A 44,406-nucleotide genomic window follows, 5' to 3' on the forward strand; every position below is an offset into this window, starting at 1 on the left:
GGGCGGACACGTCCGTGCCCGCCCCTGCCAGAGTGCCCACCGGCCGGCGCCGATGATCCCGGGAAACCCCATCAAGTGATCACTCGTTCAGGTGTGCGGCGGCCGGTCCGCGACCGGTGACGGTCGCGGACCGGGTGTCACTTCTCGGTCTGCTCCTTCCACTCCGCCTGGGCGTCGTTGAGCTCCTTGGCCACCTTGTCGGCGAACTCCTTGGCCGTCATGTCGCCGAGGAGCACCTTCTGGAAGTTCGGCTCGTTGCCGGACTTGCTGATCGTGTTCCAGTCGGGCAGGTAGTACGGCAGGTTGACGATCTTCGTCGAACCGTCGCTGAGCGCCTTCATCGCCGCGGCCGTCGGCTCCGCCTTCTGGATCCACGGGTCGGAGGCCGCGTCGATGTTCGCCGGTATGGAGCCCGCCGACTCGTTCCACGCGCTGTTCGACTTGTGGGAGGCGGCGAACTCGATGAACTTCCAGGCCGCCGCCTTGTTCTTGCTGTTCTTGAAGAGACCGAGCCCGTCGACCGGGTTGGAGACCTGGACACGCTCGCCGTTCTCCTGCGCCGGATAGGGCAGGCCCTTGAACTTCTCCTCGCCCAGCGACTTCACATGGTCCTGGTACGACGCGAGATTGTGGGTCAGCATGCCGATGGTGCCGTTGTCGTACTGGGCGACCATCTTGATGAAGTCGTTGTTGACGTCGGCGGACGGCGTCACCTTCTTGTAGAGGGCGACGTACTTCTCCAGGGCCGCCACGTTCTTCGGATCGTTGACGGTCGTCTTGTCGCCCTTCCAGAAGGACGTGATGCCGGACTGCCCGTACATCGCGTCCATCGCCGGCGCGATCGATCCCGCGCCGCCGCGGATGGTGTAACCGAACTTGTCCGTCCCGGGCTCGGTGAGCTTCTCGGCGGCCTCGTAGAACGCCGACCAGGTGGTCGGCGGCTCAAGACCCGCCCGCGAGAACAGGTCCGTCCGGTACCAGAGGGTGCCGTTGTTGGTGGAGCTCGGCACCGAGTACATGGTGTCGCCGCGACCGCCCGCCGCCTTCACGCTCTCCACCATCGACGGCACGAGCTTGCCCTTGAGCGGACCGGCGTCGATACGGTCGCCGACGGGCTCCAGGACGTCGCGCACCACGAGGTTGGAGAGATACGCGGTGCCGACGCCGCCGACGTCCGGCAGCCCGCCGCCGTCGATCGCGGTGTCGTACTTCTGCTGCACCTGGTCGATGGGCAGGCCGACGTACTTGACCTTGATGTCCTTGTTCTGCTTCTCGAAGTCCTCGATGATCTGCGCCCAGATGTCCCGGCGCTCACCCGTGTTGTTGTCCCACAGGGTGATCTCACCCTTGCCGGACCCCTCGCTGCCGCTCCCGCCGCTGCCGTCGTCGCCACACGCGGTGGCCGTCAGGGCGAGTACCGTCGCCAGGGAGACGGCCGCGGCCGTCCGCCCTCTGTCTGTCTTCGAGACTGTCATGATCGGCTCTTCTCTCTGAGGTCTCTTCCGAGGTCTTTCCGGGGTGTTCGGGGTGTTCCGGGGTGGTGTCGTTCCGGGGGGTGTTCGCGGGGTGTGCGGTTCAGGCGGTGATACGGAAGTCGTCGAAGGCAGCCGTCCCGGCGAAGCCCTCTCCGACCGTTGTCGCCGGGATCCGCGCGGATTCCGGGGCTGTGGCGAACAGCCCCAGGAGCGCGCCGACCCAGCGCCAGGCAGTGGCGGTGAAGACCGGCCCCGAGGCGTGGAAGGCGTCCGGCGAGCCCTCCGGGGAGTCCTGCGAGGACCGCACGGCGGCGGAGAACCGGCACCGTCCGCCCGCGCTCACCTCCACGCGCAGCACGGCGCGCGCGCCGGGCGCGGAGAGCGGACGTGCGGCGTCCCGTTCATGGGTGGCACCGGTCTCGGCGAAGCGGTGCACGAGGTGGACCCCGCCGTCCGTGCCCCGTTCCAGACCGATCCACGAGAAGGCGTCGCCGAGCACCGCGAGTCCGGCCCTGGCACCCGGCTCCTCGCTCTCCAGGGCCAGTGAGACCGTGACCCTGAAGCTCTCCGCCGGCAGCCGCTGCACCAGGACGTGCGGCAGCCGGCGCAGATCGTGGGCCGTCTCCGTACGACGGCACGTCAGCCGTAGCCCGTCGCCCGGGTGCGGCACCGTCCAGCCTGGATCGGAACTCGCCCACCCCGACGGAGGGTTGGCCGCCCACTGCCACTGGAGCCCGAACCGGCCGCCCGGGAACACGTCGTCCGTGGCGGGCGCCTGGACCGGCCGCCTGGGCGCGACGGGTTTGCGGTGCACGCGTACCGGCTCGCCGTCCGCACCGATGACCGGCCAGCCGTCGTCGCCCCAGCGCAGCGGCTGAAGGTGCACCACCCGCCCGTACGCGCCCCGGTCCTGGAAGTGCAGGAACCAGTCCTCGCCGGGCGCGTTCCCGGGGACCCACGCGCCCTGGTGCGGCCCGTTGATCTCCGTTCGCCCCTGGGCCAGTACGATCCGCTCCTCGTACGGACCGAAGAACTCCCGGGACCGGAAGGCCCCTTGCCAGCCGGTCGGCACACCGCCGGCGGGGGCGAAGATCCAGTACCAGCCGTCGCGCAGATACAGCTTCGGCCCCTCCAGCGTGAACCAGCCGGGCAGCGCGTCCCCGTCCACGACGGTCGTCCCGTCGTCGAGCAGCCGGCGCCCGTCCGGGCTCATCCGGTGCCCCGTCAGCCGGTTCTTGACGCCCGAGCGCGACTTCGCCCAGGCGTGCACCAGATAGGCCTCACCGGTCCGCTCGTCCCACAGTGGACAGGCGTCGATCAGCCCCTTGCCGGCCTTGAGGAGGAAGGGTTCGCTCCACGGCCCCGTGATCCGCTCGGCGTTGATCTGCTGGATCCCGTGGTCCGGGTCGCCCCAGAAGATCCAGAACCGGCCCGCGTGATGCCGCAGCGAAGGCGCCCACACCCCGCCGTCCTGGCGGGGCTCGGCGAACTCCGCGGCCGGCACGAGCCGGTCCAGGGCGTGCCCGACCAGCGACCAGTTGACCAGGTCGCGGGAGTGCAGCAGCGGCAGCCCCGGCGCCCGGCCGAAGCTGGACGCGGTCAGGTAGTAGTCGTCACCGACCCGGATGACGTCGGGGTCGGACCAGTCGGCGTTCAGTACCGGGTTGCGGTACGTTCCGTCGCCGAGATCGGCGCGCCACGGCAGGCTCATGACGGCGCCGCCTCACGAGCCAGCGCCACCAGGGCCGCCGCGGCCGGGCGGTCGAGCCGGCCGTCCGCGACGACGGTGACGATCCGCCGCGACAGGGCGGCGCCCTCGGCCAGCGGCAGCCGCCGCTCCCAGGCCAGTGACGAACCCACGCCCGGGTACTGGCCGGTGCGCACGAACCACGGGTCCCGCCGGGTCTCCTCGTCGCCTCCGGCGAAGACGAGCGTCCAGCCCTGACCGGCGAGCGCCAGCCACTCGGCGGTGCTCCCGTGCACCGCGTCCTCGCCGGTCGCGGTCGCGCTGAACACCTCGGGCCGCGGGTCCGCCGCGCCCTCCTTCGGGGCCCGCCAGAAGAATCCGCCGTACCCGGCCCCCGGCCGCCCGTTGGTGGCCGGACTGCCGAAGGAGAGACCGGCGCCCGACACGTTGGTCAGCGTTGAGGTGATGTCCAGGGCCCAGGCACCGGCGGACAGCGCGTACGTCCGGATCCTGCGCTGCTCCGTGAGGAGTTCGCGTCCCTCCCGTGTCCAGGACAGCGCCTGCGCACAGCCGTCGGGGTCCGGCGCGAGCCAGCCCGTGTGCTGCTGGACGCCGTGGTTGTCGAGCGCCACCGGGCCCTGGTCACGTACATATGTGCGCCCGCCCCAGAAGTTGACACCCGCCACGTCCGGCACGGCCATCGACACCCCGAGGTGGTGCGCGTGGTCGGCGGGCCGCAGTTCGGTGACGACCACACCGCCGAGGGTGCGCACCGGGTGCAGATACGGGCGGGGGGACAGCGTCGCGGGCAGCCGCGGCCGGTGGACGTAGTCGGCCACCGCGCGGCCGGCGAGGCGCAGGATCTTCGTGTCCGCGGAAGGAGCCGCGGACGCGGACGCGGACGCGGCCGAGGACGCCGCTGGGGGCGCCGTCTGTGGCACGGCCCAGTCGGCGCCCAGTTCGGCGAACGTGGCCAGGGTCTCGGCGCTCTCCGCGACCAGCGCGTCCACGCCCCTGACGATCCGGCGCGGCCCGTTGTCCCCCTCCGCGCCGTACCAGGCGTCGGCGGGCAGCCGCGCGGGCGACGGCCCGGTCCTGACAGCCTCCAGGATCCGCATGAACGCGCCGGTGCGGTACGCCGGAACGACGAGTTCGGCGCCCTCCTCCAGATGCGCGACCAGGTTCTCCAGCAGGTCCGTCCGCCCGTACACCGTCTCGGCCGGTCCCCGGCCCGCGCGTTCCACCAGCACCCGGTCCTGCTTGTACCAGAAGGTGACGCGCCCCTCGGTCCCGTGGACCATGACGTACGGCTCCGTGTTCCGCTCCGCGCACAGCGTGACGGCGACCGTGATCCGGGTGGAGCGAGCGGTCCGCAGCCGCAGACAGCTGGTGTCGTCGGCCTCGATGTCGTTGGCCCGGTACTGCTCCAGCTCGATCCCGGAGACGTCCCCGGCCAGGTCGCCGCCGTCGAGGCGCAGGGCCGTCGCCACCGCGTGCGCCAGCGGGTTGGTGAGCACGCCGTCCACGACGTCCCGCCCGTCCAGCGACCGCCGTCCGGCCCAGGGGACGCGGCGGTGGTACGCCTCGTCGCGCACCCACGCGCCGGCGGCGCCGATCCCGCGGAGCCGTCCGATCGCACCGTCGAGGACCAGCTCCCTGATCGCGTCGACGGCGTGGGAGCCGAGGGACTGGAACCCGATCTGGCAGGCCGTGCCGCTCTTGTCCAGACCGGCGAGCAGCCGCTCGAACTCCGGGTACGAGGCGGTGGTCGGCTTCTCCAGCAGGGTGTGGACCCCCTGGGCGGCGGCGGTGAGCGCGAGATCGGTGTGCGTGTGGATGGGGGTGCAGATCACGGCGATCCGCGCGCCCGTACGCTCCAGCAGTTCACCGAGGTCGGCGGACTGTTCGGGCGCGTCGAAACCGGCCAGCTCCGCCGGGGAAAGCGGGTTCAGCTCGCAGACACCCGCGAGCCTCACCAGGCCGTTCTGTTCGAGACGGCGGATGTTGAGCAGGTGCGAGCGGCCGTGACCACGGGCACCGGCGAGCACCACGGGCAGGCTCATCCCTTCACCGCCCCCGCGCTGAAGCCGGTGATCAGCCACTTCTGGATGAACGCGAAGACGATCACGACCGGGACGGCGGAGATCACACCGCCCGCCGCGAGTGCCCCGAAGTCGACGCTGTCCGCGCCGATCAGGGTGGACAGGCCCACCGGGATCGTCTGCTTGTCCTGGTCCATCAGGAACATCAGGGCGAAGAGGAAATGGTTCCAGCTGTGCACGAAGGCGAAGGAGCCGACGGCGATCAGACCGGGCCGCAGCATCGGCAGCACGACGATACGGAACGCCTGGAGCCGGGAGCAGCCGTCGACCCAGGCCGCCTCCTCCAGCGAGTACGGCACGTTCTTGATGAAGCCGCTGATCAGGATGATGGAGAGCGGCAGTTGGAAGACCGTCTCCGCGATGACCACGCTGAGCGGGGAGTTGATCAGCGAGAGGTTCTTGAAGATCTGGAAGAGCGGCACCAGCATCAGCGCGCCGGGGATGAACTGCGAGCACAGCAGCGCCAGCATGAAGCTCTGCTTGATACGGAAGTTGAAGCGCGCGAGCGCGTAACCGCCGGCCAGCGCGACCGTCGTCGTGCAGATCAGGGTGAACACCCCGATCAGCGCGCTGTTCTGGAAGAAGACGGAGAAGCTGCGGTCGTTCCAGACCTTCTCGAAGTGGTCGAAGGTCATCGGCCACGGCACCAGCGAGGTGGAGCCCGCGGGCCGCAGCGAGAACAGCAGCATCCAGTAGAACGGCACGAGGGTGAAGAGGAGGTACAGCCCGAGCGGCAGATAGATCTGCCACCGGGGCACCTCGTCGAAGGCGCGCTCGCGCCGCCGCTTCCGCCGCACCGACGGGGGCTGGTGGCTGCCGCCCGCGGGCCCGGTGGCGGTGCCCTTCTCGGTCATGAGCGCGGTCACTTGTGATCGCCTCCGAACTTGCTCAGGCGCAGATAGAGAATCGAGCAGAAGAGGAGGATCCCGAAGGCGACGGTCGTCAGCGCGGTGGCGTAGCCGAAGTCGTGGGCCTCGAACCCGGTGACCGCGACGTACAGCGGCAGCGTGGTGGTGACGCCGGCCGGTCCGCCCTCGGTGAGGGTGAGCAGCAGGTCGACGTTGTTGAACTCCCACACGGCGCGCAGCAGCGTGGACAGGATGATCGCGTCCCGCAGATGGGGGAGGGTGATGTGGAAGAACTGCCGGAACCTGTTCGCCCCGTCGACCGACGCCGCCTCGTACAGATCTCCGGGGATGGACTGGAGATCGGCGAGGATGAGGATCGCGAAGAACGGCACCCCGCGCCAGAGTTCGGCCAGTACCGCGGCCCAGAAGACCGTGCCGGTGTCCGAGAGCACGGACGAGCCGTACGTGCCGATGCCCGCGTCCGCGAGATAACGGCCCACGCCCGTCGACGGGTTGTAGAGCAGCAGCCAGATCGTGGTGGTCAGTACGCCGGACACGGCCCAGGGCGAGAAGACCATGGCACGGGCGGCGGCGCGGCCCACGAACGTCTGGTTGACGAGCAGCGCGAGGATCAGACCGAGGGCGAGCTGGAGCGTGACCTCGGTGAAGACCCACTTGCCCGAGAAGACGAGGCTGTCCCAGAAGAGGGGGTCCTCGGTGAAGATCCGCCGGAAGTTGTCGAACCCCGCGAAGCCGTTCCGCCAGGGCTTGGTGGCGTTGTAGTTCTGGAGGCTGTAGTAGAAGACGCTGAGCATCGGATAGGCGATGAAGCCCACCATCAGCAGTACGGCGGGGGCTATCAGCAGATACGGCAGGCGGCGTGGTGAGATTCCCGTGCCCTTGGCACGGGTTGTACGGGACCCCGGCTTCTTGGGTGCCCCGGGCGGGGCGCCTGATGAGTCCTGCGCCACAGCTGAGGCCATGACCGGTTCTCCGTTCCTTCGGTTCCTTCGGTGAAAGGGGGTGCGCGTGCTTGGCCGTCTCATCCCACGTACGGGTCGGGGACCTCTCCGGGACGGGCGAGGAAGGCGAAGTCGCAGCCGGTGTCGGCCTGGGTGATCTGGTCGAGGTAGAGGGCCCCGTAGCCGCGCTCGTAGCGCGCGGGCGGCGGGGTCCAGTCGGCCCGGCGGCGGGCCAACTCCTCGTCGGGAACGTGGAGATGGAGGCTTCGGGCATCGACGTCGAGGGTGATGAGGTCGCCGGTGCGCACGAGGGCGAGGGGCCCGCCGACGTACGACTCGGGTGCGATGTGCAGCACGCACGCGCCGTAACTGGTGCCGCTCATCCGGGCGTCGGAGAGCCGGACCATGTCCCGTACACCCTGCTTGAGCAGATAGTCGGGGAGGGGGAGCATGCCGTACTCGGGCATGCCGGGGCCGCCCTTGGGGCCGGCGTTGCGCAGGACGAGCACATGGTCCGGTGTGAGGGCGAGCGCGGGGTCGTTGATGGTGCGCTGCATCTGCCGGTAGTCGTCGAAGACGACAGCCGGACCGGTGTGGTGCAGCAGACGGGGTTCGGCGGCGATGTGCTTGATGACGGCGCCGTCGGGGCAGAGGTTGCCGTGCAGCACGGCGACGCCGCCCTCGGTGGCGAGGGGGTTGTCGCGTTCACGGATGACGTCGGAGTTGTGGACCCGGGCGCCCTCCAGCTGTTCGCGCAGGGTGTCGTGCGCGACGGTGGGGCGGTCCAGGTGCAGGACGTCGGTCAGCCGGGACAGGAAGCCGGGCAGCCCGCCGGCGAAGTGGAAGTCCTCCATCAGGTACCGTCCGCCGGGGCGGAGGTCGGCGAGGACCGGCACGGTGCGCGCGACACGGTCGAAGTCGGCGAGGCCGAGCGGGATACCGGAGCGGCCGGCCATCGCGATCAGATGGATGACGGCGTTGGTGGAGCCGCCGAGCGCGAGGACGGTCGCGACGGCGTCCTCGTACGCGTCCGCCGTCAGGATCTTCGACAGGGTGAGGTCACGCCACACCAGCTCCACGATCCGCCGTCCGGACTCGGCGGCCATCCGCTCGTGCCCGGAGTCGACGGCCGGGACCGAGGACGCGCCGGGGACCGTGACGCCGAGCACCTCGGCGGCGGCGGTCAGCGTGGACGCCGTACCCATGGTCATGCAGTGACCGGGGGAGCGGGCGAGGCCGTTCTCCAGTTCCGACAGCTCGCAGTCGCCGATCAGTCCGGCGCGCCGGTCGTCCCAGTACTTCCACATGTCGGTGCCGGAGCCGAGGACTTCGTCGCGCCAGTGCCCGGGAAGCATCGGCCCCGCCGGTACGAAGACGGTCGGCAGGTCCACGGACGCGGCGCCCATCAGCAGCGCCGGCGTCGTCTTGTCGCAGCCGCCCATCAGGACGGCGCCGTCGACCGGGTAGGAGCGGAGCAGTTCCTCGGTCTCCATCGCCAGCATGTTGCGGTAGAGCATGGGCGTCGGCTTCTGGAACGTCTCGGAGAGCGTGGACACCGGGAATTCCAGCGGGAAGCCGCCCGCCTGCCAGACGCCCCGCTTGACCGCCTGGGCGCGTTCCCGCAGATGGACGTGGCAGGGATTGATGTCGGACCAGGTGTTCAGGATCGCGACGACCGGCTTGCCGAGGTGTTCCTCGGGGAGATAGCCGAGCTGGCGGGTGCGGGCCCGGTGGCTGAAGGAGCGCAGGCCCGACGAGATGTCGCTGCCGTACCACTGGTGGCTGCGCAGGTCCTCGGGGGCGAGTCGGCCGTCGGGGCGGGGGACGTCGCGGCGGCCGGGCGCGGGCGTGTCGCCGTGGGTGCTCATGTCGGCCACCCCGCGATCAGGTCGGCGACCTCCGCGCGTACCGGCTCCGGCAGGACGCGGCTCGGTGCCCGTACCTCACGCCGGCACAGTCCCAGCGCGGCGAGTGCTTCCTTCACGACGGTCACGTTGTCGGCGGACTGCCGTGCCGCACGCAGCTCCTCGAAGGGCCGGATGCGCTCGAAGACCTTCATGGCCGTGCCGTAGTCGCCGGCGCGCAGTGCCTCCAGCATCCCCAGCGAGACGGTGGGGGCGACGTTGACGAGACCCGATGTGAAGCCGGTGGCGCCGCCCGCGAAGTACGAGGGCGCGTACATCTCCGCGAGCCCCGCCACCCAGACGAAGCGCTCCAGTCCCGCGTCCCGCGCGAAGGCCGCGAAACGCGCGGCGTCCGGTACGGCGTACTTGGCGCCGATGACGTTGGGGCACAGCTCGCCGAGCGCCGCGAGGCTCTCGCCGGGCAGTCGCGGATCACGTATGTACGGGACGACCCCCAGCTCCGGCACCGCCTCTGCGATGGACCTGTGGTAGTCGATCCAGCCGTCCTGCGACACATAGGGGTGCACCGGCTGATGGACCATCACCATCGCTGCCCCGCACTCCCGGGCGTGCACCGCGGCGGCGACGGCGGTCGGCACCTCAAGGCCGATGCCGACCAGGATCGTGGCCCGGCCGGCCGCCTCCTCGATGGTCAGCTCGGTGACCGTACGGCGCTCGTCGGGGCTGAGGGCGTAGTACTCACCGGTGTTGCCGTTCGGCGTGAGTGTGCGCACCCCGCCGTCGATCAGCCGGCGCAGCAGCGCCCGGTGCGCCTCGGTGTCGATGGTGTCGTCGTCGGCGAAAGGCGTGACGGGGATCGCCACGACGTCGGCGAGCGCGTCCCGCGACGCGAGAAGACCCTGGCTTGTCATATCTGGTCTCCCTCGGGGAAAGCCCGGCGTACGAACGAGGCGATGTGGTCGTGCAGGGCGAGTGCGGCGCCGGCGGCGTCACCGGCCAGGGCCAGGCGCAGGATCTCCCGGTGCTCGTCGGCCTCCCGGTCCCAGGACGGGTCGGCGGCCCAGGCGACGGTGGAGACGAGAGCGGCCTGGTCGCGCACCTCGTCGAGCATCCGGGTCAGCAGCGGGTTGCCGCACGAGAGATACAGCTCGCGGTGGAACTCCCGGTTGGCGAGCGAGCGTTCGGCCTGGTCCACCGCCTGGTCGGCCCTGAGCAGGGCGTCCCGGGCGGCGTCGAGCGAGGCGTGCCGGGCGAGGGAGCGCCGTAGCGCCTCCGGCTCCAGCAGCAGCCGTACCTCGTAGACCTCATGGGCCATTCCCGCGTCGACGGTCCGTACGGTGACGCCCTTGAACTGGCTCATCACGACGAGGCCGGTACCGGCGAGCGTCTTCAGTGCTTCTCGTACCGGAGTCTTCGACACCCCGAACCGCGCGGCCAGTTCGGTCTCGACCAGGGCCTGACCGGGGCTGAGGCCACCGGTCAGGATGCCGTGTTTGATCGCTTCCAGGACGAACTGGGTGCGGGAGGGAATCGGGCTCGGAGCGAAGGCCATGGGCGCTCTCACATCTCGCGTATCGCGTCTCATATATGACGTACGAAGTACGACGCGAGAAAAGTAGGACCGCTCAGATGTTTCGTCAATGCTTCGCGCAGAAGTTCTTCCGGGGGGTAGTAAGCGCTTGCTATATCTGCGCCGGCACGCGAGGCTGATGGGTCACCCGGTGGGGTAGGGGTGTCGCGACGGACGGGTCGGCCACGCGGGAGGGACCATGGCGGCGCTCACGGGAAAGGCGGCTGTCGTCACCGGCGGCTCACGGGGGATCGGCCGCGCGGTCGTGCTGCGGCTCGCGCGGGACGGGGCGAGCGTGGTCTTCAACTACGCGCGGAGCCGGGACGCCGCGGACGATGTCGTGCGACAGGCGGAGAAGGCGGGCGCGAACGTCGCCGCGGTCCAGCTGGATCTGGCCGGGGCCGGCGCGGCCGAGGAGTTGCTGGCCACGGCCGAGGAACGGCTCGGCGCTCTGGACATCCTGGTCAACAACGCGGCCGTGCACACCGAAGTCGTGCCCCTCGCGCAGACGACCGATGCCGATTTCGACAGAGTGATGGCCGTGAACGCGAAGTCGGTCTTCCTCACGGTGCGTTACGCGGCTCGGCACATGCGGGACGGCGGGCGGATCGTGAACATCTCCACCCTCAACACGGTCTTCCCCGCGCCCGGCAATGCCCCCTACGCGGCCAGCAAGGGCGCCCTCGAACAGCTGACCCTGGTGGCCTCACGCGAGCTGGGCGCACGAGGCATCACGGTCAACGCCGTATCGCCCGGCGCCACGGACACCGATCTGCTGAACGCGGCCAACGAGCCGGAGAAACTGGCGATGGCCGTCGCGATGACCTCGCTCGGACGCCTCGGCCGGCCCGAGGACGTGGCGGACGTGGTCGCCTTCCTCGCCGGGCCCGACGGACGGTGGCTGACGGGCCAGAACATTCGTGCCAACGGGGGCGTCCTCTAGGGGTTGTCCGACACCTCGCACCGTCCGCCCGCAGGGCGGGGCGGGGTGCCGGCGGCCCGCCCCGCCCGCGTGGTCACAGGGTGACGCCGCGATGCTGGAGTGCGGCTGCCTTCAGGAGGGTCACCACGCCGGGATTGTCGCGGCCGATCGCCATGCTGATCCGCTCCAGCTCCCGCTTCTCCGGCGGATCGTTGGAGAGGCGGCCCTCCGACAGGATCGCCACGCGCGTCAGTGATGCGGCGGCGAAGCCGCACACCCCCGCCTCCCCGGCCCTGGTGGAGGAGTCGCTGCGCGGCAGCGTGACGAGGCTGACGTCGGCTTCGGCGATCAGCATGAAACCGTCGACGGCGAACCCTGTCTGCTGACCGAGTGACCACTCCTCGATACGGCCCGCCACGGTGTCCTTCACCCCGCGGCCGGTCTGGGCATCGGCGTCCTCGGCGGTCGGCGGCGTCGTGAGGCCGGCGTTCGGGGGCAGACCGCCGAAGGTTCGGTTCGTGAGGATCTGCCGGGCCTGCACCGGGTTGGTCCCCCGGGCGATCACGATGGTGCGCAGCGCGCGGAGACCGTCGAGAGTCCCTGGCTGGCGCCCCTGCGCGGCGGCCAGGTCGGCGGCGGTCCTGTGGTCCACGTTCTGCCGGCACCACGTGCGGTCCAGCGTGGTCGCCGTCGCGAACTGCGCGGCCTGCGCGAGGAAGTTGTTGTAGACCTGTTGGACGTCCGGCAGTTCGAACAGCGCGGCGTCGCCGGCCGCGACGGCGGTGGTCGCGCCCAGCACGGTGCGCTGGGGCGTGTTCTCCTTCGGTGCCGCCCCGCCCAGCGCCTTGTAGACGGCCGCCTTCGCCCCGCCGGGCGACATGTGGTCATAGGTGGTGTTACCGATCCTGAGCACGGTACCCCCTTCTCCAGGGGCCGTCGCGGCCCCCGTGTCCCGCTGCCCCGCTTTCCCGGTGCGGGGCGGCAACACCGTCACGGTCCCATCGACACACCGGCGGACGCTGGCATTCCACCCAAAAACATCGGTATCCGCCGTATCCACCTGAACGCGGCCATTACCTGGACAGGACGCAGAATTCGTGGCCCTCCGGGTCGGTCAGACACGTCCACGGGACATCGCCCTGGCCGAGGTCGAGGTCGGTGGCGCCCAGGGCCCGCAGCCGTGCCACCTCCGCCTCCCTGTCGTCGCCGGGGCAGGGCAGCAGGTCGAGGTGGACGCGGCCCGGCACGGTCTTCACGCCGGGCGTGCGGAGGAACTCGAGATACGGACCGACGCCGTCGGCGGAGCGGAACGACGCCTGATCGCCGGTCACCTCGTGCGGCGTCCAGTCCAGCGCCCCGTCCCAGAACCGGGCCGTCGCGCGCGGATCCGCGCAGTCGACCACCACCGCCGCGACGGGCCCGGTGTCCCGGTACATCTCCCGGGGCTCCAGCACGCAGAACTCGTTGCCCTCGATGTCGGCGAGGACCGTCCACGGCACGTCGCCCTGGCCCACGTCGGCGGGCGTCGCGCCGAAAGCCCGCAGGCGCGCGACCAACTCCCTCTGATGGGCTGGGGAGGTGGTGGCGAGGTCGAGGTGCACGCGGTTCTTCACCGTCGCCTTGCGTTCCGGGACCGCGACGACGTTGATGCCGACGGCGACGGGGTCCGGCCAGTCGAGGCCGCCGGCGGGGCCGACGTAGGTGGTCCCGCCCGGGCGGTACGCACTCCAGCCGAGCGCCTCCGCCCAGAACCGGCCGACCGCCCGGTCGTCGACAGCCTTGATGTTCACCTGAACAGGTCGCAGCGCCATGCCGGCGATCCTATGCACCCCGCCGCACGGTCCGATACGCGTTCGGAGCCGGTGGCTGCATAGGGTGTGTCCCGTGCCTGGCGAGACTGACCTGCGACGACTCCTGATCGACATGCGGCCGGAACTGAATCCGGGGCGCTTCGTGTTCACCACCGTGGCCGGTGGCATTCCACCCGGGGTCTCCCCGATCGTCACGGTGGCCGAACGCGAGGGCCTGACCATGGTGCTGAGCCAGGAGGAGGCGGAGGCCGCCGGGCTGGGGTACGACTACGTGGCCGGCTGGCTCGTACTGCGCGTGCACTCCGCGCTGGACGCGGTGGGCCTGACCGCCGCCGTCGCCCACGAACTGGCCAGGGGCGGGGTCAGCTGCAATGTGGTGGCCGGGTTCCACCACGACCACCTCTTCGTGCCGTACGAGGTGGCGGACCGTGCCATGGCCCTGCTCGAAGGGCTCTCCCGCAGATCGGCGGCCGGGCGCACGTAGTAACCTGAGTGGTTTTTCCGGGAGGGGCCTTCGGGGGCACCCGGGATCAACAGCCGGGCCGTTTCCGGGTGTTCCGGGGCGCGTACGTACCCCTCCCACCGTCGTGAGAGGACCATGCGAATGACAACTTCCGCGCACAACAACGAAACCATCGCGGTGGTGGGGGCGCGCACCAACAACCTCCGCGATGTCACCCTGACCATCCCCAAGGGACAAGTGGTCGCCTTCACCGGGGTCAGCGGCAGCGGCAAGACCTCGTTAGCGATCGACACCATTCACAGCGAGGCCCAACTCCGCTACCTGGAAGGGCTGTCGCCGTTCATCCGGCAGTACATCACCCAGCGGAACCGCCCCAAGGTGGACCGCGTACTCGGCCTCGGCGCGACCCTCGCCGTCGATCAGCGCCGGCTCAACCGCAACCCCCGGTCCACCGTCGCCACCATCACCGGGATCGACGGCCACCTCGGACTGCTGTACTCCCGGCTGCCCGGCGTCGGCCCGGACGCGGCCGCCGGCGACGGCCACCTCACCACGGCTCACTTCGACCGGCACACCCCGGAGGGAAGCTGCTCCGACTGTCACGGTGTCGGCGGCCGCTGGCAGGCACGGGAAGAGCTGATCATCACCCACCCGGAGTCGCCCCTCTTCGAGGGAGCCTCGCCCTGGTACGCGAAGTGGCGGTCCGGGGAGCACGCGTTCATCCCCGCCCTGGCCGAGAAGCGCGGCGTGGACCTCTCGCGGCCCTGGCAGTCGCTGCCCGAGGACTTCCGGCACAACGTGCTGTACGGCACGGGTGACGAGAAGATCGAGGCGACCGTCGACATGCCGAACAAGAACGAGACGTCGTCCTGGACGTACACCTCCAGCGAGCCGCTGCGCGGAGCGCTCGCCGAGGTGGAGCGGGTCTTCGCCAATGCGGCGACGCCCAGTGCCAAGGAGCGCTACCTGCCGTACATGCGCAAGATGCCCTGCGCCACCTGCGGCGGCACCGGCTACGACGACATCGCCCGGTCGGTACGGCTCGGCGGGCTCGCCTACCCCGAACTGCTGGAGGTCGACGTACGCGAGGTACGCGCCTGGGGGGACCGGGTCACCGCCGGACTCGGCACCGGACAGCGCACGGTGGGCGAGCCACTGCTCCAGGACCTCGCCCGCAGACTCCGGGTGCTGGACCGGCTGGGCCTGGCCCATCTCCAGCTGTCCCGCGGCGCCGCCACCCTGTCCGGCGGCGAACTCCAGCGCACCCGGCTCGCGGCGCAGCTCAGTACCGAACTCAGCGACATCATCTTCGTCCTGGACGAACCGGGCACCGGTCTGCATCCTGCGGACAAGGCGCACCTGCTCGACATCGCGCTGGAACTGCGGGCCGCCGGGAACACCGTGCTCCTGGTCGAGCACGACCCGGAACTGATCGCCCGGGCCGACTGGGTCATCGACATGGGACCGGGCGCCGGGCGGCTCGGCGGCGAGGTGCTCGTCTCCGGCACTCCCGCGGACGTCGCAGCGCACCCCCGGTCGCTGACCGGTCACTACCTCGCGGGAAAGGGGCCGCGACTGCGCCGTGTCCGCAGGCCCGTTGAGGACCGCACCGGCTGGGTGGAACTGCACGGGCTGTCCGCGCACAACGTGACCGCGGACCTCGTCCGCTTCCCCGTGGGCCGGCTGACCTGTCTGACGGGGGTCAGCGGCAGCGGCAAGAGCAGTCTGCTCGGCGCGCTCGGCGCCGGGATGGAGGCGGCCCTGAGCGGAACGGCGGCCGACACCGTCCGCCGGGTCACCGGGGGCGAGCGGTTCAGCTGGGTCGCCGTGGTCGACCAGGAGCCGATCGGCCGCACGCCACGGTCCAACCCCGCCACGTACAGCAAGGCGTTCGACATCGTCCGCAAGCTCTTCGCGGAGACGGACGAGGCACGCAAGCGCGGCATCAAGTCCTCCTGGTTCTCCTTCAACACGGCCAACGGCGGACGCTGCGAGACCTGCACCGGGTACGGACGCAAGCTGGTCAACATGCACTTCCTGCCGGACGTGTGGGTGGTCTGTGACGCGTGCGAGGGGCGCCGCTACACCCCGGAGGCCCTGGAGATCACCTACGAGGGGCTGACCATCGACGGGGTGCTGGACCTGACCGTCGCCGAGGCCGTCGAACGCCTCACGGAGCAGCGGCAGTTGGCCGAGACGCTGGAGGCCCTGGACCGGGTCGGCCTCGGCTATCTGCAACTCGGCCAGAACGCCACGGAACTCTCCGGCGGCGAGGCGCAGCGACTGAAGCTGGCTTCGGCGATCCAGCGTGGCGCGGCCGGCCGCAAGGCCGGACTGGTCGTCCTCGACGAGCCGGTCTCCGGCCTGCACCCCTCCGACATCCAGCGCATGGTCGACGCCTTCGACCTGCTGCTGGACTCGGGCAACACCGTGGTCGTCGCCGAGCACGACATCCCCGTCGCCGCCTCCGCGGACTGGGTGATCGACCTGGGGCCGGGCGCGGGCCCGGACGGCGGGGCGGTGGTCGCGGCGGGTTCCCCGGATGAGGTCGCCGCCGCGGACACCCCGACCGCGGGGTTCTTCCGCCGGTACGCGGCGGGCCTGCCGCTGCTGGGCGAGCCCGGCGACCGCTGAGAGCCGGGCCCCGACCGAGCGCCGGTGCGGAGCAGTCGAACCCGCGCGCGCCGGCGGTCGGGGCTCCGCGCCGGGCCGCGGGAGTACGCGGTCAGGCGCGGGGCGAGGTCAGTTCCACGACGGTGATGTCCGGCTCCGCGCCGAGGCGGACCGGCGGCCCCCAGAAGCCGGTGCCACGGGTCACGTAGAGCAGGGTGTCCCCGTGCCGGCTCAGCCCGGCCACGTTCGGGTCTACCAGGCCCATCAGCTCGGTGAAGGGCCACAGTTGGCCGCCGTGGGTGTGGCCGGACAACTGGAGGTCCACCCCGTACCGGGCCGCCTCCTCGACCTGCGCGGGCGTGTGGGCCAGGAGTACGACGGGCCGGTCCCGGTCGCGTCCGCCGAGCGCGGCCTCGTAGTCCGGGCCCTCGTCCCGCTCGGCGCCGCTCTCGTCCTCCACCCCGGCGAGGTCGAAGCCGGGCAGGGCGACCCGCTCGTTGCGCAGCGTGCGCAGCCCGAGTCCGCGCACGAACCGGACCCACTGGGCGGCGCCCGAGTAGAACTCGTGGTTGCCGGTGACGAAGAACGCGCCGTGGGTGGCCCGGAGGTCCGCGAGCGGTTCCGCCGCCCGTCCCTGGTCGGCCACGTCGGCGTCCTCCACCAGGTCGCCGACGAGGGCCACCAGGTCGGGTTCGGTGCCGTTGAGGAGGTCCACCAACTGCCTGGTGCGGTCCCGCCCCACCAGTACGTTCAGATGGATGTCGCTGATCAGAGCGATCCGGAAGCCGTGGGCCGCGGGGGCGAGCCGGGCGAGCGGCACGGTGATGTGCTTGATCCGGGGAGGGCCGAGCGCGGTGTACGCGCCGTACCCCACGGCGGCGGTGGCGGCGGCACCGGAGACCAGGGCGACGGCCCGGCCGACGAACAGCCGCCGTGAGGGATGGAGGGGCGCGGCGGACGCGGGCTCGGGGGTGTCCGTACCGGAAGAGGCGGGCTCCGGTGTGTCCGCAGTGGACGGCGCGGAGTCCGTACGGTGCGCGGGTTCCCCGCCGGCCACGGATCGCGCGCCGGTCTCCACCGGCAGGGCGGCGCCGGCCCGGCGCCGTTCCACCCGCAGCAGGAACAGCCGGAGCACCTCACCGACCAGCAGCGCCAGAGACAGGTAGAGGATCCCCGCCATCCACAAGAAGCCGGGCCAGCCGACCGCGGTGGCCAGCGTGGCGGGCAGCGCCCGCTCACCGGGCGGCGCGGCGACCAGCAACAGGCCCAGCAGCACGATCAGGACGGTGCCGCCCCGGCGCCACAGGGAGCCGGGAGCCGTGGTGTCGCGGACCGTACGCCGCCACACGTAGTAATGGACGCCGGCCAGCACCGGCAGCACGAGCGCGACGAACAGCGCGGAGGACACCGGGCCCCCGATCAGCGGGCGATCGGCTGCGGCTCACCGCACCAGTGGCGCAGTGCCCTGGTCAGCCCCCGGCCGGGGTCGGCGCCCGCCCAGGCCACGTATCCGTCGGGCCGGATCAGCACATGCGCGGGCCACCTGGCGCCGAGGGGTTCGGCGAGCACACCCGTACGCAGCCGGGACTCCCAGCCGGTGGCGGCGGGCGGGCAGCCGTCCGTGCCCGTCAGCACGAAACCGCCGTCCCTGAACAGTTCGTACAGCCGCTGCGGGCCGCCAGGAGCCGCCACGAGGGGCCGGTCGGGCACCCGCAGCCCCGTCCAGCGGTCGCGTCCCGCCGCCGGATAACGCAGGGTCAGACCCGACAGGTGCAGCACGTTCAGCCGGTGGACCGGCTTGATCCGCATCGACCACATCGCGGCCTTGCGCATCAGCCGGGCGGGGAGGCTGTCCGAGGTCTCGAAGCGGAAGGACAGGTCGGTCTTGCGGAGCGTCTCCGCCGCGATCGGGTAGCGCTCGGCCTCGTACGTGTCGAGGAGGCTCTCCGGCGCCCACCCGTCGAGCACCGCCCGCAGCTTCCAGCCCAGGTTGAACGCGTCCTGGATACCGGTCTGGAGCCCCTGTCCGCCGGACGGGATGTGGGTGTGCGCGGCGTCCCCGGCGAGCAGCACCCGGCCGACCCGGTACCGCTTGGCGTGCCGCTGCGAGCTGCGGAACCGCGACAGCCACAGCGGGTCGTCGATGCCGATGTCCAGGCCCAGGATGGCGGCGCAGCTCTCGCTGAGATCCTCCAGGGTCAGCGGCTCGTCCGCGGGGACGGTGAACTTCTCCCGGTCCAGGACGATGACCCGGTACGTGCCGTCCCGGAACGGGAACAGGGCCGCCATGCCGCGCCGGTTGATCCTGGCGTACTCGGCCGGACCCGGCGGGCTGCTCAGCCGGGCGTCCGCCATCATCAGCGACTGGTCGTAGTTCCAGCCGTCGAACTTCACCCCGAGGACCTCGCGGACGGTGCTGTTCACTCCGTCGCAGCCGACGACGTACTGGGCCCGGACGGTGGTCGGGCCCTCCGGGCCGGTCAGGTCGACCACGACCCCGTCGTCGTCCTGTTTCAGCCCAATCATCTCGGTGCCGGGCAGCAGCACCGCGCCCGCCTTCTCGGCGGCTATCTGCAACGCGTCCTCGGTCTTCGACTGCGGGATGGACAGGCTGTACGGGAAGCCGGTGTCGAGCAGCCCGTAGTCCAGGAATCCGTCCTCGTTTCCGAGCGGGGGGTGCGGGCACTCCAGGCCCCAGGCCAGCACGTCGTCGACCCTGCCCCGCATGTCGAGGAGTTCCAGGGTGCGTGGTTCGACCGTGCAGGCCCGGGACAGCCGGGCGCGCCGGGTGCGCTTGTCCACCACCTGACAGGAGATGCCGAACCCGGCCAGTTCCGCCGCGAGCGCGAGCCCGGCGGGTCCGCCGCCGACGATGAGCACCTGAGGGGACGGCGGCATCTGCAGACTCCTTCGGATCGGCTGGTCCCCCCGCACGGGGAGGGTGCGGGGCGCGCGGGACCACAGCGAGGGCAAGGGCGGCCGGATGTCCGGCGCGGAGCCGCTCCCCGCCGGACGCCAGCCAGTTAAGAGGCGGTCCGTGGCGGGCGCAACCAGGCTGAGAACGAGGTGAGAGGCGCCGGAGAGCGGCGGTCCGCCGGTGAGAGCGGTTCGAGAACCAGGTTGAGAACGGGGGGCCCTAGCGTGGCGGCCGATCAGGTGGTGTCCATGCAGTCCAGCCCGCAGGGGGGCGTCCCGCCATGACCGCGCATCCGCCGGAACCACTTCGCGCACCGGCCGATCCGGAACCACCGGCCGTCGCGAAGCCATCGGCCGCCACGGATCCATCGGCTGCCACGGATCCGCCGGCCGGCCCGGAGCCCGAGGACCTGGAATCCCTGCTGACCATCCGCCACTTCGAGAGCCTGCTGCTGCGGATGTTCTCCGAGGGCAGGCTCAACGGCACCACGCACACCTGTCTGGGACAGGAGTACGTGCCGGTGGCCCTGGCCCCACTGCTGTCGGGCGACCACGTACTCAGCAACCACCGCGGCCACGGCCACTACCTCGCCCTCTTCCGCGATCCCGCCGGACTGCTCGCCGAGATCATGGGCCGGGCCGGCGCGGTCTGTTCGGGCGTCGGCGGCAGCCAGCACATCCGCAGGCAGAACTACCTCTCGACCGGGGTGCAGGGCCAGAGCCTGCCGCTGGCCGTGGGCATCGGGCTGCGCTGCAAGCGCGTCAAGTCCGGGCAGATCGCCGCCGCGTTCGTCGGCGACGGCACCTGGGGCGAGGGCGCGGTGTACGAGGCACTGAACATGGCCGCGCTGTGGCGGGCGCCGGTCCTGGTGGTCGTCGAACACAACGCGGTCGCCCAGTCCACGCCGACGCACCTCCAGATGGCCGGTTCGATCGCGGACCGGGCCGCGGCCTTCGGCATCGACTTCCTGGAGATCACCGGCCACGAGGTGCCGGAGATCCGTGAGCGGCTGGCCCCGGTGGTCCGCCGGGTCCGTGAGGAACACCGCCCGGCGGTCGTGCAGTTCACCACCCGCCGGCTGGGCCCGCACAGCAAGGGCGACGACACCCGCACCCAGGCGGAGGTGGACCGCCTCTGGGCCGACGACTGGCACCGGGAGCTGACCGACCGGCTGGGCGGGCCGTTCCGGGAGCTCGACGCGCGGATCCGCGCGGACCTGGAACAGCTGGCCCGGGAGGTGGAGGCACGGCCTCCCGCCGCGTGGTCGGGGTCCGGTCTCCCGGACACGAGGATGGAGTATCCATGGCCGAACTGACCGAGCCGACCGAATCGACGGAGCCGGCGGAATCGACCGGACTGACGGGCCTGGTGGCCGATGTGCTCCAGGTGGCCGCCGCCGAGGTGACCGACGACACCGGGCCCGCCACCACGGCGGCCTGGACCAGCCTGCGGCACGTCCAGATCGTCGCCCGCGTCGAGCAGACCTACGGCGTGAAGCTCACCGCCCGTGAGGTACGCGGCTGCCGTACCGTCCGCGCCCTGCGCGGAGTCCTGGCGGAGAAGCGGGAGGCACCGTGACCGCGCGCCCCGCGCCCCGGATGGTGGAGGTGCTCAACGGCGCCCTGCACCGGCTGTTCGACGAACGGACCTCGCTGCACCTGCTCGGCGAGGACGTACTCGACCCGTACGGCGGCGCCTTCAAGGTGACCCGCGGCCTGTCCACCCGCCACCCGGACCGGGTGCTCGGCACCCCGATCAGCGAGGCGGGCATCACCGGCGTGGCGGGCGGTCTGGCCCTCGCGGGCGACCAGGCGGTCGTGGAGATGATGTTCGGCGACTTCGCCGCGCTCGCCTTCGACCAGGTGCTCAACCTGATCTCCAAGTCGGTGACCATGTACGGGGAACGGGTGCCGATGCCGGTCGTCGTGCGCTGCCCGGTCGGCGGCAACCGCGGATACGGCCCCACCCACAGCCAGAGCGTGCAGAAACACTTCCTCGGCATCCCCAACCTGGCGCTGTACGAGACGAGTCCGTTCCACGACCCGTACGCGCAGCTCGCCGAGGGACTCGACCACGGGCCCGCGATGCTCTTCGAGGACAAGGTCCTCTACACCCGGCGGGTGTTCCGCGACGGGGTGGTGGACGAGCACCACGGATACACGCTGCTCGGCGGGCCGACCGGCTGGGCGCACATCACTCCCTTGGACGGTACCCCCGCCGACGTGGTGCTGATGTGCCCCGGCGGGACCGCGCACCGGGCGATCGAGGCCGCCCGGCTGCTGCGGGAACGGGGCCTGACCGCCCACGTACTGGTGCCGGCCCGGCTCTACCCGCCCGACCTGGAGCCCGTGCTGCCGTTGCTGGCGGGCGCCCGGCTGGTCGCGGTGGCGGAGGAGAGCACCGCGGGAGGCACCTGGGGCGCCGAGATCGCCGCCCGGGTGCACGGCCTGATCTGGGCGGAGCTGCGCGCACCCGTCACATTGCTGTCCTCGGCCGATTCGGTGGTGCCGACCGCCCCGCACCTGGAGGCGGGCGTACTGCTGGGGGCCGAGCGGATCGCCGGGGAGATCGAGGCCACCGGACCGCGGGACGCCGAGCCCGTGGCCGGGGTGCCGGTCGGCGTGCCCAAGCTCAACAACAACGACACCGCCTACCTGGTGGTCCAGTGGCTCGCCGACGACGGCGCACAGGTCGCCGAGGGCGATCCGCTGGTCGAGGTGGAGACCTCCAAGGCGGTCGAGGAGATCGTCGCCCCGGCCGCCGGATACGTGCGTGTGCGCGCCGCGGAGGGCAGCGAGGTTGAGGTGGGGGAGCTGCTCGCCGAGCTCTTCACCGAACCGCCCACGGCCGCGCCCGACGCCGCGCCCGCCACGCCGCCCGGGGCCCCCGACGCCGCGCCCGTACCGTCTCCCGCCGCTCCGCCGGAACCCGCTCACCGCACCCATGTGCTCGACAGGGCCCAGCAGGGCACCGCCGCCGTGGTCACCCGCGCGCACCAGGAGGTGCCCGCCGCCTTCGCCGCGGTCGAGGTCGAGGTGGACGCGGTGCTGGCCCGGCTGCGGACGCTGTCCGACGAGACCGGCGCCGAAGTGGGGCTGCCGGAGGCGGTGGTGAAGGCCGTGGCCGCCGCGCACCCCGCGTTTCCGCAGCTGTTCGGCACCCTGCTGGACGAACGGACCGTACGACTGGCCGACACCGTGGACATCGGGGTCACCGCGGACGCCGGGAACGGCCTCTACATCCCCGTGCTGCGGGACTGCGCCGCCCGTTCCCTCGCCGACCTCTCCGACGACCTGATGGAGTTCCGGATGAAGGCGTTCCGCGGTGAGTTCACCGCGGGCGAGCTGTCCGGCGGCTCCCTGAGCGTGTCCCTGAACGTGGAACCCGGCGTACTGGTCGTCCAACCGATCGTCATGTGGCCCCAGTTGTGCATGGTCTCGGTCGGCGGCCCGCTCACCCGGCTCGTCCTCGCCGACGGGAAGCCCGTCCCCGCCACCGTGGTCACCCTCGGACTCGCCTACGACCACCGGGTGGTCAACGGCCGGGAGGCGGTCGCGTTCCTGCGCACCGTCGCGGACGCCCTCCACGACCCGGAACAGCTCGTCAAACTCATCGACTGACCGTGAGGAGTTCCAGTGGCGTACGGGTTGACCGCCTTCGGTGTGGCCCTGGGTGAAGAGGCCGCCGTCAAGGACGTGGTGGCCGAGTACACCGAGGACGTGGAGCGTGTCCTCGGCTACGGCTACGAGTACATCCACCGGGCCCCGCCCGACGTGAGCGTCACCGATCTCGCCGTCGAGGCGGGCCGTCGGGCCCTGGAGTCGGTGAACCCGCGCGAGGTGGACCTGCTCGTACTCGCCCTGACCGACCTCGCCGACCATCTGTACTGGGACGCGGCGGCCCGGGTCCAGTGGGCCCTCGGGCTCAGCCACGCCGAGGCGGTGCTGGTCGACCAGGGCTGCGTGGGCGGAGTCACCGCGTTCGACACCGTCGCCGGCCGGTTCGCCACCCATCCCGGCTACGGTACGGCGCTGGTCGTCGGCGCCAACCGGACCGTCGAGGCGTACTGGAACAGGCTGGACACCCACTCGCTGCTGTTCTCGGACGGTGCCGCCGCCGCCGTCGCCGTACGCGACGCGCCCACACTGCGCTGGCGGTCCTCCTACGCGGAGACCGACGGCCGGTACGCCGACTTCTTCCGGATGGACGTCGGCGGCGCGCGGCAGCCCTTCGTCCCCGGCACCGAGACGCCCGCCGTACGGGACGCCTGGGACGTGGTCGACCAGTTCGAGCACGACGCCGAACGGCTGGCCGCCTACGCCGAGGAGATCGACGAGCGCACCGCCCGCGCCGTGCACCGGGCCTGCCGTCAGGCCGACTGCGCCGAGGAGGGACTGGCCCGGCTGCTCCTGCTCAACGACAACGCCCGGGTACTGGCGACGCAGGCCGAACTGGTCGGGGTGCCGCTGGAGCGGACCAACGCCCGGCTGGCCGCCCTGAACGGTCACTTCGGCGCCGCCGACCACCTGTTCTCCCTGGCCCGGATGGAGGAGGCCGGGGAGCTGGCACCCGGGGACCTCGTGGCCCTCGCGGCCAACGGCCGCGGCATGCACTGGGCGTGCACGGTCCTCCAGCGCTGACCGCGCCGCCGGCCCCTGCCCCGGCGGTCCGCGGAGTCTCCTCCCACCACACAGATCGGAGTAAAACGATATGAGTCGTCACCCCGCCGGGCGCGCCCTGGTGGCCGCCGCGCTGGTCTGCGCCGGCCTGGGGCTGGTGTCCTGCTCGACCGATCCCGACACGGCCGTGCGGTCCTCCGACTCCGCCGACACCCCCACCTGCAAGCTGCTCCGGCCGGTGTCCGTCGAGTTCGATCTCGGGCAGCCCGCGGTGAGCCAGATGTCCGAGGAGGGCTGCACCGCCCACAGCCACGAGTTCGGCACCCTCACCGTGACCCCGCGGGACAAGCCGCTCGAAGCGGCGGCCACCGGACAGGGCAAACGGAGCACGATGCGCTTCGGCGAACACGAAGCCGTGATGCTGATGGGCTCCCTGAACGGCGTCTGCAAGATCTTCCTGGACACGGGGGAGAAGAACAGCCTGGAACTGCGGCTCGGCCGGACCACGGCGATGACCCCGCAGGTCTGCGACTCGCTGAAGGAGGCGGCGGCGAAGGTCGCCTCCGAACTCCCCGCCCCGGCCGCCGCCGGCGGCTGAACCGCTCGGAGCCCTCTGTGCCGGAGCCCCGCCGCCGTTCGACGGCGGCGGGGCTCCGGCACAGAGGGCTTCGGCACTCACTCCAGGACGCGCGTGCCGGCGACCAGGGTCGCCTCTCCCACGGAGGCGATCCCGAGGGCGGGCGCCCGGGTGTCGTCCGGCCCGTCGCCCGCCGGCCCCGGCAGCCCCGGCGTGCGGTCGACGACCTTGACGCTCGCCGGTCCCGGCGCCAGTTCCAGCTCCAGCTCCGCGCCCTCCTCGGGCACCTGACGGATCCACAGTTCCCAGGGCGCGTCCCCCGGCGGGTCGTCCGCGAACTCTCCGGGCACCCCCGACAGGGACCAGCCGCGGACGGCCGTCCCGCTGACGACGATCGCCATCTCGCGGGCGCCGCGCTCGGAGACCGCCGTCAGCCGGACCCGCCGCCCCCCGGCCTCCGAAGCTCCGACCACCTCGGTGGTGATCCGGGGGCCCGGCAACGGGAACTCCTCGGCGGGGCCCCGCCGTACCGGCACCCGCCAGCCCGGCCAGAGGTCGGACACGGAACCTCGCTCGGCGTCCGCCGGCAGGAACCGGTCGCTCCAGTCGTCCGACGGGGCCCGGCTCAGCCAGTGGGCCGTACGCCGGTCGGCGTCCCACAGATACGCGAGGTCCGCCCGCAGACGGCGCTCGGGCTCCGGAGGCAGCAGGGCGGTGCCCGCCAGCACGGCCACCGCCACCACGGCGGCGGTCACCGGCAGCAGCCGCGGCAGGCTCGGCAGCACCCCCGGCAGCAGGGCGGTGAGCAGCGCCGCGACGGCCACCGGCGCGGCGACCAGGCCGAGCCCCAGGGCGTCGGTGAGCAGCGGCAGCAACGGGAACACCAGCAGGGCGGACGGGACGGTGCCCAGCGCGGCCGCCAGCACCCGGCCCCGAACGGTCGCCCCCGCCCGGGAGGTGAGCACGGCCGCGGCGGCGAGCAGCCCGAGCGCGGGCCAGATGAACACATGGCTGCCGCCGGGCAGTGCCACCGCGCTCACGCAGGACAGCACCGTCCACAGCAGCGCCGCGCCGGCCACCTGCTCGCGGGGACCGGCCCACCGCCGGGCGAGCAGGGCCAGTGTGCTGCCGACGGCCAGGGTGAACACCAGGAACCCGGCGAGGGCCGGGCCGTGTCCGCCGATGTCGTAGTAGTGGGCGAACTCCTCGCGCCCGGACGCCGTCAGCGGCGCCAGCGCGAAGGCGGCCCCGGCGGCGAGCAGGAGCTGGCCGAGCACGACGGCGAACCCCCGGCAGGTGCCGCCGAGGGTGAGCACGCCGCTGGCCCGCAGCCGCAGCAGGAGCGCCAGCCCGAGCCCGGCCACCACCAGCGCGGCGGGCAGGGCCGCGCCCAGCGGATAGGAGACGAACCAGCCGGCGGCCTGGAAGTACGCGGAGTCCCCGGCCGGGGTACGCGCCAGATCGGCGGAGCCGAGCGCGCGGGCCAGGCCGAGGGCCTGCCCGCCCTGGTGCTGGACGGTGGCCGGGTCGACCTGCTCCGGGGTGTCGGTGGTCCCGTGGTAGTGCGTGTAACCGTCGAGATAGGCCAGGTTCAGCCCCTGGTGCCCGGCCTCCTGGAAGACCGTGAAGTCGGTGAGATTGGGCATGTAGTCGTACGCGGCGTCGAGGAGTGAGTCGGTCCGCGCGCCCGGCACCTTTCCGGCGAGTGTCTTCACCAGCCAGGCGGTGTCCGGTCCGGCTTCGAACATCAGGCTCGGTCCGCGGCTGCCCCGGGCCTCGAAGTTCAGGATCACCGCGTCGGGCGGCAGCACGCCCGGGGTGTCCACCAGGGCCTGCGCGCCGAGGAGACCGCTCTCCTCGGCGTCGGTGAACACGAGCAGGACGTCGTTGCGCGGAGGCGGTCCGGTCCGGAGCGCGCGGGCCGTCTCCAGCAGCACCGACACCGGCACCCCGGCGTCGTTGGCGCCGGGCCCGGCCTCGGTGGAGTCGTAGTGGGTGACCAGCGCGACGGGCCGGGTGCTCGCGGTGCCCGGGATACGGGCGACCACGTTCTCCAGCCGCAGACCGGCGTACCGGGAGTCGGCGCCGGTGGGGGAGAGGTCCGGCCGGTGGGAGGCCGCCGCCCCGGTGTGCACCCGGGTGTCGATGCCCAGCGCGGTGAGGGTACGGACGAGGTACTCGCGGGCCTGTGTGTGCGCGGCGGAGCCGCTGGGCCGCGGGGCGGCGGCGATCTCCCGTACGTGCGCGGTGGCGCGGGCTGCCGAGAAGGTGTCGGCGGGGGCGTCCGGGCCGCGTGCGGCGGGCATGCGGCCGTCCTGGATCACCAGGGCGAGACAGAGTGCGGCGAAGACGGCCACGGCCGCCGGCAACACCCAGCGGGCCACGGCGGTACGGGCCCCTCCCGGCGGCCCGTCGTCAAGGCCGTACCGGTCGGTGCCGCTCTCCGCGGGGCTGTCACGGGCCTGTCCGTCGGGACCGGGATCCTTCGGGCCGACGGGGCCGGGGGAGGGCTCCTCCCGGTCTCCGGGCGGTGTGCCGCCCGCGCCGGTGTCATACCGCCTGAGTGCCATAGACCGTGGATCCCTCACTCGGCCGGTGTCCCCGGGGAGCTCCGGCGGTGTTCTCCCGCCCGCACAGGGCCAGTTCGATGCGGTCGAGCACGTCCTGCTCGGCCACCGCGCCGAGTTCCACCGCGGCGCGCTGCCGGGCGTGGTCGCGGACCAGCGGGTTGAACGTGTAGGTGGGGCCGCCGGGTATCCCGCCGGGGGCGACCGTCAACAGGTGCAGATTGACCAGGGTGTCCAGCAGCCGCTGGGTGTCCTCGCCGGGCCGGTCGGAGACGGCGGAGGCCATCCACTCGGGGACGTACTCCAGGTCGCACAGGCTCAGCCGGAGCCACAGCCGGTACCCGGCCGGGGGCAGCTGGTCGAGGGAGGTGGCGAGCCGCGCCCCCATGTCCAGCCAGCCGATGGAGAGTTCGTCGATCCGGTTCTGCTGGGTCGCCAGCCGGTCGGTGAAGCTGCGCAGGGTGCAGCGCGGGCGGGCCCGCAGCCGCGCTCCGGCGGCCCGGATGGCCAGCGGCAGGTGTCCGCAGAGCTGGGCGATCCGCCGGGCGCTGTCGACCTCGGCGAAGACCCGCTCCACGCCCACCAGCGAGGCGAGCAGGTCCAGGGCCTCGTCGGTCGGCAGCCCGTCGACCCGGTACTCGGTCAGGCCGGGGATCTTCAGCAGGCTGGCGCGGCCGGTGCACAGGACGGCGCTCTCGCCGCTGGGCAGCAGGGCCTCGTACCGGGTGGACTCGGCGACGTCGTCCAGCACGATGAGCAGCCGTTTGTTGGCGGTGACACTGCGGAACAGGGCTGCGCGGGCGGCGAGGCCCGCCGGGATGCGCTGTTCGGGCACCCCGAGCGCGTCGAGGAATCCGTGCAGCACCTCCTGCGGGGCCGCGGGGTCGGTCTGTCCGTGCAGGTCGGCGTAGAGCTGCCCGTCGGGGAAGCGCTGTTGCAGGCCGTGGCCGACATGGATGGCGAGCGCGGTCTTGCCGGTGCCGCCGCAGCCCGCCAGCGCCACCACGCGCGGCCCGCCGTCGGCCCGCAGGTCCGAGGTGATGCGGTGGAGCAGGTCGCGCCGGCCGGTGAAGTCCTTCACCTGTGCCGGCAGTTGGGCCGGCACCTTCGCGGGCGGCCACGGCTGGTACGACACGGCGGGGGGAGGTGCGATCGGCTCACCGGAAAGGATCTTCTGGTGCAGCTCCTGGAGTCCGGGGCCCGGCTCCAGGCCGAGACTGTTGATCTGGGTGAGGCGGTTGTTGCGGTAGACGGTGAGTGCCTCCGCCCGCCGCTGGGAGAGGTGCAGCGCGGTCATCAGCTGGGCGCACAGCCGCTCGCGCATCGGGTACTCGGCGACAAGTGGTTTGAGTTCGCTGATGAGTTCGGCGTGCCGGCCCAGCGTCAGGCCCACGTCCAGCCACTCCTCCAGGACCGAGAAGCGGCGCTCCTCCCAGTGGGCGGCCACCGCGTAGGTGAGCGGTCCCGAGAGGTCGGCGAGCGGCTGCCCGCGGAAGAGGGCCAGCGCGCTGCGGTATTCGGCGGTGGCGGACTCCAGATCGCCGACGGCCACCAGCTCCCGGGCCCGGCGTACGGCCTTCTCGAACGCGTGGGCGTCGAGGTCCTCGTCGCCGAGCCGGATCCGGTAGCCGCCCTGCTCGGTCTCGATGAGGTCGACCGGCGCACCGGCCGCCGCGAACGCGTTCCGCAGGCGCCAGACGCAGGTCTGTATCTGCTTGTCCGCGGTGGCCGGCGGAGCGGAGCGCCACACGGCGTCGATCAGCGAATTGACCGGCACGATTCGGTTCGTATGCAGCAACAGCGCTGCCAGCACCGTCAGCTGGCGATTCCTGCCCACGCGAATTGGCTTGCCGTGAATGATTACCTGTAATGGCCCCAGGATGCGAAAGAAAATGTCACGACCATTGTCGTCCAGACCTTCTTGGGAGTGACCTGTATTCAGAGATGAATATCCATTGTGGATCGGCAAGATCATCCTCCGGGCACCGAAGCAATTTGCAGGCCAGCAGGGAACTTTAGGAGAGCATCAGGCGTCATGTCCATACCCCGGCTTGCTCGTGACCATGGAATTTGTTCGGAGAAACTTTTCCACCGGCGCGGATTCTTTGCACTGTGCACAATGCGGACTGGCTTGATTAGTGCGGTTCCCCGGAGGTGGCTATCGGCGGGGCGTAGATCATTCGGCCGCTATCGTCTTTGGCCTGAAATCGACATCGTGCGCAGGGCCAGCGCGTCGACCTTTCCACCTGGTGTTCTCGGCAGTTCCGGCAGCACGGTGATGTGATCCGGACGCATCGGCCCGGGAAGGGTTTCGGCTATTTTCTCGTTCAACTGCGAGGCCGTCGCCCCGGCTCCCAGCACCACGAACGCGATCAGCCTCTCGCCCGCGTCCTCACGGCGCAGCAGCACCGCGCAATCGGTCACCGCGGGGTGCCTGCGCACCGCCGCCTCGACCTCGCCCAGTTCGATGCGGAACCCGCGCACTTTGACCTGGTGATCGACCCTGCCGAGAATGCGGAGCCGGCCGTCGTCCCCCCACCAGCCGCGGTCCCCGGTCCGGTAGAGGCGCCCGTTCGGCTCGAACGGATCCGGCAGGAAACGCTCCGCGGTCAGCGCCGCTCTCCGGTGGTATCCACGGGCCACTCCGGGACCGCCCAGATGAATCTCGCCAGGCACTCCGGGCGGTACGGGACGCAGCCGGGCATCGAGTACGTACGCGCGGTAGCCCGGCACCGGACGTCCGATCGGGATGCCCCCACCGGCCGCCTCGGCGGGGCCGCACCGGTGCGTGGTGGCCCAAACCGAACACTCGGTGGGGCCGTAGTCGTTGAAGAGCGGCGCGTCCGGACAGAGCCGCAGATGCTCGGCGACGATGTCCGGGCCGAGTGGTTCCCCGCCCACGGCCACCATCGCGAAACGGTCGAGCACGCTCCGGTCCGCGACCTGGAGAACGATCCGATAATGCGAGGGCACCGCGTGGATGTGTGTGACGGCGGCCAGTTCCAGCAGCTTCCGCAGCGCCATCGGGTCGTGCGCCTCGGTCTCGGTCGGCAGCACCACCGCGCCGCCACCGGTCAGTGCCCAGAACATGCCGCCCGCCGCCCCGTCGAAGCACAGCGGCGGCAGCACCAGGTCCCGGCCGGGCGGCGGGCCGGACACCGCGCGGGCCGCCGTGGACGCCACGATCGCCCGGTGGTGCACCCCGATGCCCTTCGGCTTCCCGGTGGAGCCGGACGTGTAGATGACGTACGCCAGATCGTCGGGGGTGACCGGAACGCCGGGGGATGTGCCGGGCAGCCCGGCGGCCCCCTCGGCCGGCAGCACCGGCACCGGGACGGAGAATTCCGGCCGCCCGGGGGCGAGGAGCGCAACGGCCCCCGAGTCGCTGAGGATGTGCCGGATCCGCTCGGGCGGGTACGTCGGCTCGATCGGGACGTAGGCGGCGCCCGCCTTCAGCGCGCCGAGCATCGCGGTCACCGACCAGGCGGCGCGCTCCGTGAGCAGGGCGACGAGCGTGCCGGGACCGACCCCGGCCGCGCCCAGCTGCCGGGCCACCCGGTTGGCGTCCTCGTCCAGTTGACGGTAGGTCAGTTCGGTCTCCCCGCACAGCACGGCCGGCGCGTCCGGGGTCCGTGCGGCGTGTTCCTCGACCAGGGTGTGCAGGCAGCGGTCGCGGAAGGACCGTCCGTCGCCGCGCGACCAGCCGTCGAGCGCGGCCCGCTCCGGCGCCGTGACGCCGTCGATCCCGTGCACCGGCAGGTCGTCGAGCAGCCCCTCCGCCACGGCGAGCAGGCGTCGCGCGAAGGTGGTGACGGCCGGCTCCTCGTACAGACCGGTGTCGTGGTCCACGCGCAGCCCGTCGCCCTCCAGCACGACCAGCAGCCCGTGGTGGGCGACCGCGTCCGGCACCCGGACCGGCAGCGCGGTGTACGCGCCGACCCGTTCCGGCTCCGGTTCACCGCCGGGGGCCACCGCGAGCGACGCGCGGAACCCCGGAGGGACCGGAACACCGGAGGCGACCGCCTCTCCGGCCCGCCGCAGGGCGGCGGCCCCGGAATCCGTCTCGGTCACCCGCGGCGCGAGGGCCACGGGTGCGCCGGACGCCACGACCAGCGGTGTCCCCGGCGAGCCGCCGCAGCGGACCAGGAGCAGCGCGACGGCCGCGGCCAGGGCCGCCTCGACGGATACCCCGGCGGCCCGCAGCCGTGCGACGGACGGGCCGGCCGGGACCCGTACCGTCCGCGCGTTCCCGGACGCCCGGCCACCGCCCGGGACGGCGGCCGGCTCCGGTGTCACGCTCCCGTCGCGGGAGTCCCCCGCGAGGTCCGGAAACGGACCCCCGGGTCCGGCCCCGGCCACCGGGAACGGGGTGTCGTCCGTCAGCAGCCACCGCAGCACCGCCGCCGGAGGCAGCGCGTCCGCGGTGACCACCACCAGAAGGAACTTCTCCTCGCCGAGCCGGGCCAACAGCACCCGGGCGGGCCCCGGTTCCACCTCGGCGGCGGCGGCCTCCTCCCGGACCAGTTCGCCCCACTCCGTACTGTCCGCCCCGCCGGCCGCCAGGTCGTGCACGGTGAGCGGGACCTCCGGGACCCGGGCCGCGACCCGCGCCCGCAGCGCCCGCAGGTCCGGTCGGCCGTCGACCACCCAGGTACCGGTGGTGAGACAGGGGCGGCCGTCCGCCGCACCGGGCGAGGGGAAAGCCGCCGGACCGGCCGCGGGAACGGACATGGGCACGGGTGCGGACATGACTCGATGCCTCCTGTAGCGCCGTTGTGCTGTCGTGGTGAAGCGGCCGGACAGGGTGTCCGGCCGCTTCTGTCTGCTCCCACGGCCCGTCAGAGCAGGACGCGCTCCGCCGGGGTCTCCCGGTGCGCCCGCGACTTGCGCAGGTCCCGGGTGACGACCGCCTTCTTCAGCCAGCGGTCCGTGCCGTCGAACCGTGCCTTGAACGCGCTTCTGCCGTGCACCGCCCGGTAGTTGTCGATCACCAGGAGGTCACCGGGGGCCAACGCGACCTCGGTCAGGTTGCGTTGCAGTTCCCCGGTCAGCGCGGTCAGCGCCGCCGCGGCCTCCTCGTCACCCGGAAGGGGCGACATGAACGCCGGGTCGATCCGCAGGTACGGCCGGTCCGGATGCCCGAACAGCACGGCACACGGCTCCGGATCGTCCTGCATCCGCTGCACCGCGTGCAGGCTGCCCCGGTTCCGGGTGAGCTGCCGCGCGTGCTTGAGGTGCTCGGTGTCCGGCAGGATCAGGAAGCGCGGCCGGCTCAGCACCTCCCGCTGCTCGTCCGTCAGCGTCACCTCGTCCACTCCGGCCACCACCGTCGGCACCGCGTCATGGTTCCGCAGTCCCAGCAGCAGCAGATAGTCGCAGCGGTACGGGTGGAAGCCGTCCTCGGTGTGCCAGGCCAGCTCCACCGTGCCGTGACCGCTCTGGTCGTTCTCGTGAGCGGGCACCGGCAGGACGTCGTGCACCAGCCGCCCGTTCTGCAGGGTCGACCAGCCGAACAGGTCCCCCAGGTGCGCGGTCGCCAGCATGAGAGCCACCTCATGCACGGCCGACTCAGGTTCCCTGGGCGGCTCCCGCCAGTCCAGCGGGGTCGGTCCGAGCCGGCCGTCGTCCACCGGCAGGCCCCGCACGACGAGGCAGGATGCCGTCTCGGCGTGCCGGAAATCCCGCAGCTCCCGGATCAGGCGCGGCGGCAGCCGGTGGGCGTGCACGGACAGGTCGTCCAGCAGGGCCGGGGCGCTGCTCGCCCCGTGGTCCCGCAGGACCGAGCGGGTGAGCGTGTCAAGCGCGGCTCCTTCGGCCGCGTCGAGGTCCACGTAGCGGATCATCGGCGCTCAACTCCCGGATGATCCGTACTCAAGCGTCCTCGTGTAGTCACGAGTCCTCCTTGTCTGACGGTCAGTTGACGTTGTGCTGCGGCGCGACGAAGGTCTCGGGATCGGGCAGGTAGCCGCCCTCCACCAGGAAGCGGAAGCAGGAGTGGGCCCACTCCTCGGCCACCGGCGGGCACTTGATGCCCGAACCTTCGAGGGCCTCGGTCAGTACCCGGCACTCGTCCATCGGGTTGATCTGCTTCTGCAGCTCCGGGTCGAGCGCGGCGTGCCGCATCGTGGCGACCCGCAGCAGCGGCGTCATCGGGAACAGGATGTGGTCCTCGTCGACGTTCAGCGCCCGCTGCCTGGCGTCCTCCTCGTCGATGACGTCGAGGTTGTAGCCGAACGACCTCAGCCACTGGTAGCACTGCTGCATGGTGGTGGGCGCCGGGTTGGTGATGTTGAAGTTCTTGCCGAAGTTCTCCTCCCGGAGCGAGGTGTAGACGACGGCCTGCGCCGTGAAGTCCACCGGCACCGCGTTGATGACGTCGTTGTAGAGCGGCAGCACCCCGAGGTCGAGGAAGCCCCGCAGATACACGTACAGGTAGTCCGTGTGGTGCGAGGCGCCGGTCTCGGCGTGGCCGGTGATCATCCACGGGCGCTGCACGGTCACCGGGATGCCCCGGTCCCGGGCGATGTACATGATCTTCTCGGCGAGCCACTTGCTGCGCGGGTAGCCGGTCGGGATCCGGATCGGTCCGCTGTCCAGGTCCTCCTCGGTGAACGGGCGCTCCGCCCCGCTGCCCATGAAGACGTCCACACTGGAGATGAAGTGGACCGACTTCAGGGTCTCCGTCGTCGCCAGCCGCAGCACCTCCTTGGTGCCCTCGACGTTGGCCGGGCGGGCCGCCTCGTACGGGTAGGTGAAGTTGACCACCGCGCCGCTGTGGTAGACCACGTCGATCCTGGACGCGCAGGCCGTGAACTCCTCCGGGCTCAGACCGAGCCGCGGCTTGGCCAGGTCACCGATGACCATGCGCATCCGGGAGCGGTACGACTCGTCCCACGCGTGGTACGTGCGCAGGGTCTGCTCCATGCGCTCCCACGCCGCGTCCTCGCTCTCCGCCCGGACCAGGCAGTGCACGAGGGCCTCGGTGCTCTTGATCAGCTCCACCACGAGGAACGCGCCCAGATAACCGGTGGCACCGGTGACCAGCGCGTGCCGCGGGTTGAACCACTCGGAGTGCGGCAGGTCCCCGGGGGTGATCTCCTCGGGCAGCCGGACCTCCTCGTGCAGCTCCTCCAGTTGCTGCGCGTACAGGACCTCGCTGTCCACGTTGTCCCGCTGCCGCCGGTCCTCCTCGATCGCCGCGGCGACGCCGGCCACCGTGGGCACGCGGAAGATCTGCTCCACCGGCAGGGTCACGTCGTGCGTCCGGGCCAGCTGCGCGGTCAGCCGGGCCACCAGCAGCGAGTTGCCGCCGAGTTCGAAGAAGTCGGCCATCGCGCTGACCTTGGTCACGCCCAGCAGCGAGCAGAAGGTCTCCGCGATCTCCGCCTCCAGCTGGGTCCCCGGCTCCACGAAGTCCTCGATGCCGAGGTCCGGCGCGGGAAGCGACGCGGTGTCCACCTTGCCGTTGGGGGTGAGCGGTATCCGCTCCAGCGTCACGAACGCGCCGGGCACCATGTAGTCGGGCACCTGCGCCAGTACGTGCTTGATCAGGGCTTCCTTGGTGAGCACCCGGCCGACGACCGGGACCACGTACGCCACCAGGCGCTGCACGCCCGGCTGGTCCTCCCGCGCGATCACCGCGGTCTCGGCGACCAGCGGGTGCCGCCGCAGGACGTTCTCGATCTCGGTCAGCTCGATCCGGAAACCACGGATCTTGATCTGGGTGTCGGCGCGTCCCAGGAACTCGACGCTGCCGTCCTGCCGGTAGCGGGCGAGGTCCCCGGTCCGGTACAGCCGGGCCCCCGGCTCATCGGAGAACGGGTCGGGCAGGAAGCTCCCCGCCGTCATCCCCGGCCGGCTGACGTAGCCGCGGACGACGCCGCCACCGCCGATGTACAGCTCACCGGGCACACCGGGCGGCACCGGGCTCAGCCGCTTGTCCAGCAGGTGCAGACGGGTGTTGGGGATCGGGTGACCGATCGGCACCCGGCCCGCCCCCGCGTCCTGCGCGGTCACCGCGTGCACCGACGCCCAGACGGTCGCCTCGGTCGGACCGTACTCGTTGAACAGCGCCACGTCCGGGGAGCGGCGCCGGTGCGCCTCGACCAGACCGGGCGGCAGGACCTCACCGGCCAGCACGGTCGTGCGGACCGACGGGAACGGCTCCGACTCCGCGTCCAGCAGCACCGCGTACTGCGAGGGCACACCGTCGACGTGGGTGACCTCCTTGCCCCGGATCAGCGCACCGAGCAGCCGCGGGTCCAGGACCTCCGTCTCGTTCGGCACGACGACGGTGCCGCCGCGGCGCAGGGTCCAGTAGAGGCCGCCGCCCGAGGCGTCGAACGTGAACGGAGCCAGCACCAGATAGCGCTCCGGCAGCCCCGGCTCCTCGATGACCGAACGGGCCAGCGTGGAGTGCACGATCTGCCGGTGCTCCACCGCCACACCCTTCGGGCGGCCGGTGGAACCGGAGGTGTAGATGACGTACGCCAGACTGTCCGGCGCGACCGCCACGGCGGGCCGGGTCACCGGGCCCTCGGGATCCGAGGTCGGCACCGCCACCCGCTCCAGGGAAGGCAGCTTGCCCGCGAGCCCGTCCAGCGCGCCCTCGTCACCGACGACCAGGGAGATCCCGGCGTCCTCGGCGATCGACGCGATCCGGTCCGCCGGGTACGAGGGGTCGAGCGGCACGTACGCGCCGCCCGACTTCAGCACGCCCAGCAGCGCGACCATGGTGTGCACCGAACGGTCGGCCAGTACACCGACCAGGGTCTCCGGACCCGCGCCGAGCCCGGCGAGCCGCGCGGCAAGCGCCTCGGCCCGCAGGTCCAGCGAGGCGTACGTCAGCTCCGCCGAGCTGGAAGTCAGCGCCAGGGTCTGCGGGTTGGCCGACGCGGCCTCCTCGACCAGCTCGTGCAGCAGCCGCGGCCCGGCGTGCTCGGCGCGGGTCGCGTTCCACGCGGTGAGCCGCTCCTGGTCCGGGCCGGACAGCAGCGAGAAGTCGGCCAGCGCCCGGTCCGGTTCGGCGACCGAGGACTTCAGGAGCAGCAGCAGCCGGTCCAGCAGCCGCTCGGCCGTCTCACGGTCGAACAGCGCGGTGTTGAACTGGGCGCGCAGCGACAGCTCCCCGTCGCGGCGTACCGCGAACAGGTCGAGGTCGTGCGGCGTCCAGGTGACCGGCAGGTTCACCGGAGCGGCGACGGCTCCCGGCAGCTCCCGGCGGCTCCACTCCTCCTCGAAGCCGAACAGGACCTGGAACAGCGGGGTGTGGCTGAGATCGCGGGCGGGCTGCGCCGCCTCCACGATCTGCTCGAACGGCAGCCGGCCGTGCGCCAGGGCCTCGTCCAGGGCCGAATCGGTCCGCCGCAGCAGCCCGGTCAGCGTCTCGCCCGCGTCGAGGTCGAAACGCACCGGCAGGGTGTTCTCCAGCGGGCCGACCAGATCGCCGGCGCCGTCCTGCCAGGACGGCGGTACGGGTACGCCGACCGCGAACCCCTGCTGCTGGGCGTGCCGCGACAGCACCGCCGTGTACCCGGCGAGCAGCAGACGGGACAGCCGGTGGCCGGTGCCGGCCGTGAACGCGTCCAGTTCGGCGCGCAGCTCCGGCGGTACCGGCACCGTGACCACATCGGCGTCGATGGTCTTCACCGGCGGCCGGGGCCGGTCGGTGGGCAGTTCCAGGGTGCTCAGGCCCGTCGTACGGGCGCGCCAGTACTCGATGTCCTTCTCGGCGTCGTCGCCGGCCAGCCAGGCGCGCTGCGCGGCGGCGAGGGTCTGCGGCTCGGCCGCGAGGGCGGTGACCTCCGCGTTCCCGCCGAGCAGATTCGCGTACCCGGACAGGACCTCGTCGGTGAGCAGCCGCACCGAACGCCGGTCGGCGACCAGCTGATGCACCGTCAGCAGAAGGACGTGGTCGTCCTCGGCGAGCCGCAGCAGGCTCGCCCGCACCAGGGGACCCTGCGCCAGATCGAACCGGCGGCGGGTCTCGGAGGCCGCGATCCGGGCCAGTTCGGCGTCGAGCCGGTCCGGGTCCACCTGGACCACCGGCAGTCGCAGTGACGCCACCGGCCGTACGGTGGCCAGCGGGTGGCCGTCCACCGTACGGAAGGTGGTGCGCAGCACCTCGTGGCGCTGCACGGTCGCCGACAGTGCCTGCTGGAGCACGGCCGCGTCGGTCCGGCCGGTCAGGCGTACGGCGGCGCTGGTCTGCCAGGGCCGCTTCTCGTCCAGCTGGATCAGCAGCCACAGACGGCGCTGCTCCAGGGTGAGGTTGCTGGTGACGTTGGCGGATGCGTCCAGGAGACCCGCCAGGAGCGCGCGCTTCTCGTCGGACGTCAGGGAACTGATCTCTTGCTGCCCGCTCATTCGGTGGACTCCCGTCCTAGCTGTCGGATGCGGTCAGGCGGAGCGTTCGCGGACCGAACGAGGACGCATGTCGGTCCACACCCGCTCGATGTGCTTGAGGCATTCCTGCTTGGTGCCGGCCGGACCGTTCGCGGCCCAGCCCGCGGGCACCGCCCGGTCGGCGAACCAGATCGAGTACTGGTCCTGCTCGTTGGTGACGACCTGGAAGACGGTGTCGGTGTCGTCGATCCCCATGAGGGCTCCTCGTGGTGTGTCGTGTGATCGGTTCGGATGTCCCTGTGGTCAGTTCAGATGGCGCAGGAGCTGGTCGATCTCGTCGTCGGACATCCCGGCGAGCTGGGCGAGCAGCGCCTCGTCGGCGGTGGGCCTGCGGTCGCGGGCCCGCTCCAGTTCCTCGATGACCGCGGCCAGTCCGGCCGGGGTCGGCAGACGGAAGAAGTCGCGCACCGGGACCTGGAGGCCGAACTCGGCCCGGACACGGCTCAGCAGCTTCGCGGCGAGCAGGGAGTGCCCGCCCAGTCCGAAGAAGTCGGCGTGCACCCCGACCGCCGACAGCCCCAGCACGTTCTGGAAGATCGCCAGCACCCGGCGCTCCACCCCGTTGCGTGGCTGCACCTCCGCCACCGGGTCGCGCGGCGCCTGCTCCGGCGCCGCGGGCAGCGCCCCCCGGTCCGGCTCACCGCCGGGGCCCACGGGCAGTTCGTCCAGCACCCCGAAGACCGCGGGCACGCGGTAGCCGGGGAGTGCGGACCGGGCCCGGCCGCGGATGTCGGCCGCGAACGCCTCGCGTTCCCGCTCGGTGCCGGCCGCGACGGTGCCGTCCGGCACCAGCCAGGCGATCAGGCGGGTCCCGCCGGTGTCGGTGGTCACGGCGGCGGCACGTACTCCCGGCAGACCGGCGAGCACCCGCTCGACGGCCGCCGCCGGTACGGCACGGTCCCCGACGAACAGCCGGCCCTCACCGGGCCCGACCGCCTCCAGGGCACCGTCCCGGGCCCGCCGGCAACGCAGCCCCACCGCGACGGCGGCACCCGACTCGTCGGCGACGTACAACTCGCCCACCAGACCGGCGGACACGGGCACGCCCCGTACGTCCAGCAGACTCCGCACCACCCCGGCCGGCGGCGGTCCCAGCCGGCGCGCCCGTCCCTCGTCCAGCGGGGCCAGCGCGGCCGGCAGCGCCATCGGCTGCGGCCCGGGACGGCCCAGGAACACGGTGTCGCCGGTCCGCGTCAGCATGTCCACCAGGTCGGGGGCGAGCACCTCGCCCACACACACGAGCCGGGCACCGGGCGGCGGCTCCCAGCCCTCGGTCAGCACACGCCGCCAGGTCGGCGGATCGGCCAGTACGAAAGCGGCGGGCGGCCCGGCCGGTGCCACCTGCGCACCCGACAGCATCAGGCTGCGGGCGTGGGCCAGCGGCATCAACAGGTCCACCAGGGACGGCGGGGCACCGCCGTCGAGCAGCAGCACGTCGTCATCGGCGGAGACCGACAGCCGCTCCGCGACACCGGCCAGCGCGGCGGCCAGCGCCCCGTGCGACAGCGTCGCCCCGGACCCGTCCGGACCCCCGTCACCGGCCCACCAGGCAGGCGCGTCAGGACCCGGCGCGCCGGCGTCCGCCACCGGGTCGAACCGCGGCCCGGTGGTGATCAGCCAGCCGCCCGGCTCCTCCTCCGCCCGCCGGACGAACGCCCCCGCCCGGTCGTGCCGCTGCCCGTACGCCGGCACCGCGCCGACCTCGAAAGCCGCCAGCAGCACCGCGATCAGCGCCGCCGAGGGCACCGGGGGAGTCGTCACCCGCATCCCCGGTCCGGCGATCCCCTCCGCCCGCAGCCGGCCGGCCAGATCCGCCGACCACTCGCGCAACTCACCCAGCGTCAGGACGGCGTCCGCCGAGGACAGCACCATGTCGTCCGCGCCGCGCTCCGCCAACAGACCCGGCACCGTGACCGCGGCCGACGGCCCGGCCGGCACACCCGCCGCCTCCGCGCGGATCGCGTCCGCCTCCGCCTCCGCCGTCAGGGGCAGCGCCCCCACCGGGACCGCCGGGTCCCGCAGCGCGTCCGCCAGCACCAGCCGGTGCAGCTCCACGATCCGCGCCGCCGTCGCCTCGTCGTACAGGCCCCGGTCGTAGTCCAGCTGGAGCCGCAGCCCGTCCCCGTCCGGCAGCACGGTCAGCCACAGGTCGAACTTGGCGGCCGTACCGGTCAGTTCCACCGGCGCCATCGTCAGGCCGGGCAGCCGCACCTCCGCGGCCGGCGTGTTCGGCATCGAGAACATCACGTCGAACAGCGGATTGCGGTCCAGCGCCCGGGCCTGCCGGATCTCCTGCACGAGCCGGTCGAACGGCATCCGGTCGTGCGAGAACGCGCCCAGACAGGTGTCGCGCACCACCCCCGCCGCCGACTCGAACCCGCCGCGCAGCGGCAACCGGGCCCGCAGCACCAGGGTGTTCGCGAAGAACCCCACCAGCCGCTCCGCGTCCGGATGGTGCCGCCCCGCCACCGGCGTGCCCACCACCACGTCCTCCTGGCCCGTCACCCGGGCCAGCGTCGCCATGAAACCGGTGAGCAGCACCATGAACAGCGTCCCGCCGGACCGCTTGGCCAGCTCCTCCAGAGCGGCCGTCGTCGGACCGTCCAGGCGCTCCTCCACCCGGCCTCCGTCGCCGCCGCGCCCCTGGTCCCGGGGACGGTCCACCGGCAGCTCCAGAGGCGTCGTACCGGCCAGCGCCTCCTGCCAGTGGGCGACCATCACATCCATGCGCTCGCCGGCCAACTGCTCGTCCAGCCAGCCGACATAGTCGGCGTACTGCACCGGCAGCTCGCCGAAACCTGCCCGGCCGCGCTCCCGCAACCCCCGGTAGGCGTCCGCGAGATCCCCGTAGAACACGTCCATCGACCAGCTGTCGCACACCAGATGATGGATCGTCACGATCATGGTGTGCCGGCGCGGTGCCTCACGCACCAGCACCAGCCGCAGCAACGGCGGCGCGTCCAGCGCGAACGGCAGCGCCGCCTGCTCCCGGGCCAGCCGCTGCACCCGGGCCTCGGCCGCCTCGGCCGACAGGGCCGTGCAGTCGACCACCGGCAGCGACACCAGCGCCTCGGGCAGCACCAGCTGGTGCGGATCACCGTCGACCAGGCCGACTCCGGTGCGCAGGCTCTCGTGCCGCGCCACCACCGCGTTGACCGCCTGCTGGAGCAGCACGACGTCCAGGTCACCCGTCAGCCGAACCGCGCTCACCACGTTGTACGCGGCATTGCTGGGCGGGTTCAACTGGCAGACGAACCACAGGCTGCGCTGCGCCGGCGCGGCCGGCAGCACGAAGTAGTCGCTGTAGTCGCGGGACTCACCGCTGCCGACACCGCCGGCGTACGAGGAACTGCTCACTGGGTCCCCGCCTCCCTCGCGGCCGCGGCACCGAGTGCCGACTCGATGAAGGTCACGACGCTCCTCTCGTGGTCCTGCACGAAGAAATGACCTCCGTCGAACTCCCGCACCGAGCAGTCCGCCGACGTCTGCCGGGCCCAGCCCGCGTCCCCGGGCCGCACCAGCGGATCCCGCGTACCGCGCAGCACCCGCACCGGCACCGGAACCGGCGGTCCCGGCACATACCCGTAGGTCTCCGCCAAGGTCAGATCGGCCCGGATGGTGGGCAGCATCAGTGCGACCAACTCCTCGTACTGCGACAGCTCCTGGGGCTCCATCCCCTCCCAGGCCCGCAACCGGTCCAGCAGCTCCGCGTCCGGCAGGTGGTGCACCTGCTCCTGGTCCGCGTACTGCGGGGCGTCCCGGCCCGACACGAACAACGCCACGGGCAGCGGCAGTTCCAGCTCCACGAACCGCCGCAGCACCTCGAAGGCGACCAGCGCGCCCATGCTGTGCCCGTAGAACGCGTACGGCCGGCGCGTCAGCGGCTTCAGCGCGGGCGCCAGCGCGTCGACGAGCGCGGTCATGTCCTGGAACGGCGGCTCCCCGAGCCGTACTTCCCGGCCCGGCAGCTGCACCGCGGTGACCTTCAGCGCCGAGGCGTGGCCGTGCCAGCTCCGGAACACCGCGGAACTGCCCCCGGCATGCGGAAAGCACACCACCTCGGCGACCGGATCGGTCACTTCACCGAAAGTCCGGTACCAACGGGAACTCAGTCGGGTCGGGCGCACATCTACCTCCATCGGAGATGGCGAACGTGGAACGCGAGAATGTGCTGGATCGGCACCGCCGGGTCTGATTCACCGACCGGATCGCAGTGCGGAATCCTATCCCTACCAGTTTCATCCGAGGGCGCTCAATGACCCCATACCGGCCTGAGAGGCGAGCGATAAGGAACTGAGAGCCGAGTGAGAGACAGCACGCTTTTAATTGCATCGGCGCCGACGTGTGTCGCCTTCACGGCGTGCCGCCACGAACCCCGCACTCTCCCTGATACGTCGATCCGACACCGGGCCGCCCGCGGCCGAGGGAATGGAGTCCGCCGATGCCGAGCCCCGCCCGCCCCACACTCGTGCACATCCTCGTCGGGCACGCCGCCACCCGCGGCGAGCAGACGGCCTACGAGTACCTGCACGACGACGGGCGAGTGGACAGCCTCACCTACGGCGAACTCCTCACCCGAGCCACCACGACCGCGGCGCGACTGCGCGCGGACGGCGGACAGAACGGCCCCGCCCTGCTGCTCTACCCGCCCGGCCTGGACTTCGTCGTCGCCGTCTGGGCCTGCCTGCTCGCCGGCGTACCCGCGGTCCCCGCCTACCCGCCGCTGTTCGGCTCCACCGACCGCATCACGGCGCGCTTCACCCGGATCCTCGACGACTCCCGCGCCACCACCCTGCTGGCCGACCCGCTGGTGCTCGGACTGTTCACCTCCGGGCTGCGCCCCGAGGACCTGCCGAGGGTCCTCACCCTCGACGAGAACGCCGGGGACGACGGCGGGCGGACCGCCGGCCCGACCGGAGCCGTGGGCCCCGACCCGGACGTCCTGGCCGAGCTGCTGCGCACCGCCGCGCTCCCCGAGGACACCGCTCTCATCCAGTACACCTCGGGAAGCACCGGACAGCCCAAAGGCGTTGTTCTGGAACACCGAAATCTTCTCGCCAACATCAAGGCGATAACCGAGGTGTTCCAGCTCGACGAAAGCGCCCGGGTCGTGTCCTGGCTGCCGCCCTATCACGACATGGGACTCATCGGATTCATCCTCACGCCCGTACACGGCGCATTCCCTGTCCGATTGATGTCCCCTGTACATTTCCTCAAGAGTCCGCTTTCCTGGCTACGACAGATCAGCGAACTCGGCATCACCCACACCGGTGGTCCGAATTTCGCCTACGACCTGTGCGACCGGCGCGCCGCGACCGGCGACCTCACCGGACTCGACCTGAGCACCTGGCGGCTCGCCTTCAACGGCGCGGAACCGATCCGCCCCGCGACCCTCCACCGGTTCACCGAGCGCTTCGCCCCCCACGGCTTCCGCCCCGAGGCGTTCCTCCCCTGCTACGGACTGGCCGAGGCCACCCTCATCGTCACCGGACGGCACTGGACCGCCCACGACAGCGTCGACGAGGACGGCCGGGTGGACTGCGGCCCCGTCATCGACGGACACACCCTCGCCCTCGTCGACCCCGACACCGGCACACCCGTCCCCGAAGGCGCCGAAGGCGAGATCTGGATCAGCGGCCCCAGCATCAGCGGCGGCTACTGGAACAGCACCGGCACCCCGGACAGCGAACTCTTCGGTCTCCTCGACGGCACCCGCCACCTGCGCACCGGCGACCTCGGCCGGCTGCGCGCCGGACACCTCACCGTCACCGGCCGCCGCAAGGACGTCCTCATCCAGAACGGCGTCAACCACCACGCCCACGACCTCTGTTCGGCCGCCGCCGAGGGCAACCCCGCGGTACGGCCCACCGCCGCCGCCTTCAGCGGCCCCGACGAAGAGGTCGTCATCGCCGTCGAGGTCGCCGGCAAGGACCACGACCCCGACACCGTCGCCGCCGACATCCGCACCCGCGTACTCGCCGCCACCGGAGTCCGCGTGCACACCGTGGTCCTCTGCCCGCCCCGCACCATCCCCCGCACCACCAGCGGGAAGGTCCAGCACTCCCTGGCCCGCACCCGCCACCTCGCGGGCGAACTCGGCGGCACCGCCGTCACCGCCACACCGGCCACCGCCACCGCGGAGGAAGCGGAACTCATCACCCTCTTCCTCTCCTCCATCTTCGCCGCCGTCTGCCAGGTCCCCTCCTGCGGACCCGACGAGACCCTCACCGCCATGGGCGGGGACTCCCTGCGCGCCGCGGAGATAGCCGCCGTCGTCGAGGACGCCCTCACCCTCCCCGTACGCGTCGAGGACGTGCTGCGCGCCCAGTCGCCCCGCGAACTGACCGCACGCCTGGCACAGCGCTGGGCCGACGACGGGGTGCCCCCCGCCGACGCACTGGAACGAGTCAAGACCCTGATGTCCCACGAGTGAGGGCGACGCCCGCGCACGCCGACCAAGCGGAAGAACACGTCCGGTGACGAAAAGGAGGACCACGCCTGTGTCAGACAACGTTCAGGTACCCGCCGACCTCGGCCGCGACCTCCTCGCCCGCTGGCGTGCCCGCACACCCGACGCCACCGCACTCGCCGACCCGCGGGTCAGCCCCATCCAGCTCGGCCTGCGGCTGTTCGAGGAGATCCACCCCGGCACCGCCGCCAACATCCTGCGCTTCGACGCCGAGGTCGGGGGACCCGTCGATACGCAGCGCCTTGCCGCCGCCCTGCGCACACTCGCCCGGCGGCACGCCGTCCTGCGCACCACCTTCCCCCAGGGCGACCGCGAGACCTGCGCCGTCACCCCCGAAGCCGACGCCGCACCCGACCTGACCGTCACCGACCTCGGCCACCTCGGCGCCGACGCCGGCCGCGACCGGGCCCGCGCCGACGCCGACACCCGCGCCGCGGCCCCCGTGGACCTCGCGACCGGCCCGTTGTGGCGCGTCGCCGTCTGGACCCTCGCCGACGGCACCGCCCGCCTCCAACTGCTCGCCCACCACATCGTG

The 44,406-nt window shown here is 72.0% G+C and carries 30 protein-coding genes and 1 pseudogene; 10 read left to right on the top strand and 21 right to left on the bottom strand.

Annotation, left to right across the window (positions count from 1 at the left end; genetic code table 11):
* Positions 1–137: 137 nt before the first annotated feature.
* From GXP76_RS11315 to GXP76_RS11355, 9 genes and pseudogenes are all read right to left on the bottom strand, one after another.
* Positions 138–1,475 (bottom strand): sugar ABC transporter substrate-binding protein, encoded by a 1,338-nt coding sequence (locus GXP76_RS11315; RefSeq protein ID WP_242571347.1) that lies wholly within the window; start codon positions 1,473–1,475, stop codon positions 138–140.
* Between the two features lie 100 nt (positions 1,476–1,575).
* Entirely contained in the window at positions 1,576–3,186 is a 1,611-nt protein-coding gene (locus GXP76_RS11320; RefSeq protein ID WP_242571348.1) for a glycoside hydrolase 43 family protein, read from the bottom strand.
* On the bottom strand, positions 3,183–4,103 hold the full coding sequence (locus tag GXP76_RS11325) for a PmoA family protein (RefSeq protein ID WP_242571373.1): 921 nt from the start codon (positions 4,101–4,103) through the stop codon (positions 3,183–3,185). Before GXP76_RS11325 ends, GXP76_RS11320 begins: the two co-directional genes overlap by 4 nt.
* Positions 4,083–5,225 (bottom strand): annotated as a pseudogene (locus GXP76_RS11330) (Gfo/Idh/MocA family protein); the annotation flags it as partial. The gene GXP76_RS11325 and the pseudogene GXP76_RS11330, both read right to left, overlap by 21 nt.
* Entirely contained in the window at positions 5,222–6,118 is an 897-nt protein-coding gene (locus GXP76_RS11335) for a carbohydrate ABC transporter permease (protein ID WP_277993259.1), read from the bottom strand. The pseudogene GXP76_RS11330 and the gene GXP76_RS11335, both read right to left, overlap by 4 nt.
* A gap of 8 nt (positions 6,119–6,126) precedes the next feature.
* Complete coding sequence (locus GXP76_RS11340; protein WP_242571374.1) at positions 6,127–7,083, bottom strand: carbohydrate ABC transporter permease; 957 nt, start codon at positions 7,081–7,083, stop codon at positions 6,127–6,129.
* A gap of 71 nt (positions 7,084–7,154) precedes the next feature.
* Entirely contained in the window at positions 7,155–8,942 is a 1,788-nt protein-coding gene (gene araD / locus GXP76_RS11345; RefSeq protein ID WP_242571350.1) for an L-arabinonate dehydratase, read from the bottom strand.
* Positions 8,939–9,850, bottom strand: a complete 912-nt coding sequence (locus GXP76_RS11350; RefSeq protein WP_242571351.1) for a dihydrodipicolinate synthase family protein — start codon at positions 9,848–9,850, stop codon at positions 8,939–8,941. Before GXP76_RS11350 ends, araD begins: the two co-directional genes overlap by 4 nt.
* The gene (locus GXP76_RS11355) at positions 9,847–10,491 is read right to left on the bottom strand and encodes a GntR family transcriptional regulator (protein WP_242571352.1); all 645 of its coding nucleotides are present in this window, start codon (positions 10,489–10,491) and stop codon (positions 9,847–9,849) included. Before GXP76_RS11355 ends, GXP76_RS11350 begins: the two co-directional genes overlap by 4 nt.
* A 217-nt stretch (positions 10,492–10,708) precedes the next feature.
* Here GXP76_RS11355 and GXP76_RS11360 point away from each other — a divergent pair, with 217 nt between their 5' ends.
* Positions 10,709–11,452: an SDR family oxidoreductase gene (locus GXP76_RS11360; RefSeq protein WP_242571353.1), complete on the top strand. Its 744-nt coding sequence runs from the start codon at positions 10,709–10,711 to the stop codon at positions 11,450–11,452.
* Positions 11,453–11,525: 73 nt separating this feature from the next.
* Here GXP76_RS11360 and GXP76_RS11365 read toward each other — a convergent pair whose 3' ends face one another.
* Together GXP76_RS11365 and GXP76_RS11370 are read right to left on the bottom strand one after the other, a co-directional pair.
* A complete protein-coding gene (locus GXP76_RS11365) occupies positions 11,526–12,344 on the bottom strand; it encodes a hypothetical protein (protein ID WP_242571354.1) in 819 nt (272 codons plus the stop codon).
* A gap of 160 nt (positions 12,345–12,504) precedes the next feature.
* Positions 12,505–13,242 (bottom strand): VOC family protein, encoded by a 738-nt coding sequence (locus GXP76_RS11370; protein ID WP_242571355.1) that lies wholly within the window; start codon positions 13,240–13,242, stop codon positions 12,505–12,507.
* Between the two features lie 73 nt (positions 13,243–13,315).
* Here GXP76_RS11370 and GXP76_RS11375 point away from each other — a divergent pair, with 73 nt between their 5' ends.
* The gene (locus GXP76_RS11375; RefSeq protein ID WP_308354123.1) at positions 13,316–13,726 is read left to right on the top strand and encodes an ACT domain-containing protein; all 411 of its coding nucleotides are present in this window, start codon (positions 13,316–13,318) and stop codon (positions 13,724–13,726) included.
* Positions 13,727–13,846: 120 nt separating this feature from the next.
* The gene (locus GXP76_RS11380) at positions 13,847–16,339 is read left to right on the top strand and encodes an excinuclease ABC subunit UvrA (RefSeq protein ID WP_242571356.1); all 2,493 of its coding nucleotides are present in this window, start codon (positions 13,847–13,849) and stop codon (positions 16,337–16,339) included.
* A 91-nt stretch (positions 16,340–16,430) separates the two neighbouring features.
* On the opposite strand, the gene GXP76_RS11385 is transcribed toward GXP76_RS11380, so the two are convergent.
* A complete protein-coding gene (locus tag GXP76_RS11385; protein ID WP_242571357.1) occupies positions 16,431–17,726 on the bottom strand; it encodes a metallophosphoesterase in 1,296 nt (431 codons plus the stop codon).
* Between the two features lie 11 nt (positions 17,727–17,737).
* Positions 17,738–19,216, bottom strand: coding sequence for an FAD-dependent monooxygenase (locus GXP76_RS11390; protein WP_242571358.1), 1,479 nt, complete (start codon positions 19,214–19,216; stop codon positions 17,738–17,740).
* Between the two features lie 299 nt (positions 19,217–19,515).
* Here GXP76_RS11390 and GXP76_RS11395 point away from each other — a divergent pair, with 299 nt between their 5' ends.
* From GXP76_RS11395 to GXP76_RS11415, 5 genes are all read left to right on the top strand, one after another.
* Complete coding sequence (locus GXP76_RS11395) at positions 19,516–20,550, top strand: thiamine pyrophosphate-dependent dehydrogenase E1 component subunit alpha (RefSeq protein WP_242571359.1); 1,035 nt, start codon at positions 19,516–19,518, stop codon at positions 20,548–20,550.
* Positions 20,538–20,813 (top strand): acyl carrier protein, encoded by a 276-nt coding sequence (locus GXP76_RS11400; RefSeq protein ID WP_242571360.1) that lies wholly within the window; start codon positions 20,538–20,540, stop codon positions 20,811–20,813. Before GXP76_RS11395 ends, GXP76_RS11400 begins: the two co-directional genes overlap by 13 nt.
* Complete coding sequence (locus GXP76_RS11405) at positions 20,810–22,855, top strand: 2-oxo acid dehydrogenase subunit E2 (protein WP_242571361.1); 2,046 nt, start codon at positions 20,810–20,812, stop codon at positions 22,853–22,855. Before GXP76_RS11400 ends, GXP76_RS11405 begins: the two co-directional genes overlap by 4 nt.
* A 15-nt stretch (positions 22,856–22,870) precedes the next feature.
* Positions 22,871–23,875 (top strand): 3-oxoacyl-[acyl-carrier-protein] synthase III C-terminal domain-containing protein, encoded by a 1,005-nt coding sequence (locus tag GXP76_RS11410; protein WP_242571362.1) that lies wholly within the window; start codon positions 22,871–22,873, stop codon positions 23,873–23,875.
* A gap of 70 nt (positions 23,876–23,945) precedes the next feature.
* The gene (locus GXP76_RS11415; protein ID WP_242571363.1) at positions 23,946–24,452 is read left to right on the top strand and encodes a hypothetical protein; all 507 of its coding nucleotides are present in this window, start codon (positions 23,946–23,948) and stop codon (positions 24,450–24,452) included.
* Between the two features lie 77 nt (positions 24,453–24,529).
* Here the strand turns inward: GXP76_RS11415 and GXP76_RS11420 are convergent, their stop codons facing one another.
* The 8 genes from GXP76_RS11420 to GXP76_RS11455 all read right to left on the bottom strand — a co-directional run bounded on the left by GXP76_RS11420 (position 24,530) and on the right by GXP76_RS11455 (position 41,481).
* Complete coding sequence (locus GXP76_RS11420; RefSeq protein WP_277993256.1) at positions 24,530–27,001, bottom strand: M28 family peptidase; 2,472 nt, start codon at positions 26,999–27,001, stop codon at positions 24,530–24,532.
* Positions 26,982–28,835 (bottom strand): BTAD domain-containing putative transcriptional regulator, encoded by a 1,854-nt coding sequence (locus tag GXP76_RS11425; RefSeq protein WP_308354124.1) that lies wholly within the window; start codon positions 28,833–28,835, stop codon positions 26,982–26,984. The genes GXP76_RS11420 and GXP76_RS11425 overlap by 20 nt, the downstream gene beginning before the upstream one ends.
* Before the next feature lie 350 nt (positions 28,836–29,185).
* A complete protein-coding gene (locus GXP76_RS11430; protein ID WP_242571365.1) occupies positions 29,186–31,747 on the bottom strand; it encodes an amino acid adenylation domain-containing protein in 2,562 nt (853 codons plus the stop codon).
* Positions 31,748–31,836: 89 nt separating this feature from the next.
* Positions 31,837–32,841, bottom strand: a complete 1,005-nt coding sequence (gene gntD / locus GXP76_RS11435; protein ID WP_242571366.1) for a guanitoxin biosynthesis L-enduracididine beta-hydroxylase GntD — start codon at positions 32,839–32,841, stop codon at positions 31,837–31,839.
* 70 nt (positions 32,842–32,911) lie between these two features.
* A complete protein-coding gene (locus tag GXP76_RS11440; RefSeq protein WP_242571367.1) occupies positions 32,912–37,363 on the bottom strand; it encodes a non-ribosomal peptide synthetase in 4,452 nt (1,483 codons plus the stop codon).
* 33 nt (positions 37,364–37,396) lie between these two features.
* On the bottom strand, positions 37,397–37,597 hold the full coding sequence (locus GXP76_RS11445) for an MbtH family NRPS accessory protein (RefSeq protein WP_242571368.1): 201 nt from the start codon (positions 37,595–37,597) through the stop codon (positions 37,397–37,399).
* Between the two features lie 48 nt (positions 37,598–37,645).
* Complete coding sequence (locus tag GXP76_RS11450) at positions 37,646–40,759, bottom strand: condensation domain-containing protein (protein ID WP_242571369.1); 3,114 nt, start codon at positions 40,757–40,759, stop codon at positions 37,646–37,648.
* The gene (locus GXP76_RS11455; RefSeq protein ID WP_242571370.1) at positions 40,756–41,481 is read right to left on the bottom strand and encodes a thioesterase II family protein; all 726 of its coding nucleotides are present in this window, start codon (positions 41,479–41,481) and stop codon (positions 40,756–40,758) included. Before GXP76_RS11455 ends, GXP76_RS11450 begins: the two co-directional genes overlap by 4 nt.
* 362 nt (positions 41,482–41,843) lie before the next feature.
* Here GXP76_RS11455 and GXP76_RS11460 point away from each other — a divergent pair, with 362 nt between their 5' ends.
* Both GXP76_RS11460 and GXP76_RS11465 read left to right on the top strand, forming a co-directional pair.
* Entirely contained in the window at positions 41,844–43,835 is a 1,992-nt protein-coding gene (locus GXP76_RS11460; RefSeq protein ID WP_242571371.1) for an AMP-binding protein, read from the top strand.
* A 67-nt stretch (positions 43,836–43,902) separates the two neighbouring features.
* On the top strand, positions 43,903–44,406 hold a 504-nt coding region (locus GXP76_RS11465), incomplete at its 3' end, for a condensation domain-containing protein (RefSeq protein ID WP_242571372.1).

It is taken from the genome of Streptomyces sp. NP-1717 (assembly GCF_022695985.1).
GTDB lineage: Bacteria > Actinomycetota > Actinomycetes > Streptomycetales > Streptomycetaceae > Streptomyces.

Coding starts and splice junctions, on each gene's coding strand:
- GXP76_RS11390 (WP_242571358.1), bottom strand. CDS start 19,216: ATGCCGCCGTCCCCTCAGGTGCTCATCGTCGGCGGCGGACCCGCCGGG.
- GXP76_RS11355 (WP_242571352.1), bottom strand. CDS start 10,491: ATGGCCTTCGCTCCGAGCCCGATTCCCTCCCGCACCCAGTTCGTCCTG.
- GXP76_RS11430 (WP_242571365.1), bottom strand. CDS start 31,747: ATGTCCGCACCCGTGCCCATGTCCGTTCCCGCGGCCGGTCCGGCGGCT.
- GXP76_RS11370 (WP_242571355.1), bottom strand. CDS start 13,242: ATGGCGCTGCGACCTGTTCAGGTGAACATCAAGGCTGTCGACGACCGG.
- gntD (WP_242571366.1), bottom strand. CDS start 32,841: ATGATCCGCTACGTGGACCTCGACGCGGCCGAAGGAGCCGCGCTTGAC.
- GXP76_RS11360 (WP_242571353.1), top strand. CDS start 10,709: ATGGCGGCGCTCACGGGAAAGGCGGCTGTCGTCACCGGCGGCTCACGG.
- GXP76_RS11420 (WP_277993256.1), bottom strand. CDS start 27,001: ATGGCACTCAGGCGGTATGACACCGGCGCGGGCGGCACACCGCCCGGA.
- araD (WP_242571350.1), bottom strand. CDS start 8,942: ATGAGCACCCACGGCGACACGCCCGCGCCCGGCCGCCGCGACGTCCCC.
- GXP76_RS11315 (WP_242571347.1), bottom strand. CDS start 1,475: ATGACAGTCTCGAAGACAGACAGAGGGCGGACGGCCGCGGCCGTCTCC.
- GXP76_RS11460 (WP_242571371.1), top strand. CDS start 41,844: ATGCCGAGCCCCGCCCGCCCCACACTCGTGCACATCCTCGTCGGGCAC.
- GXP76_RS11335 (WP_277993259.1), bottom strand. CDS start 6,118: ATGACCGAGAAGGGCACCGCCACCGGGCCCGCGGGCGGCAGCCACCAG.
- GXP76_RS11415 (WP_242571363.1), top strand. CDS start 23,946: ATGAGTCGTCACCCCGCCGGGCGCGCCCTGGTGGCCGCCGCGCTGGTC.
- GXP76_RS11445 (WP_242571368.1), bottom strand. CDS start 37,597: ATGGGGATCGACGACACCGACACCGTCTTCCAGGTCGTCACCAACGAG.
- GXP76_RS11350 (WP_242571351.1), bottom strand. CDS start 9,850: ATGACAAGCCAGGGTCTTCTCGCGTCGCGGGACGCGCTCGCCGACGTC.
- GXP76_RS11380 (WP_242571356.1), top strand. CDS start 13,847: ATGACAACTTCCGCGCACAACAACGAAACCATCGCGGTGGTGGGGGCG.
- GXP76_RS11395 (WP_242571359.1), top strand. CDS start 19,516: ATGACCGCGCATCCGCCGGAACCACTTCGCGCACCGGCCGATCCGGAA.
- GXP76_RS11320 (WP_242571348.1), bottom strand. CDS start 3,186: ATGAGCCTGCCGTGGCGCGCCGATCTCGGCGACGGAACGTACCGCAAC.
- GXP76_RS11440 (WP_242571367.1), bottom strand. CDS start 37,363: ATGAGCGGGCAGCAAGAGATCAGTTCCCTGACGTCCGACGAGAAGCGC.
- GXP76_RS11400 (WP_242571360.1), top strand. CDS start 20,538: ATGGCCGAACTGACCGAGCCGACCGAATCGACGGAGCCGGCGGAATCG.